Below are 44,405 nucleotides of genomic sequence, written 5' to 3'. Positions count from 1 at the left end.
ACGCAGTTCTGGCAGTCGGCAAGTGCAGCCGGTGGGGGAAACGCGAACCGTCCATTGACATGGGATGAATGGGTCGCGTTCAAGGCCGCACAGGAGGAAAAAACGACTGGAGCAGGATCGGTCCTGTCTACGGCATTCGATGTGCCCTCGCAGGTAGCCAAAGCCTCAACGGGACTGACACAAGTTGTGCGCAGTGCCGCGAGTGCCAGCGAAGGAGATGGAGGCGCAGGACTTTTGGGGCTCATGGAAACGATGGCAGGTGCGTTGCCCGGAGGCAGTGACGATGTTTCGGACGATGATGACGCGACCCCGGAAGGCTCAACGCCACTTGGGGATGCGCAGTCGTTTACCTATTTGCCTGCTTCCACCGAGGGTGATGCATTCGACCTGGCGGGCATGCCAGATATGACCGGTGATCCGAACTCCTGGATCGAAAGCGGTCCTGGTATGAAGAAACAATGGCGCATGTTTGATTCCAACGGCAACGCAAGCGTTGATATAGACTTTGATGTGCACCACGGCCAGCCTAATCCGCATGCGCATAACTGGGAAGGAAATGCACGTGATCAGGGTTGGCCCGTTTCAATTCTTCCTTGGTGAGGCAAGCTGTGACAGATATTGATGCAACGCTCCACGCGTATGACTACTTTCATGATTGGTACATTTTTCGCATCGCGATACAAAATCAATTAGACATCAGTTGCCCCGATACATTGATTCTGAGTCTCAAGCTAGGTACGCGAACAGCTACGGTCACCTTTCAAGGCATGACTCGTTTGGGAATTGAGAATGGTGGGACCGTCAATATCGTGCTGTCGTTGGAGAGGGCACAGCCAAACACGGAAGTTGAATCGCTTGCACGGAATCTGTTGAAGCGCTCATTGCCGGGCAAAAGGGCAGCGCAGCATATTGTCTATCTACATCCCACCGCTGGCTTTGCAATCGCTGTCGAGTTCGATTCGATGCAGGTTCTGGAGGGTGCAGAGTGAAAGGGAAAAATCCAACTCGCGCGAGCGTTTTCCGCTAGGAGAAATTGCAATGGTCCGCGTGCAGCAACGCGTTAAGGGTCGTCGAGTAGGCAACAGGCACATTGCTCGGCGGCGGTAATAGTGATTCGGACGCCGGCGATACGGGAATCAACAAAGGTGGTACGTTTGGCAATGACTTGTTCAGTGCGAATTCAGGCGCCGACTCGACACAGCTCGGCGACGCACAGCCGTTCGACTATAGTGAGGATTCGAATGGAAATGATGCAGCATCAACAGTGCAGAGGGTATTGATCGCTAAGCATCCTGTAAAGCGGTGCGTTGTTGTAATGTGGTTTGAAGAGAAACAGGCACTCGTTTCGTACACGCTTGAGGAGGAGAAAGTGCTTTCGGCGACTGCGCGCCTCTTTCCGCTCGAAGTACCGGTGGCGAACTACAGCGACACGTTGGACGACGAATTCGCGTGGCGATTTGGTGGCGCAACGCTCAATCTTCTCGCTTTATCCAACCCTGGTTTGAAGCCTTATATCAAGGTCACTCAAGCCGATGATTGAGAATCTCGTCGCGCAACAGATCTCCCCGTATCATGCCTGCGGATCGTTCGTCGAACAGCCGCCGGCACTGGCGGCTGCATGACCGGCTCATGCGAACTACGACTTGGCAGGTTTCAATTCGCAGCCACCATTACTGTCGGCTGAAGCGCCGCTCGTCGGATTTTGAGCACGCGGCCCATCCACCGCGCCACGTTTGCAGCGCCTCAGAAGACCATAGCGCCGACCCATACGCGAAGTCGCGTTGATCGCGTTTATCCCCGTCAAATTCCGGTAATGATTTCACCGGCAATTTCGCCAGCATGCACTCTTCCCGTCTGTCGAGCACGCAATCGTGCGCTTCCCGCCGCAGCCCAATCTGGCCGTAGAACCGGGCATCAGTTACACCCCGTTATTCCCCCCAAGCGTCCTCAAGCTCTTCCACTGCCCCTGCTGCACCTCGAAGAGCGTATAAGGCGGCTTGATGAGGTCGCCGTGCGGATCGAACGCAATATTGCCCGTCACGCCCACCACCGTTACCTTCGGGAAGCTCGCGACGATCTTCGCGCGGTCGAGCGAGTCGGCGTCGCGAATCGCCTTGATCATGGCGAGCGCGGCGTCATAGGCGAACGGCGCATACAGTTCGACATCCTGATTGAATCGTGCCTTGTAGCGCTTCGCGAAAGCCTGCGCGGAAGGCAGCTTGTCGAGCGCCGGTCCCGGTTCGAGATCCTGCGTGCCTTCGCCAGCCGGGCCCGCGATCTGCAGGAAGGCATTGCTCTTCAACGCGCCCGCACCGAAGAGCCGCGCCGGCATGCCGAGCGTGCGCATCTGCTTGGCAAGCATCGCGCCTTGTTCATCGAGGCCGCCAAAGAAGATCACGTCGACGTTCTTCTGCTTCAGCGACGTGAGAATGGCGCGGAAGTCCACGGCTTTGTCGTTGGTGAATTCGCGGTCGACGATATTGCCGTTCGCCTCCTTCGCGCCCTTCTCGAACGCGTCGGCGAGCCCCTGGCCGAAGGCCGTGCGATCGTCGATGATGCCGATCCGCTTCGCCTTCAACTGCTCCACCGCGAACTTGCCCGCAATCACGCCCCCTATGCCGTCGTTGCCCATGGTGCGGAACACGTTCGCATAGCCCTGCTGGGTCAGCGCCGGATTGGTGGACCCCGGCGTGATCATGGCGACGTTCGCGTTGTGATACACCGCCGAAGCCGGAATGCTGCAGCCCGAGTTGTAGTGGCCGATCACGCCGACCACGCCGTCGTCCACGAGCTTTTGCGCCACCTGCACGGCCACGTGCGGGTCGGCCTGGTCGTCCTGCACGTCGAGCACGTACTTCACCGGTTTGCCCGCAATCACGGGGTGTTTGGCGTTCTCCTCGTCGATAGCGAGCTGCGCGCCGTACTGCAAGTCCTTGCCAACGCGCGCGACCGGGCCCGTGAGCGGACCTGCGAAGCCGATCTTCACCACCTCGGGGTCGGCCGCCTGCGCGGGGCCGTGCAAGCCCATCAGCCCGAGGGCCATCGTTAGTACGAGAGTGCGGCGGTTCATGATGCTCATCCTCACAGGGAGATTGTTGCGGTGGGTGTTACCTGGTTATGGCTGGAAAGTACCTGCAAATACGGTTAAAAACGGCGCGGACTATAAGGCGTGAGATCGAGGGGAGGCGCGCGTTGCGCAACGAGATCGGCAACCACGCTGCCCGTCACGCCGCCGAGCGTCACGCCCAGATGCTGATGCCCGAACGCGTAGATCACGCGCGGCGAGCGGCTCGACGCGCCCACCACGGGCAGCGCGTCGGGCAGGCTCGGCCTGAAGCCAAGCCAGTCGCTGTCCGGCTCCGGCAGACCGGGCAGCGCCTCCTGCGCGGAGCGCGTCAAAAGCCGCAGCAAGTCCGTGTTCTTACCCGCGCCGTTAGCCGCCAGCTCGACCGTGCCCGCTGCGCGAATGCCGCCGTCCATCGGCGTCATGTAGAAACCGCGTTCGGCCCAGCCGCACGGCCGCGAAATTCGGTTAGCGGTGCCAGGAAAGCGCACGTGATAGCCGCGCTCCACACCTAGCGGCAGCGCGTCGCCGCATTGGCGCGCGAGACGCCCCGAAAACGCGCCGGCGCACACAATGGCGTGTTCGGCGTCATGCGTCTCGCCCGCCGAATCGATCAGCTTCACCGTGTTTGCCGCAGGCGCCAGCGTCTCGACCGCCACGCGCCGGTGCACGAGCCCGCGCAGCGACAACATCGCATGCAAGGCCTGAAGAAAGCCGCGTGGATCGCTCAAAAACCAGCTGCCCTTGAAGAGCGTGCCTTGCGCGAAGAGCGGCGCGAGGCCCGGCTCCAGTTGCGCGATTTCGCTGCGCGCGAGCGTGTCGAACGCCACGCCTAGCGAGCGCCGCAGCTCGAGCGCCGGCTGCGCGGCCTCGAACGACGCCGCGCTCGAATACAGGTAGAGGCATTCGCGTTCGCGCACGAAGGCCGCGAGCGTGTCGAGGGCAAGCATTTCGCGGTAGCCGTCGAACGCGCGCGAGAGCAGTTGCGCGAGCGCATTCACACTGCCCGCGTAGCGGCGCGGCGTGGCGCTCAGCAGAAAGCGTGCGAGCCACGGCGTGAGCGTTGGCACGTCGCCCCAGCGAATGCGCAGCGGGCTCGTAGACGAAAACAGAAAGCGCGGGATGTTGCGAAACACGTCGGGGTTGTTCACGGGAATGCACGCGTAGTTCGCGAACGTGCCCGCGTTGCCATATGAGGCACCCTCGCCCGGCCCTTGCGCGTCGTACAGCGTCACGCTGTGCCCGTCGCGCATGAGCCAGTAAGCGCACGACAGCCCCACGAACCCCGCGCCAATGACAGCCACTTGCGCCATTACTTCTTCCAGTTGGTTGCGGGCTCACGGAAATCTTGCACGTGAGTCCGTTTGCGCGTCAGCATGTAGGCCGCCGACACCACCGCCACGCTCGCGAGGCTCGCCATGAGCTGCCCCGAAAGCGCGTGATCGAAGCCCATCGCGCAGAGCACACCGGCAATGGCCGCCACCACGGCCCACGAAAGCCACGGAAAGAGCCACATCTTGAACGTGAGCCGTTCGGGCTCGGTCGCCTCGAGGCGCCGGCGAATCACGATCTGCGAGACGGCGATGGAGAGATACACGAACAGCATCACCGCGCCCGATGCGCTGACGAGATAGAGGAACACACCCTGCGGCGAAACGATCGCCGCCACGATGGCCACGTAGCCGACAACGCTGCTCACGAGCACGGCCAGACGCGGCACGCGGCTCTTCGAGAGCGTGAGCAGCGCGCGCGGCGCGTCGCGGCGTTCGGCAAGCCGGAACACGATGCGCGAGGACACATAGAGCCCGGAGTTCAGCGCCGAGAGCACCGCCACCAGCACGATTGCATTCATGATGTCCGCAGCGCCCGGAATATGCATGGTTTCGAGCGCGGCCACGAACGGCGAGTAACCCACCTTGATGCTCGCCCACGGCACGATGCACGCAATCACGAAAAGCGAGCCGACATAGAACGTGATCACGCGCAGGATGACCGAACGGGTCATCGAGGCGACGTTGCGGCCCGGGTCGTCGGATTCGGCCGCGGCAATGGTCGCGATCTCCGCGCCGCCCACAGCGAAGATCACGGTGGGCACGCCCGCGAAGATCGACATCGCGCCGAACGGCATGAAGCCGTGGTCGCCGCTCAGATTGTTCACGGTCTGGTGCCACGAGCTGAACCCGAACAGATAGCTCGCGCCCACCACGATGAATACGATGATGGCCGCGACCTTGATCGACGCGAACCAGTACTCGAATTCTCCATATGATTTCACCGAGAGCAGGTTCACGACCGTCATGAACGAGAGCAGCACGAGCCCGATCACCCACACTGGCGCGGGAATCCAGCGCTGCAGGATGCCCGCGCCCGCCACCGCTTCCACGGCCACCACGATCACCCAGAAGTACCAGTACAGCCAGCCGTTCGTGAAACCGGCCCAGTCGCCAAGACCAATGCGCGTGAACTCCGTGAACGAACCGACGCCCGGATGCGCGAGCGCCATCTCGCCGAGCATGCGCATGACGAACAGCACGACGATGCCCGCCAGCAGGTAGCTCAGGCAGGCAGCGGGCCCCATCGCGTTGATGGTGGCGCTGCTGCCGACGAACAGCCCCGCGCCGATGATGCCGCCGAGCGAAATCATCGTGACGTGCCGCTTGCGCAGCGAATGGCCGAGGGGTGTGGATGTTGCGCCTGAAGCGGGTGTGGATTGCCGGGATGCCACGAGACTGTCCTCCTGTAATACAGTGCGTGTTGCGCCGAGCTGCTGGCCGAACAAAACCTTGGATTCATACTCACACAATAATTTTTTGTGTGCAATTAAAAAGACTTTGTGTGGAGACCAGGAATTTCCCTGGCGAGTGATCTAACGCTTCAGGGCACGCGCAGCCAACCACTTGCCATATCTTGTGTTTTTGGGTTAAAGATGCAACGGGGGCGCGGGTGATGTGCCTCAGTGCAGCGCGGTGATGTGGCAGACGATCGAGTTTTGTATGGAGTTAATACTTGCATGAAAGCCGACGATTACCAGACAAAAACGGATGAGAATATCCAGACAAAAGGTCGTCAAGCCACGTATCTGGAGGTCTCCCGCAATCTCGAGGAGCAGGTGCGCAGCGGTCAGTACCCGCCAGGCAGCCGCTTGCCGCCGCAGCGCGATCTGGCCGTGGAGCTGGGCATCAACGTTTCCACTGTTTCGCGCGCCTACAAGGAGTTGCAGGCGCGCGGGCTGATCGTTGCGAGCAAGCGGCGCGGCTCGATCGTCACCGGCGGCGCCATGCCGGCCGTTGGCGCCGCGGCGCAGCGAAGCGCGGAGGCGAACGGCGCCGAAGCGAGCGGCGTGGTCGACCTCACCGTCAACCGCCCGGCGACTGGCGAATTCCTCACGCAACTCGCCCGCACGATGGCGCAGATCTCGCGCGACCCGCGCTTTGCGGAAACTCAGGAATATCAGCCGCCCCAGGGCGCGGAATGGGCGCGCGCGGCGGGCGCGCAATGGATCGCCGCGCCTGGCTTCACGCCCTCGCCCGATAATCTCGTCGTGACGAGCGGCGCGCAGCACGGCCTCTACGCGGTCTTGAGCAGCCTGATGGGACACGAAGGCGTGATCCTCTCCGACAAGCTGACCTATTACGGCCTGAAAGCGCTCGCACCCGTATTCCAGTTCGAACTGGTCGGTATCCCAAGCGATGCCGAAGGCCTCCTGCCCGATCAGCTCGAAGACGCCTGCCGCCGCATGCCGGTGAAAGCGATCTTCACCGTGCCTAACCTGCAGAACCCGAGCGTGGTGACGATGAGCCTCGAGCGTCGCCTCGCGCTCGTGGAGATCGCGCGCCGGCACCATGTGGCGATCATCGAGGACGACGTGTACGGGCCGTTGCTGCGCAAGCGCCTGCCGACCATCGCGAGCCTGTGCCCGGAGCTGACCTTCCACGTGGCCTCTACGTCGAAGGTGCTCGCACCCGGGCTGCGCATTGGCTATCTGCACACGCCGCCGCATGGCGCGGCGCTCGCTGCCGAGGCCGTGCGCACGACGGCCTGGATGCCCGCGCCGCTCACCACGCTCATCACGACGCGCTGGATCGAGGACGGCACCGCGCACCTCATACTCGAAGCGCAGCGTGCGGAGCTGCAGGCACGGCAAGCGCTCGCGCTCGAAATCTTGCCGCGCGACCTGCTCAATAGCGACCCGGCGTGCATGTTCGTCTGGTTGCGCGTGCCGGCCCCGTGGCGTTCCGACGACTTCGCCGCCAACGCGCTGGCGCGCGGCGTGAACACCATGCCCGCCTCGGCGTTCGCCGTGGACCGCTCGACGCTCGAGCACGGCGTACGTATCAACCTCGCGTGTGCAACCTCGCGGGAGCAACTCGCGCGCGCACTGAAGGTCCTCGCGCGCACGCTGCAGGACCGGCCGCGCGCGCTCTTCGGCACGATCTAACCCGCACTCGTATTTCCCCCAATGCGCTAGCGCCGGTGGGCTCGCCTCTGGCGTGAGCCCGTCGATTATCCGCACGACCATCCGCAATTTCTGCCGCTGCGGGTGGTCTTGCTGCCGCCTGAATCGGTTATATCGTCTGCGATGTTAGGCAACGACATTGCACGCCATCTGCTAGCTGGTGGACTTCACATCCATCTGCGGGGCGTTCGCGCACATTCGGCTGGCATGAAGCCATTCAGGTACTAGAATGCATGGGTGCAGTCGATGCAATGGCGGTCAGTTGAGCAGGAACGTTCGGCAGTTTTGATGTTTCGAGTTCGTCATTGGAGGCATGCTCATGACGTGCCTGAACGAAAAGATTGTCGGTGCAGCCTTTTTTATGCTGAGCGGTTATGCGTTCGCTCAGAGCACCGGCTTGAACGCTCCCGAAACCATGACGGTCGCCAATATCCCGTCAATGCCTATGGAAGTGATTCCAGCACTGCCACCGGAACCCCAGGCGTATCTGCACCGGTACGAAATGGAATACCAGGCGAATCAGCCCAAGCCGTTTTACGCGCAAGTCGAAAGTTTTTATAGCGCGCCGGTGGTACCGGAGAAATACCATTACGACTTCGTAAAGTCCGCGCCCGGGAGCAGTGACGGCGTGCAGCAAGCTGCGCGGCCGAGTTCCGATTATCTGCAGATGGGCCCTTCTACGGCGCCCCAGATTTCAATTCTTCAAGTGCCCGACGGCACGCTGAACATTGGCGCGCAACCTCAACGCAGGCTCTCGCTGACCATGGACGAGTGGGTGTTTTCCGCCACCGCGCGCGTCGCCATTCTTCATTCGCATAGCACGGGCGCAACGGTTACGGTTCGGCGCGGCTTCTGAACGCGCGTATTGAATTGATCCGGCGAATTGGGAAGAGTGCTTAAAACGGCGTAATCATCCCAACGCCGGATGAATCGTTAATCGCATCAATAATAGGCTCAACGTGCATATTTCAGGAACGGCGCATGCTCCAAGGCATCGCGTGCCGAACCTCGCCTTGCCCGATGAATCCTCCAGATACGACCGGGACGACCGATAAACCCGCCATCATCGAAACCACGCTGCCTGCGCGCCTCGACCGCTTGCCGTGGGGGCGCTTTCACGTGCTCATCGTCGTGGCGCTGGGCGTCACCTGGCTGCTCGACGGTCTCGAAGTCACGCTGGCCGGCGCCGTAGCAAGTGCGCTAAAAACGAGCCCGGTGCTGCATCTGGACAACGCGCAGGTGGGACTCGCGGGCAGCGCGTATATCGCGGGCGCGGTGTGCGGCGCGCTCGGCTTCGGCTGGCTCACGGACCGCCTGGGGCGCCGCAAACTCTTCTTCATCACGCTCGCGGTGTATCTGCTCGCCACCGCCGCGACTGCATTCTCGTGGAGCTTCGCGAGCTTCGTGGCTTTTCGCGCAATCACGGGCGCGGGCATCGGCGGCGAGTACGCGGCCATCAATTCGACGATTCAGGAGTTCACGCCCGCGCGCGTGCGCGGCTGGACCGACCTCAGCATCAATGGCACGTTCTGGGTCGGCGCGGCCATTGGCGCGGCGGGCTCGCTCGTGCTGCTCGACCCGCGCCTGCTGCCCGCCGACTGGGGCTGGCGCGTGTGTTTCTTCATTGGCGCTGTGCTCGCGCTCATCATCTTGCCCATGCGCCGCTGGATTCCCGAAAGCCCGCGCTGGCTCCTCACGCATGGCGAGCACGACGAAGCAAAGCGGATCGTGAAGAACATCGAAACGCGCTTTCGCGACGCGGGCCATACGCTGAAAGATCCACCCGACGCCCCGCTGCGTTTGCATGCGCGCAGTCACACGCCGCTACGCGCGGTGTTCCACGCCATCTTCGTGCGGCACCGCCGCCGCGCGCTGGTGGGTCTTTCGCTCATGACGGCCCAGGCCTTCTTCTACAACGCCATTTTCTTTACTTACGCGCTCGTGCTCACGGAGTTCTATCACGTGCCGGGCGGCGACGTGGGCCTCTATCTGCTGCCGTTCGCGCTCGGCAACTTCCTCGGTCCGCTCGTGCTGGGGCGTTTGTTCGACGTGATCGGACGGCGCACGATGATCGCCGCGACCTATGCGCTCTCGGGCGTGCTGCTCACGGTGAGCGGGTGGCTCTTCGAGCAGGGCATGCTCACGGCAACGATGCAAACCGTCGCGTGGATGGTGATTTTCTTTTTCGCCTCGGCCGCCGCCAGTTCCGCCTATCTCACCGTGAGCGAATCGTTTCCGCTGGAGATTCGGGCCCTTGCGATCGCCGTGTTCTATGCGTTCGGCACGGCGCTGGGCGGCATCATCGGCCCGGCATTCTTCGGACGACTGATCGATACGCATCAGCGCAGCGAGGTGTTGACGGGCTATGTGGTGGGATCGGCACTCATGCTTGGCGCGGCGCTCGTCGCTGCGGTCTGGGGCGTGGACGCGGAGCGCAAGTCGCTCGAGCATGTGGCCGCGCCGCTTTCGGCGGTGGGAGAGGAGTGAGTCGATCAACCGTTGGCACCGATTCGGCCGGCAACGGAAATACGGCGCGCTATCATGCGTCCTCGCCGTCCGCCCTCCTTCGAATCATGAATATCCGGTTTCTCGAAACATTTATCTGGCTAGCGCGCCTGCAAAATTTCCGCCTCACCGCGGAAAAGCTCCACACCACGCAGGCGGCGGTGTCGAGCCGTATCGCGGCGCTGGAGGAGAGCTTCGAGGTGCGCCTGTTCGACCGCAATTCGCGCTCGGCCACGCTCACGCCCGCGGGCCGCAAGATGCTCGCGTACGCCGAGCGCATCGTGAATCTCGGCGAGGAGATGCGCCGCGAAGTCGAGGACGCGAGCGGCGGCGGCGGCCTCATTCGCATCGGCGTGGTCGAGTCGATCGTGCATAGCTGGTTTCCCGCGGTGATGGCGCGCGTGCGCGAGCGCTTTCCACATCTGGAGATCGAGGTCACGAGCGACACCACGATTCACCTCACACAATTGCTGCGCGCCGACGCCGTCGATCTGATCCTGCAAACGCACGCGCTGGGCGACCGCGAATTCGCCGACGTGCCGCTGTGCGAGTTCCCCATGCGCTGGGTGGCCAGCCCCACGCTCGGGCTTTCGGGCCAACGCGTCGATCTTGCGCGGCTCGCCGAATTTCCCATCCTCAGCTTCTCGCGCAATTCGGGACCGCATATCGCGCTCGAACGCGAGTTCGCACGCGCGGTCGAGCGCCCGGTGCGCATCAACTGCATTAGTTCCGTGGCGGCGATGATCCGCCTCGTGGCAGACGGCTTCGGCGTGGCGGTGCTGCCGCCCGCCATCATCCAGCGCGAGCTGCGCGAAGGCGCGCTCGAAGTGCTCGACGTGGAAAGCGGCTTCGTGCCGCTGCCGCTCGTAGCGAGCTACCGTCTGCAGAGCCAGCCGCTGCCCGCGCGTATCGCCGAACTCGCGGCCGAACAGGCGCAAGCGTTCGTGCTCGCTTTGGGGCCGGAGCTGGATGGCGCAACGCCGGCTGTATCCGCCAGCACCGCGCGCCGCCCGAAAGCCCCGGCCCGCGCGGCAGGGGTTGCCAAACCCGCGGCGAAAACCGCGCGCCAGCGCCCGGCAAAACCGGCCCGCGCCGCCGGCGACAAAAACAAGCGATAAAAAAACCTGTTCACTGCGTATTTTTTTTCTTGTTGGACCGAAGCGGCCCGTGCTCGCCAAACTGCGTCTATCCGATACAACGTATGCGCAGGAAGAACCGATGAGCACGACACAGAACGCCCAGCCCGGCCAGCTTTGCATCTGGACCGACACCGACCCGCACGCCGAAGCCGACTTCAACGCCTGGTACGATCGCGAGCACATGCAGGAACGCGTCGGCATTCGCGGCTTTCGCCATGCGCGCCGCTTCCTCGCCAACGACGGCCACGCGCGCCGCTATCTCGCGCTCTACGTGACGGAGTCGCTCGATGTGTTCCGCAGCGACGCCTACCGCCAGGCCTTCACCGTGCAGACCGACTGGTCGCTGCGCAACTTCGCGCGCATGAACGATACGCAGCGCCGCGTGGGCGAGCTTGCATTCGAAGCGGGTGAAGGCGAAGGCGCGCACGTCGCGATCTTCGTGGCCGCGCCGCAGGCGCTCGCCGCCGCAACCTGGCGCGATGCGGCCGACGCCGCCACGCACGCGCCCGGCGTTCACGCGGTGCGCGTGTTCCGCACCGAGGGCACGCTTTCCTCGCCGCTTGCGACCGGCGGCGCTGCGGGCACGGCGCGCGCCGTGCAAGAAGACGCGGTCGTGTTCGTGGAAGGCAGTTCGAACGCTGCAGCGCGCGCCGCCGCCGAACAGCTCGCGCAAGCCGCGGGCGTGGCGCGCGAGACGGTGCGCAGCTTCGACATGCTCTGGCGCCTCGCGGCGTGACACAGCAGTAGCCCCAGGCGCTTCACGCCCAACGACTATGGAGAATCCGATGAACTCTCTCGCCCAAGCCTCGACGCTCGGCCGCACCCGCACCGGACGCGGCCGCCTTGCGAGCGCCAGCATGATCGGCACGTCGCTCGAATGGTATGACTTCACCGTCTACAACACGCTTGCCGCGCTGGTCTTCAATCATCTGTTCTTCCCTTCGGTCGACCCGCTCGCGGGCACGCTGCTCGCGTTCTCGACCTATGCCGTGGGCTACGTGTCGCGGCCGCTCGGCGGCTTCATCTTCGGCAATCTCGGCGACCGCATGGGAAGGCGCGCCGTGCTCATGCTCACGCTCGTGCTCATGGGCATCACCACCGCGCTGATGGGCGTGCTGCCCACCTACGCCACGGCCGGCATCCTGAGCCCCATGCTGCTCGTCGCGCTGCGCTTCGTGCAGGGCATCGCGCTAGGCGGCGAATGGGCGGGCGCGGTGCTGCTCGCGGTTGAGCACGGCGACCAGAAAAAGCGCGGCCTGAACGCTTCGTGGGCACAAGTCGGGCCCTCGTTCGGCACGCTGCTCGGCACGGGCTTCATCGCGTTCATCACGATTTCCGTGTCGTCCGATGCGTTCCTCTCGTGGGGCTGGCGCGTGCCGTTCCTCGCGAGCCTGCTGCTCGTGCTGTTCGGCATCTGGGTGCGCAGCAGCGTTGGCGAAACGCCGCAATTCGAAAAGCTGAACGAAGCGCACGCCACCGCGGAAGTGCCCGTGCTCGAAGTGTTCTCGCAGCACTGGCGGCGCCTCATCGTGGCGGGCGGCGCGCGTATCGGCTCCGACGTGCTGTACGCGCTGCTCGTCGTGTTCACGCTCACCTATGTGACCACGGTGCTCAACCTCTCGCGCTCCCTCGCGCTCACCGCCGTGCTCGCGGGCACCGCCTGCAACGCCCTTGCCGTGCCGTTCTTCGGCGCGCTCTCCGACCGTTTCGGGCGGCGTCCCGTGTACCTCGGCGGCGTGATCGCGGCCATGGTCTGGGCATTCGGCTTCTTCATGCTGATGAACACCTCGCAGCCCGCGCTGATCGTGCTCGCCGTGATGATCGGCCTCGTGATTCACGCGGTGATGTACGGCCCGCAAGCCGCCTTCGTCACCGAGCAGTTCCCGACCCGCGTGCGTTATGCCGGCTCCTCGCTCGCCTATACGCTCGCCGGGATTCTCGGCGGCGGCTTCGCACCGCTCATCATCGTCGCGCTGTTTCGCACCTGGCACAGCACGGCAGCCGTCTCGCTCTATGTGAGCGGCGCGCTCATCGTCACCGGCATCGCGCTGATCGCCGCCCGCGAAACCGCGCATCGCCCGCTGCAGGACTGATCTCCGCTTTTCCTCCCGGCGCGCGCAGCCAGTGCGCCGGGTGCGTCCTCCCCCTTTCGAACTGCCATCATGACCACGCTTTCCTTCACCGTCCTTCCGGCCGGCGGCGCAGCCACGCCGCTTTCGATCGATATCGACACGCTGGTGATCGCCGGCTGGGCCGGCCGCGACGCTCACGCGATCCAGCATCACATCGACGAACTCGCCGCGCTCGGCGTGGCGCCGCCTTCGAGCACGCCGCTCTTCTACCGCGTGGGTGCGGAGCAACTGAACCAGGCCGAAACCGTGGACGTGCTCGGCACGCACACGAGCGGCGAGATCGAGTGCGTGCTCGTGGCGAGCCCGCTCGGCACGCTCGTGACGATCGGCTCCGATCACACCGACCGCAAAGCGGAGGCCTACAGCGTGGCGGTATCCAAGCAGGTGTGCCCGAAGCCGCTGGGCCGCGAGGCGTGGCGCTACGAAGACGTGGCGGGCCACTGGGACCGCCTGACGATGCGCGCCACGCTCGTTGCCGCGAGCGGCGAAACGCGCGCCTACCAGAGCGGCGCCGTGGACGGCCTGCTGCCGCCCGCCGACCTGTGGCGCCGCTATACGGAAACGGGCGCATTGCCGCCCGGCAGCGCGATGTACAGCGGCACGCTCGCCGTGAACGGCGAGATGGCGGCGATGGAGTCGGGCGACGCGTTCGAGCTGGAACTGCACGACCCGGTGCTCGAACGCAGCCTGCGCGCGCGTTACGCGGTTCGCGCGCTGCCGGTTGTGGCATAAGCGGTCGCCTGAGCGGTGGTCTGAGCACTCATCCTTTTCCTCGTACACGCGCAACGAAACCCATGTCATACAATCCTGCCACGCGCCTCTCCCAACTCGCCGCCGATCTCGACGCGGCCCGCACGACGAGCCGCGCGCTCGTGGAAACCGCGCTGGAGCGCATTGCCGCCGAAGGCGGCAACGGCGGCCACGCGTTCATCGCCCTCGACGCCGAACGCACGCGGCGCGAGGCCGACGCCCAGGACGCGCTGCGCCGCGCGGGCGTGCGGCTTTCACCGCTCGCGGGCCTGCCGGTGTCCATCAAAGACCTGTTCGACGTGGCGGGCGAGCCCACGCGCGCGGGTTCGCGCGTGCTCGACGACGCCCCACCCGCCACCTTCGACGCGCCCGCCGTGGCGCGTCTGCGCCGCGCCGGGGCCGTCCCGCTCGGGCGCACCAACATGAGCGAATTCGCGTTCTCTGGGCTCGGCCTCAACCCGTGGCGCGGCACGCCGCGCTCGCCGTGGCGTGACGGCGACGGGGCACGCGTGGCGGGCGGCTCGTCGTCGGGCGCGGCGGCCTCGGTGGCGGGTGGCATGGCCGCGGCCGGACTTGGCAGCGACACGGGCGGCTCGTTGCGCATTCCCGCCGCGTTCTGCGGCCTCACCGGCTTCAAGCCCACGGCCCGGCGCGTGCCGACGGCCGGCGTGTTCCCGCTTTCGACCACGCTCGACTCAATCGGCGCCATCGCCCCGAGCGTGGCGTGCTGCGCGCTGGTGGACCGTGTGCTCGCGGGCCTGGCAACGGACGCAAACGCCGCGGACGTACGCACCGCCGAGCCCAAGGGCCTGCGCCTTGCGGTCCTTGCGAACTACGTGACCGAAGGCATGGACGCGCATGTCGCGCGCACGTGGGAAGCCACGCTCACGCGCCTCTCGCGTGCTGGCATGCAGATCACGCCGCTGACCCTGCCGCTGCTGGAGACGCTGCCCGCCATCAACCGCTTCGGCTTCTCGCCGATCGAGGCCTTTGCCACGCACCGCAGCCGTCTGCCTGCACACGCGCAGCGCTACGACCCGCGCGTGCTCGCGCGCATCCGTCTGGGCGAAACGGCGAGCGCCGCCGACTACCTCGACCTGCTTGCCGCGCGCGCCGCCGCAATCGCACAGGCGCGCGCCGCGCTCGCGGGTTTCGACGCCTTCCTCATGCCGACCGTGCCCATCGTGCCGCCGACAATCGCGGCGCTCGAAGCCGACCCGGCGCACTTCGCGGCCACGAACGCGCTCGTGCTGCGCAATCCTTCGTTGGTGAACTTCCTCGATGGCTGCGCCGTGTCGCTGCCGTGCGCGCCGCGCGGCGAGGCGCCCGTGGGCTTGAGCGTGGCGGGACTCGCCGACAGCGACGCGCACGTGCTGAGCGTGGCCGCCGCGATCGAAAGCGTGCTGCGGAGCGTGAACGGGGCCTGATGCGTCTCACTCCGATCGGCTAAGATACGGCTCCGCATACGCCATCTATCGAACCAACGGAGTGTTTTCAGTGATTCAGGCAATTCAACCGGGCGCCGTCTTCAAGGACAATCTCGCGCTGCTGCCGGGCATCGACGGCATCGAGCGCATCGATCTCGTGGACGCTCAGGGCGTTGTCGCCGCTAGCATCGAGAACAAGCCCGGCAAGCAGGGCTCGCTCGCGGTCTACCACTACCTGCGCGAAGCCTTCGGCACGCTCGACGCCAACGCCGCCGAGCATGGCCTCGCCGTGTTCGCCGAGCACACCGCCGACGCGCGCAACCGTCCGGGCGCGCACCCGAACGTCGATCGTCTGCTGGAAATCGCAGCGGGCGGCCCGGCGCTGCGCATCGACGTGATCGCCGCAGCCTGAGCGTTGCCTTACGAGGCGTGCCGGCCGGCACGCCTCATCCCCTTCTGCCTCACGCCGAAAGCTCTTCGAGCCGCACGCCATTCGTGCGCGGCCCAAATCCGCCGATGGAAATCATCACCGCGAGCATGCACACGGTGATGCCGGCGAACACACCGCTCACGCCAAAATCGCGCAACAACGCGGCGATGATGAAACCCGACATCATGGCGCCCACGCGGCTTGCGGAATAAACGATGCCATTGGCGCTGCAACGCACGGCCGTGGGAAAAAGCTCGGCCTGATAGGCGTGATAGCACACGGAAATGGTTTGCCCCGCGAGACTGATCAGGACACCGAGCGAAATGAGCGCAAGCGGCCCGCGTGCCTGCGCGAACAGCAACCCGAACACGACCACCGCGAAAGCCGAGCCGACGATGAGCCACTTGCGCTCGATGCGATCGGCCACGAGCATCGCGAGCAACGGCCCGCACGGCAGCGCAATGGCGATCACGACCGCATACAGCAGGCTCTTCGTGACGGTCACGCCTTGCCCGATCAGGAGCGTGGGCACCCAGTTGGCGAATCCGTAGTAGCCCACCGCCTGGCACAGATTGAACGCGATCAGCATGATGAGGCGCGCGCGGTACGGCGGTTTCCACAGCTCCGCAAGCGAAGTGCGCCGATGCGCGGGCAGCACGAGCGTGGGAGAAGGCTCGGGCAACGCCTGGCCGCTCTCGCGCACGGCGCGCTGCTCCATCTGCGCGATCACGCGTTCGGCCGCCTCCGTTTGACCGTGCGTAACGAGCCAGCGCGGGCTTTCCGGCACGGCGCGGCGCACGAACCACACAATCGCCGCACCGAGCGAACCGGCAAGCACGACCCAGCGCCAGCCATCCAGACCGAACGGCGCCAGCGGCACTAGCCACCACGAAAGCAGCGCTGAAATGGGCGCGGCTGAGAACATGATCGCCTGATTCAAGGCCATCGCACGCCCGCGCATTTGCTGCGGGACCATCTCCGTGACGTAGCTGTCGATGGTGACGATCTCGATGCCCACGCCGATGCCCGTGATGAAGCGCCACAGGATCAGCCCCTGCGACGTATGCTGGAATGCCATCGCCACCGAGCCCGCCGAATACCACAGCAGCGAAAATGTGAATACGCTTCGTCGTCCGAATTTATCCGGTAGCCAGCCGAAACAGAACGTGCCGACGAAAAGACCCGCAAACGTCGCGGCCACGAACGCGCCTATGCCGTTGAAGCCGAAAAACGCGTGCGTGGTGGTTTGCAGCATGCCGCTTTTGGCCATGCCCGGTGCGATATACCCTGTGAAGATGAGATCGTAGACCTCGAAGAAGCCGCCTAGCGATATCAGCATCACCAGCATCCAGAGCTGGCGCGTGGCGGGCAGGCGGTCGAGCCTGGCGGAAAGCGCGGCCGCCGCGCGATTGCCCACGGGTGGGGCCGTGACGGCGTCGAGCGGATCGTCCGCCCCGAGGATTCGTTGCATGCTTGTCTCCGTGACGACGCCTCGCTGGGCGTCTTTCTTGTGAATGCCGGGCCTGCTTGCTCAGGTCGCCGCGCGTGACTTCAGTCCTGCCAGCACCTCCTCGGTGTGCTCGCCCACCTTCGCGAGCGGCTGACGCACGCCGGGACGGCGGCCGCCCATCATGAGCGGCAGCAGCACGACTTCGGTCGTGCCGCCGTCGTCGGTCTGCATCGGCACGAGTCCGCCGCTCGCCTTGAGGTGCGGATCGTCGAGCAACTGATCGGGGCGCACGATCGGCGCGTAGGGAATGCCTGCCGCTTCGAGGCGCGGCATGAGTTCGGCGGCCTGCTGCGTGGCCAACACTGCGCCCAGGCGTTCGAGCAGTTCAGGCCGCACGGCCACGCGCAGGGCGTTGTTCGCGAAGCGAGGCTCGTCGGCAAGCCGCGGGCAGCCGATTACGTCGCACAACGTCACGAACTGCTTGTCGCTTACCGCGCCGATGAAAAGCTGCTCGCCCTCAGCGAGCGTGAACACGTCGTACACGCTCCAGGCCGACACGCGCGACGGCATGGGCGGCGGCGCTTCGTGCGTCATGGCGTATTGCTGCATGTGCTGCGCGCTCAGGAACACACAGTTCTCGAACAGCGCGCTTTGCACCTCCTGGCCACGGCCGGTGGTGTCGCGCTCGCGCAGCGCGGCCAGCACGCCAATCGCGCCGAACATGCCACCCATGATGTCGTTCACCGAGGTGCCCGCGCGCAGCGGCCGCCCCGCGGGCCCGGTCATATAGGAGAGGCCGCCCATCATCTGCACGACTTCGTCCAGCGCGAGACGCTTTTCATAGGGGCCCGGCAAGAAGCCCTTGTGCGAGACATAGATGAGGCGCGGGTAACGCTGCGAGAGCGTCGCGTAATCCAGGCCGAGCTTTTCCATGAGGCCGGGCCGGAAGTTTTCGAGCATCACGTCGCACTCGCCGATCAACTCCACGGCCGCCGAGCGCCCCGCTTCGGTGTTGATGTCGAGCACCACACTCTTCTTGTTGCGGTTGAACGAGCGGAAAAAGCCGATGCCGAGGCCCGGCAGGTTGCGCGTCTTGTCGCCGCCTGGCGGTTCGATCTTGATGACTTCGGCGCCGAGGTCCGCGAGGATCATCCCGCAGGTGGGGCCCATGACCATGTGCGTGAATTCGACGACACGCACGCCTTCGAGTGGCAACCGGTTTTGCGTATTCATAAGGAATTCCAATCAATCAGGCGTGATGCGCGGTTGCGCCAAAAGTCTTCGGCAGGCCGGCGCGCCAGAGCGTGCCGTGCAGCGTTTCGCCCTCCAGCCACGCGGCCACGCGCGCGCGCAGCGCGAGCAACCGTTCGATGTCGATGCCCGTTTCGATGCCCATGTCCGCGAGCATGAACGCGAGGTCTTCGCTCGACGCGTTGCCGCTTGCGCCCGGCGCATGCGGGCAGCCGCCGATGCCGCCAAGCGTGGCGTCGAAGCGCGTCACGCCCGCCTGCAGCGCGGCATAGACGTTGGCGAGCGCGAGGCCGCGCGTGTCGTGAAAATGCGCGCAGCACAAACGCTCGCCCGCGATTTCGCGCGCGGCCTCGAAGAGTGCTCGCACGGCGGCGGGGTTGGCGTAGCCCACGGTGTCGGCGAGGCTCACGCGGTCCGCGCCCGCGTCGAGCAGCGCCTGCATGCAGCGCAGCACCTCGGCAGGCTCGACACGCCCTTGCAGCGTGCAGCCGAAGGCCGTGCCGATGCCGCCTTCGATCAGCGTCTTCGCGCCGCTGGCGTCGCGCGCGGCGCGCATGCGCGCCACCTCGGCCACCACTTCACCGGGCGTTTTGCGCAGGTTCGCAAGGCTATGCGCTTCGCTCGCCGAAAGCGGCACGAGCATGAGGTCCGCTTGCGCTTCCAGCGCTCGCTCGGCGCCCTGCAGGTTCGGCACGAGCACCGAGACGAAGAGGTCCGGCAGCGTTTTCGCGTAAGCGACGAGTTCCGCCGTATCGGCGAGTTGCGGCAAGAGGCGCGCGGGCACGAACGAGCCCACTTCGATCTCGCGCTGACCGGCTTCGTATGCCGCGCGTATCCACGCGATCTTGTGCTCGGTAGGCAGCACGGTCTGGATGCTCTGCAGGCCGTCGCGCAGGCCGACCTCGCGTATTACGCCGCGCCGTGGTAATGGGGGCATGAAGGTGTCTCCGTTTTTGTCTCCAGCGATGTGCTAACTTTAGGCATTCCGCAAAATACATAAAGCGGTATTTTGGAAGCTTCAAGATTCCAATCTGGAAACACACAAAATGCCGTAAGGAGACATCGTGCACGACATCGACCTCAAGACCCTGCGCCTTCTCGTGAGCGTGTGCGAGCACGGCAACATGGGACGTGCGGCGCGCGAGGAGCATATCGAGCCCTCCGCCATCAGCAAGCGCATTGCCCAGCTCGAAAGCGAATTCGGCGTGCCGCTGCTCACGCGCTCGCGCCGCGGCGTGCAGCCCACCGCGGCGGGCCTCGCGCTGCTCGAACATGCGCGCAGCGTGATCTTCACGCTCGAGCGCGCGGCCAGCGACGTCGCCGCGCTCGGCAGCGGCCTCTCGGGCAGCGTGAGCGTGTGCGCCTCGGCCTCCGCAATCGCCGAAGCGCTGCTCGACGACCTCGCGTCGTTCATGCGCCTGCCCGCGTACAAGAACATTCGCGTGAACGTGGAGGAGCGCACGTCGCACGAACTCGTGCAACGTGTGCGCGACGGCGCGGCCTCGCTAGGCGTGTGCTGGGACAACGTCGAACTCGGGGGCCTTCAATCGCGCCCCTGGCGTGAAGACCGCCTCGTGCTCGCCGTGCATCCCGAGCACCCGCTTGCGAAACGCCGCACCATCGCCTTCGAGGAGACGCTCGATTACGAGCACGTGGGCCTGCCGCCCTCCACCGCCGTGCATACGATGCTGCGGCAGTCGGCGGCGCGCAGCGGGCGCACGGTCGCCTATCGCGCGGTGGTGTCGACACTCGACGCGGCGTTTCGCGTAGTGGCCGCCAATCTCGGCATCAGCGTCGTGCCCGAGGAGGTGAGCCACACCTACCGGCGCATCATGGACGTGCACACCATTGCCTTGACCGATGCCTGGGCGCGGCGGCGTTTCATCGTCTGCTTTCGCGCGTTCGACACGCTGCAGCCCGCGGCGCAGCGCATGGTCGAGCATCTCGTGGAGCGGGCGGCTCAGAAGAAACGCGGTGCGAAGCGCACGGCCTGAGCGCCCGCCTCAAGCCGCCGCTTTCTTCGTGCGCTTGCGCGCGCTCGCGCGCTCGGGCGCTTTCATCTGCGCAATCAACCCATCGTGATGCGCGCGCAGTACTTCGACGAACTCGGCCACCAGACGCTCGCGCGGCCGGTTCGGCGGAAATAGCAGGTACGTGGGGAACATCACCGCCGGCGAGAACGGCCGGATGGCAATGTCCGGCCCTGCGAAATCGCGCGCGACGATGGGATGCGCGAGCGTCACGCCCATGCCGCAGCGGACCATCTCGCAGCAAATTGCCGTGTACTGCGCCTCGATGGCAAGGACGCGCTCGACCCCGGCACGCTGGAATATTTCGTCCATTTGCGTGCGCGTGCCGTCGCCGTGACACAGCGAGATGAACGACTCGCCCTCCAGATCGGCGGGCCGGATCATGGCCTTTTTCGCGAGCGAATGTGAAGCCGGCATCACGCAAACGGCCGCGACCTTCGAGAGCAATTCCACCTCGCAATTCGACGCCTCGCTGATGTACACGGCCACACCCAGATCGCAAAACTGCGAACCGGTCCAGTGGTTCACCGTGCCCGAGGTGTTCACGTGCAGCGAGACCGTCACGCCCGGAAACAGGCGGCGAAACTTGTCGATGGCGTGCGGCACGAGCGTGAGCCCCGCAGAAGGCATCGCGGCGATACGCAGGCGTCCGCTGCCGAGATTGCGGATTTGCGCGGCGGCATTGCTGAGTCCTTGCAGGCCCACATACGCCCGCTCGACTTCGCGAAAAAACGCGTTGCCCTCGCTCGTGGGAATGAGGCGGATGCCCACGCGCTGAAACAGCGTGAGCCCGGTCTCGCGCTCCAGTTGCCCGATCAGGCGGCTCACGTTGGGCTGCGAGGTGTAAAGCGCTTTCGCGGCGGCCGTCATCGAACCCGACACCATTACCGCGCGAAACGCCTCGACGTGCTTCAGATTCAAGGCAGATCTCCTGGGCTTAACCCTGATTCACACGCCAGGGCCTAACCCTGGTCCATATCATTACCGTATAGGTTGGCATTTTATTCGTATTGGACGATATGGCCAGCCCGGCACAGACTGCGATGCATCGGCGCACTGTCCGGTTCGCCGCTCCCCACAATCGAATGGAGATCGTCGTCATGAAAGCCGCGATGCGCCGTCGTTCAACCTTCCTGCCTAAAACCGCGCTCGCCGCCCTCGCGCTCGCGGCGGCCTCGCTAGCCCAGGCCGAAACCACGCTGTACGTCGCCAACGTCGGCGGCTCCAACGAGCAGCTTTATCGTCAGAAGATCATCCCGGCGTTCGAAAAGGCGCATGACGTCAAGATCGTCTATGTGGCGGGCAATTCGAGCGACACGCTCGCGAAACTCCAGGCGCAAAAGGGCCACGAGCAGATCAACGTCGCCGTGATGGACGACGGCCCGATGTACCAGGCGATGCAACTCGGCCTGTGCGGCAAGCTCGACGACGCGCCCGTCATGAAGGACCTCTACCCGCTCGCACACATCGGCCCGACCGCCGTGGGCGTGGGGATGGTGGCGACCGGCATCGGCTATAACGAACAGGCGTTCAAAAAGCTCGGCCTGCCCGCGCCGGACTCGTGGAAGTCGCTCGAAGACGCGCGCGTGAAAGGCAAGCTCGGCGTGCCGCCGATCACCAACACCTACGGCCTGCACACGCTCGTCATGCTCGCGCGCCTGAACGGCGGCGGCGAAAAGGACATCGACCCCGGCTTCAAGGCGATGACGAAACAGGTCGCGCCCAATGTGCTTTCGTGGGCGCCCACGCCCGGCGAAATGGACGGCCTCATGCAGTCGGGCGACGTGATCATCGCCCCCTACGGCAGCGGCCGCGCGGTGGCGCTGCAGAACACGGGCTTCCCGCTCAAGTTCATCTACCCGAAGGAAGGCGGCGTGGCGCTGCAGGTGGCCGCGTGCTCCATTGCGCAGAACGCGCAGCCGCAGCTCTCGCAACAGTTCATCCAGTTCCTGCTGAGCCCGGAAGTGCAGGCGCAGCAGGCAGCGGACATCGGCCTTGGCCCCGTCAACAAGACCGTCAAGCTCACGTCGGAAGTGGCCGCGCGCGTGCCCTATGGTCCTGACCAGATCTCGAAGCTCACGGCCATGGACTGGAGCACCATCAACGAGCATCGCACCGAGTGGACCGAGCGCTGGAACCGTTCGGTCGAGCGCTGATGCGCGCGCTCCCTGCCCCGCACCCACCGCACGTGATCAGCGAGGACCCACGCTCATGAGCTTCCTCACCCTGCAAGGCATCTCGAAGCGCTATGGCGACTTCACGGCGATCGAGCAGCTCGACCTCACGGTCGCACGCGGCGAGTTTCTCTCGCTGCTCGGTCCCTCGGGCTGCGGCAAGACGACGACACTGCAGATGATCGCGGGCTTCGTCACGCCGAGCACGGGCCGCATCACGCTCGACGGCCGCGACATCACGCACGAGCGGCCCGAGAAACGCGGCATCGGCGTGGTGTTTCAAAGCTATGCGCTCTTTCCGCACATGACCGTGGCCGGCAACGTGGGCTTCGGTCTGGAGATGCAGAAGATGAAGCGCGCGCAACGCGCCGAGCGCATTGCCGAGGCGCTGGACCTCGTGCGCCTGCGCGGGCTCGACGCGCGCTACCCGAAAGAGCTTTCGGGCGGCCAGCGCCAACGTGTGGCGATTGCTCGCGCACTGGCCATGCAGCCCGAACTGCTGCTGCTCGACGAGCCGATGTCGAATCTCGACGCCAAGCTGCGAGAAGAGATGCATATCGAGTTGCGCGCGATCCAGAAGCGCCTTGGCATCACGACTATTCTCGTGACCCACGACCAGGTGGAAGCGATGACGATGAGCGACCGCATTGCGGTCATGCATCGCGGCACGATCGCGCAGTTGAGCACACCGTTCGACGCGTACGAGCGCCCGGCCACGCCGTTCGCTTCGACCTTCCTTGGCCGCACCAACACGCTGGAAGGCGAAGTCCTGCGCCGCAACCTGCGCTGCGCCGAGGTCGAGGTAGGCGGCACGATGCTGCACGTGCCCCACGAAGGCCGCGAGGTCGCGGGCGCCGTGAACGTCTATATCCGCCCCGAAAAAGTGCGTCTCGCCAATGGCGACGCGCGCCTCACAGGCCGCGTGAGCACGCGCGTGTTCGTCGGCAATCAGTGGCTGCTCGCCGTCGAGACCGAGCTTGGCAAGCTGCATATCGCGCAACCCAATCACGGTGCGCCGCCGCCCGATGAGGGCCACGAAGTCGGACTCGCGTGGACCGACGACGATCTGCGCGTGCTCACGCGGGAGGGCGCCCATGGCAACGCTTGACGACTCGCGCGCGGGCGCCGCGCCTTGGCTGCTCTCCGCGCCCGCGCTGCTGCTGTTTCTCGCGCTGCTGCTGGTGCCGCTGCTGCTCACCTTCGTGCTCTCGTTTCATGTGTTCAGCGATCTTGCGGGCGTGCAACGCGGCTGGACCGTTACGAATTACCTGGAGGTCCTGAGCGATCCGTACTACGGTGAAATCTTCCTGCGCACTGCGGGCCTGGCGTTCGCCGTCACACTGCTTTCCATCGTGCTCGGCGTGCCGGAAACGCTGGTGCTCGCGCGCATGCGGCGTCCATGGCAATCCGCTTGTCTGTTGATCGTGCTCGGCCCGCTGTTGATTTCCGTGGTCGTGCGCACGCTCGGCTGGCAAATCCTGCTGGGCAATAACGGCGTGCTCAACAACGCACTCCAGGCGCTGCACATCACCGACGAGCCCATTCGCCTCGTCTTCACCATGACCGGCACGATCATCGCGCTCACGCACGTGCTCGTGCCGTTCATGGTGATGTCGGTCTGGGCGACGCTGCAAAAGCTCGATCCGCAGGTGGAATGGGCCGGCCGCTCGCTCGGCGCCTCGCCGCTGCGCGTGTTCCGCCGCGTGATCCTGCCGCAGATCATGCCGGGCGTGCTCTCGGGTTCGATCATCGTGTTCGCGCTCTCGGCCTCCGCGTTCGCTACGCCTGCGCTGATCGGCGGGCGGCGGCTGAAGGTCGTCGCCACGGCTGCTTACGACGAGTTCCTCGGTACGCTGAACTGGCCACTGGGCGCGAGCATTGCCGTGCTGCTGCTGATCGCCAACGTGGCAATCGTGATGGGCTGCAGCCGTCTCGCCGAGCACCGCTTCAAGCACATCTTCGACTAACGGGGCTCGACATGAAACGCAACGGATTCCTCGGGCTCGCGTTCAACGCGCTCTTTCTCGCCTTCATGCTCGCGCCGATCGTCGTGGTGCTGCTCGTGGCCTTCACGGACAAGGGCTATATCTCGATGCCGTTCGACGGTGCCTCGCTGCGCTGGTTTCGCGCGATCCTGCAGAACGGCGACATCGTCGCCGCGTTCTGGCTTTCGGTGCGCCTCGCGTTCGCGGCGGCCACCATCGGCGTGGCGCTCGCGGTGCCCGCCGCGCTCGCCATCGCGCGCTACCGCTTTGCAGGCCGCGGCGCGCTGGTGAGCTTCTTCCTCTCGCCGATGATGATCCCCGCCGTGGTGCTCGGCATTGCGTTCCTGCGCTTTCTTTCACTGCTCAACCTGAACGGTTCCTTCTGGGCACTCGTCGCCGCGCACGTGGTGATCGTGCTGCCGTATGCGCTGCGCCTCGCGCTTTCTTCGGCGGTCGGCCTCGATCGCGACGCCGAGCGTGCCGCCCTTTCGTGCGGGGCGAGTCGCTTCACGGCGTTCCGCCGCGTCGTGCTGCCGATGATCCGCACGGGCGTAGCGGGCGGCTGGGTGCTGTCGTTCATCCAGAGCTTCGATGAACTGACCATGACGATTTTCGTCGCGACGCCCGGCACCACCACACTGCCCGTCGCCATGTACAACCAGATCGCGCAAACGATCGATCCGCTCGTCACTTCGGTGTCGGCGGTGCTGATCGTCGGCACGATCCTGCTGATGCTGCTGCTCGACCGCATGGTCGGGCTGGACCGCATCCTGATCGGAGAAGCCCGATGACACAACACTCCTCCACGAGCCCCGACGTGCTCGTGATCGGCGGCGGCCTCGTCGGCTCCGCCGTGGCCTACGGCCTCGCTCGTGAAGGCGCGCGCGTGACCGTGCTCGACGAGGACGACGGCGGCTTTCGCGCCTCGCGCGGCAATTTCGGCCTCGTCTGGATTCAGGGCAAAGGTTACGGCCTTTCGCCGTACGCGCGCTGGTCGCGCAGTTCGGCGCAGCGCTGGCCACTGCTCGCGCAAAGCCTCGCCGACGAAGCGCGCGTGGACGTCGCGCTGCGACAGCCCGGCGGCTTTCATATCTGCTTCTCGGACGAAGAACTCGCCGAACGCCTTAAACGGCTCTCCACCTTGCAGGCCGAGATCGGCGATTATCCGTTCGAACTGCTAAATCATCGAGAGCTGCGCGAGCGGCTTCCGGGCATCGGCCCCGAGGTCGCGGGCGCAAGCTATACGCCGATGGATGGCCACGTCAACCCGCTCAAGCTGCTGCGTGCATTGCATGTCGCGATGCAACGGCGCGGCGTGCGGCTCGTCTCCGGCGAGCGCGCCGAGCGCGTTGTAGCCGGAACCAGCGGCTTCAGCGTGCAGGGCCGGCGCGGCGTGTACCACGCGGCGCGCGTCGTGCTCGCAGCGGGGCTCGGCAATCGCACGCTCGCGCCGCACGTGGGCCTGAATGCGCCCGTTGCGCCCAATCGCGGCCAGGTGCTCGTGAGCGAGCGCGTCGAACCGTTTCTGCGCTACCCGACCATCAACGTGCGGCAGACCGACGAAGGCACGGTGCAGTTCGGCGACTCGATGGAAGAGGCCGGCTTCAACGACTTCACCACTACGCCGATCCTGCGCCAGATTGCGGCGCGCGGCGTGCGCGCGTTTCCCATGCTGGCCCATGTGCGGCTCGTGCGCATGTGGGCCGCGCTGCGCGTGTACAGCCCCGATGGCTTTCCGATCTACGACCAGTCGGAGGCGCATCCGGGGGCCTTCGTCGTCACTTGCCATAGCGGCGTGACGCTCGCTGCGGCCCACGCGCTGCGGATCGCCCCGTGGATTCTGGGCGCGCCAATGCCCGCCGAACTCCCCGCCTTCTCCGCAAACCGCTTCGCAACCGATGCGGCTGCCGAACCGATCCTTGCTCACTGACCCTGCCATGACAGCCCACTCTACCCAAGCGCCCGCGCCGCTGTTCAAGACGCTCACCGACGCCGAAAAGCGCGTCGATATCTGGTTCAACGGCCAACCGCTCTCCGTGCCTGGCGATCGCTCCGTCGCCGCTGCGTTGCTCGCCGCGGGCATATCGCGGTTTCGCGCGACGCCCGTTTCGGGAGCGCCACGCGCACCATTCTGCATGATGGGCGCGTGCTTCGAATGTCTCGTGGAAATAGACGGCGTGCCGAGCCGCCAGAGCTGCATGGTGCCCGTGCACGGGGGCATGCATATCCGCTCGCAGGAAGGCGCGCGCGACCTGCCGCCCGGAGCGGCCACGAATGCCGACACGCTCGAGGAGAACGCTCATGCCCGGTGATTATCAAGGCGACGCCAAAGCCGATTTCCACGCAGAAGCCGTCGATGTCGTCGTGGTCGGCGCCGGTCCCGCAGGCATGAGCGCGGCGACGCATTCGGCGCGCGCCGGACTCTCAGTGGTCCTGATCGACGAGCAGGACGCCGTAGGCGGCCAGATCTACCGCGCGATAGGCCGCGCCGACGCGCGCCGCAAGGAGATACTCGGCCCCGACTACGCGGCGGGCGACGCCATCGCCCAGGCATTCGCACGCTCAGGCGCGCGCCACGTAGCGCATGCGTCCGTGTGGCAGGTCACGCGCGAGCATGCGGTTCACTACCTCAAGGACGGCAAGGTGGGCAGCTTGCAGGCCAAGCGCGTGATTCTCGCGAGCGGCGCGCTGGAGCGGCCCTTTCCCATTCCCGGCTGGACGCTGCCCGGCGTGCTCACGGCGGGCGCGGCGCAAATCCTGCTGAAAAGCGCGGGCGAAGTGCCCGCCTCGCCACCCGTGCTCGCGGGCTGCGGGCCGCTGCTCTATCTGCTCGGCTGGCAATACGTGCGGGCGGGCGTGCCGATTCGCGCGCTCGTCGACACCACGCGCCACGAAGACCGCTGGCGTGCGAAACGCCACCTGCTGGCCGCGCTGCGCTCGTGGCCGTTCTTGAGCAAAGGCCTGCAGTTGATCCGCACGCTGCGCGAGGCCAAGGTGCCGATTTTCGAAGCCGCCGACGACCTTGCCGTCGAAGGCCGCCAGGACAGCGACGGCGTGCAGCGCGCAGCCGCGCTCACGTTCACGTCGCAAGGCCGTGCGCAACGTATCGAGGCCGATGTGATCCTGCTGCACCAGGGCGTGGTGCCCAATACGCAGTTCACGCAGGCGCTGCGCGCCACACATCGCTGGGACAACGGACAGCTTTGCTTCAAGCCGCAAACGGACGCATGGGGCGAACTCGACGTGCCCGGCATCTTCGTGGCCGGCGACGGCGCGGGGATCGGCGGCGCGCAGGCCGCCGCGCAACAAGGCACGCTCGCGGCGCTCGCCGCTGCGGCGCAACTGGGCACCATCGACCTGGCCGCGCGCGACCGCGAGGCCGCCCCGCATCGCGCTGAACTGGAGCGCGTGATGCGCATCCGTCCTTTCCTCGACAGCCTTTACCGCCCGCGCGACGCGAACCGTATTCCCGCCGACAGCACCATCGTCTGCCGCTGCGAGGAAGTAACCGCGGGCGAGTTGCGCGGATTCGTCGGCCTCGGCTGCGTCGGCCCGAACCAGGCGAAGTCATTCGGCCGCTGCGGCATGGGGCCGTGCCAGGGCCGCATGTGCGGACTCACCGTGACCGAAGTGATCGCCGATGCGCGCAACGTGCCGCCAGCCGAGGTCGGCTACTACCGCATCCGTCCGCCCATCAAGCCGCTCACGCTCGGAGAACTCGCCGGTGAATGACGCCCGAACTCTCTCTGCGAGCGCCGTACAGGAAGCGGACGTGCTCGTGATCGGCGGCGGCCTGCACGGTTCGAGCAGCGCCTTTCACATGGCGCGGCGCGGCGTGAGCGTGACCGTGCTCGAAGCCGACTACGTGGGCCGCCATTCGTCGGGCGTCAACGCCGGTGGCGTGCGCACGCTCGGACGCCCGCTTCCCGAGATTCCGCTCGCGCTCATGTCGCGCGAAATCTGGCACGCGCTGCCCGAAACCATCGGCGACGACGGCGGCTTCGTTCCCTCCGGACAACTGAAGATTGCCGAAACCGAGGCCGAACTGGACGAATGCCGCGAACGCGTCGCCTTGCTCGAATCGCACGGCTTCACGCACGAAAAGCTGATCGACCGTGAGACGGTGCTCGAACTCGAACCGGCGTTGGCCAGGCACGTGACGGGCGGCATCTGGGTCGAGCGCGACGGCTACGCGCTGCCCTTTCGCACCACCACGGCGTTTCGCCTCGCCGCGCAAAAGCATGGCGCGCGCTTTTTTGAAGGCACGCCGGTCACGCGCATCGAGCCGCGCGGCGAGCGCTGGATCGCCCAAACGCCGCGCGGCACCTTCGCCGCGCGCAAGCTGCTCGTCACGGCGGGCGCGTGGTCGGGCGAACTGGCGCGCCAGGCTGGCGAGAGCGTGCCTGTTCACCCCGAAGGGCTCATGCTGATGGTCACGCATCGCGTGGCGCCGTTCTGCCGCGCGACGCTCGGCGCGACGGGCCGCCCGCTTTCGTTCAAGCAGTTCGACAACGGCACGGTGGTGATTGGCGGCAAGCTGATCGGCATCGCGGATTTGCCTGGGCGCCACGGCGAAGTCGATTTCATGCGGCTCGTGAAAAGCGCACAGACTGTAGTCGATCTGTTTCCGCATCTGCGCCATCTCGGCGTGAACCGCGCATGGGCCGGTGTGGAAGCGTTCACGGCCGACTCGCTGCCCGTCATATCGGCAAGCCGGCGCGCCTCGAACCTCTACTACTCGTTCGGCTATTGCGGCAGCGGCTTTCAACTCGGGCCCGCTTGCGGGCGGCTCGTTTCCGAACTCGTGCTCGACGGTGAGCCTTCGCTTTCGCTCGATGCGTTCGCGATCGACCGCTTCGAGCGTGCCGCGGCGCACGCGCCAATGGCCGGCGTTGCTGCGCATTGATTCTCTCACCCTGTATCGCCAAGATGGCGAAGGAGCTTGCAGACACATGAACGATATCGTTCGTATCGAGACCAATCAGCGCATGAGCCGCGTCGTGAAGGCCGCCGGGCTCGTGTTCGTGGGTGGGCAGACGTCAGCCGATCCGTCGCCGGACGTGAAAGTCCAGACCGCCGCGGTGCTCGCGAAGATCGACGGCTTTCTCGCCAAAGCCGGTATCGACAAGACGCGGCTCGTCTCCGCGCAAGTGTGGCTTGCGGATATCGCGCGCGACTTCGCGGGCATGAACGAAGTGTGGGACGCCTGGGTGCCCGCAGGTTGCGCGCCCACGCGGGCTACCGTGCAGTCGCAATTGGCGTCGCCGCAATTGCTCGTGGAGATCGCGGTGGTGGCGCTGGGTTAAGCGCGGGATCGGGCTGCCGGCGCTGGCATGAAAGCGCGCCGACAGCCACGATTGCCAATCCGTAAAGCGAAGGCGCTTCTCACGCGCACGCTGTCAGCGCAAGTTCACGTTCGCGCGGCACAATGGCGAACCCACCCGAACTCAGAGGAGCGCGCGATGGCCCTTCCTTACGGCTACGTCAAGGCGAAGATGGCTTCCGCGCCGCAGTTGAAGCCCACGCGGCGGCCTCACGAAGTTCAATACCACCTGCACTTCGGTGTGACGGTCGACGGCGCGCGCTGGGACATCGCCGTCAACGTGGGCACCACCGATGCCGACGACCTGCTCAAGTACAAACTCGTATTCGACTTCAATCACAACGTGCTCACCACGCTCGAAGGCGCCGCCGAAGGGAAGACCGATCTCGCGGGCACCGAAGCGCTGCCCGCCATCGACTTCGAGCGCAGCGACTTTCTCGCCAATACGGGCGCGTGGCGCGACAGCGACGTGATGGATGGCTCCGACCAGGTCGAACCGGTCGCTTCGCTGAAGCGTCTTCTGTTGCGGGCGCAACAATCTTCGCTCGACGTGTACGTGTTCGGCCGCTTCTACAGCGAAGGCGACGGCATTCACGACGTCCACATGAACCAGGGCTCGAAGGGCGAGTTCATCCACACGGCTGGCAACGACGCGAACGACCACAACGACATCTGGCAGGACGGCGCGCTGCTCGTGGATCTCGGCGACCCCGAATGGGCCTTGTATGTTGCGGCGTTCGATCAGCAATACGTGCCGACCGACGATCTCGGCAACCCGATGCCGAATTCAGAGCCGATTTCGTAGGCGCTCAACGGCAAACGGGCGCATCCCGGCTCCCCGGCATGCGCCCGCTCGTTAGACGATCGACCGCCTAGAAGTCGATCTTCGCGTTGAGGCTGACCGTGCGCGGGTCGCCCGGCGCGATGTAATCGGAGTACTGGAACATCCAGTAGCGGCGATTCGTGATGTTGTCGATCGCGGCTCGCAGCGTCACGTCGTGGCCGCCAATGCGGGTGAAGTAGTTCGCGCCCACGTTCACGAGCATGTAGCCGCCGGTTTCCAGATTGTTTGCCGGACGCACCTGCGTGCTGCCCGTGAACTTCGCATCCGCCGCCAGTTGCAGGCCTTGCACATAAGGCACGTCGTAAGTCACGCGGCCCGCGGCCACGAACGTCGGCGCACCGGCTACGCGATTGCCGTTGTACGACTGGCCCTTCGCGTACCACGTATCGAGCAGCGTGACGCTGCCGGCCAGCTGCCAGCTGCGGCCAAGCCGCACGCTGCCCGCCGCCTCGATCCCTTCGAAGATCGAATTGCCGTCCTGCACATAGACGTTGTCGCTGTTCGCGTACGCCGCGCCGCGCTCGATGCGGAACAGCGCCGCCGTCGCGCTCCAGCGCTCGTGCTCGCTCTTGACGCCGATCTCATACTGACGCGAGCGCAGCGGACGCAGCATCGCGCCGCCATTCGCATAAATGCTGTCGACGATCGCGCCCTGCTCCAGCGCCTCGACGTAGCTCGCGTACAGCGTCGTATTCGGCTCGAGCTTGTACATGAGCGCGAAAGTCGGCGTGAGTACGCCGTTCTGGCTGTACTGGGAGGTCTTTTCGCCCGTGGTTGCGTAGTTGTTCTGACTATAGTTCGTGTACCGCAGGCCCGCGAGCACGGACCAGCGGCTCGTGATCTGCATGGTGTCGCTCACGAACGCCGAAGCCTGCGTGATATCGCTCGCGCGATACGTTTCGAGCCCGGAGCCCGAATAGTAGCGCCACGGATTGGGCTGATACAGATTACCGTCGCCGAGCACCGTGTAGATCGAGTTCGACGCGTAGTTGTTGGTCTGATGCTGGTACGAACCGCCAATCACGAGTTGATGCGTGAACGGCCCGGTCTTCACCTTGCCCTCGAACATGCCCTGCCAGTAGATGTCCTGATGGCCTTCGTCGCCGTTCCAGCGCGCGTCGGTGTAGTCGCCTTCCTGGTTGAGCAGCGTGAGCGTGCTCTCGTTGCGATCGCGCGCCGACTTGCTGTAGCTGCCCGAGGTGGTGAACGACCAGTCGGGCGTGATCTGGTAGCGCACGCCCGCCGTGTAGAGCTGCAGGTTCGTGTTGATGTGCTGGTCGGTGCCACCAAGCAAGTTCGTGCCGCCGCTGATCACCGCCGGCAGGCTCGAGGCCGTATAGCTGCCCGTGTAGATCGCGGGCGTCTGGCCGCTCGAACGAACGGTCTGATAAAGCGCGTTGAACCAGACCTGCAGGTCGCGCGTGAGCTGGCCGTCGAGCGCGAGCGAAACCGAGTTGCGGTTGATATCGCCCGCGTTATAGGTCTTGCCCGCTTCCTTCGTGTAGTTCAGGCGCGCGCCGAACATGTCGTCCGGGCCGAAGCGGCGGCTCAGGTCCACGTGCGTGCTCAGCACGCCGTCCATGCGATAGCCCACGTCGAGGCTCGTGACCGGGTCCTTGTCCGGCCGCTTCGTCACGTAGTTGACGAGACCGCCCGGCTGCGCAAACCCGTACATGAAGCCGCCCAGGCCCTTGAGCAACTCCACGCGCTCCAGTTGCTCGTAAGGCATGGTGATGCCGTACGAGATGAACGGATTGCCGTCGATGCGATAACCGTTTTGCCAGTCGATGGGCAGGCCGCGAACGGTGATGTAGGTCGCCCACGCGTTATAGGCGTTGCTGTTGTTGCTGACCGAGGCGTCGCCAGCGAACACGTCGCCGAGCTTGTAGACCTGGCGCTCGGCGAGGTTCTCGCCCGTCACGACGGTGGTCGAGAACGGCGTGTCGAGCTGCGAGCGCGTGCCGAGCGCGCCGCTCGACACCGGCGTATTCAGGTGCAGCGGCGAATCGGCAACCTGGCTCGCGCTCACCTTCACTGCGGGCAGCGCCTGGTCCGTGCTGGTGGTGGCCGCGGCGCCGTCCTGCGCAGTGGCGGCCGGAGTCGCTGTCTGGGCAACGGCGGCCTGAGCCGCCGCAAAAGTGAGCCAGGCCGCAAAATGCAACGGCCGCAGGGGCCGGGGCTGCGTGCGTCGAGCGCGCCGCGCGTGTTCTCGGTTGTTCATGTCGTTTTGGAAGGGTCGTCTCGCCAGTGCCTGTGGATACTTCAATGAGAAGCATTCTCATTTATCACTGGCCGGCGATATTAACAAACCCTTACGACTTTTCCTAGAACCCATATGGCATTTGTCAGTTTTGACGTATTCCTTCGAAATACTGCTCAAAACGGACGCGGACAAGGCCGATCATGTCTGTTTGGCGAAATAATCGCCTCGAGTTTTCTGGATTGGACAAGCCACCCGAGGGCGCGGCCGCCTCGCTGCTCTGCGTGATGCCCGCGCCTGGAAATACGCTAAGTCGCGACATAAAATACAGGCCCAGTCAGTCCATTCACGTGGTGGCCGCGTATGAAACACGCTACGTTCCCCGTGCTGATCGTTCTGGCTTCGGTCCCGGCCGCATGGGCCATGGGCCTCGCCTCGGCAAACGAAAACACGGTTCTCCCCTCTCCCCAGAGTGCGGCGCCTGCCACGCTGTATTGGCCGCCCGCCTCGCCCTCGTCTATCCCGCCAGGCATTTCGCGCGCCGCGTTGCATACGGGGCCGCAGAAAGAAGGCAAGTCATATTTCGAAGCGCTGCCGGCCGGCGACGAACAGCTCGACGATCAAGGCGCCCCCCTGCGCGGCGATCGTTTCCACTGGCAGCAGCCGTAGCGTTCACGCGATGTGCGGCGATCTACGTGCAATAGTCAGTGATCCTGATTATTAATGGCGGCCACTGGAATGGACTGGCGGCGCCGTGCCCCGCACACAATGCGCGCCGCATAGCAGACCCGATGGTGTGCTTGCGCCCTGGCCACGTTCGAACCGGCCACCGCGAGTTCCGTGACATGATCGGCGCGTCCTGCAACTGGAACGCCATCATGTCCCGTCCGCTTCGTTCGCATTTGCGCCTGAAAGCCTGCGTGTTTGCCGCTTCGCTCGCCCTGCTGGCTGCTCCGTTCGTCATCGATCCCGCGCAAGCCTGCACGCGCGCGCTCTATGTGGGCGATAGCGGTCTCGTCATCACCGGGCGTTCGATGGACTGGTCCGAAGACATGCGCTCGAACCTTTGGGTCTTTCCGGCAGGCATCGAACGCGACGGCAACGCGGGCCCGCGCTCGCCGCACTGGCGCTCGAAATATGGCAGCGTGGTGGTGTCGGGATACGACATCGGCAGTGTGGACGGCATGAATGAGCGCGGCCTCGTGGCCAATGCGCTCTATCTCGCGGAAACCGATTACGGCAAGCCCGACTCGGGGCACCCGCCGCTTGCCATCAGCCTGTGGGCGCAATACGTGCTCGACAATTTCGCCACGGTTGGAGAGGCCGTGGACGCGTTAGGCCGCGAGCCGTTCCAGATCATTGCGCCACCGCTTCCCGACGGCAAGCCGATCTCGATCCACCTCTCGCTTTCGGATTCGCAAGGCGACTCGGCCATTCTCGAATATATCGACGGCAAGCTCGTGATCATGCACGACAAGGCGTACAAGGTCATGACGAACTCGCCGATCTACCCCGAACAACTCGCGCTCGACACGTACTGGAAAGGCGTAGGCGGCCTCGCCTTTCTGCCCGGCACGAATCGCGCAGCCGACCGCTTCGTACGCACCTCATTTCTGCTCGATGCGATTCCCAAGAAGCCCGACCCTGCCTATATGGCCGGTGTGCCGCAGCAAAACCCCGCTTATCAGGCCGTGGCGAGCGTGATGAGCCTCATGCGCTCCGTGAGCGTGCCGCTTGGCATCACCACGCCCAACATGCCGAATCTTTCGTCGACGATCTGGCGCACCGTGGCGGACCAGACGGACCGCGTTTATTACTTCGATTCCGCCACACGCCCCGACACCTTCTGGATCTCGCTGAGCAAGCTCGACCTCAAACCCGGCGCGCCGGTGATGAAGCTCACCATCGATTCCGGCCAGGTGTACTCAGGCGAGGTGTCGGGCAAATTCGTCGCGACGCCGTCGTTCAAGTTCATGCCCGCGTCCGCGCAGTGATCACTGCGCGGGCAGCCACGCTCATTTCGCGAACAACTGGCCGATATCCTTGAACGCCTTGAATTCGAGCGCATTGCCGCACGGGTCGAGCAAGAACATCGTGGCCTGCTCGCCCACCTGCCCCTTGAAGCGCACGTAAGGTTCGATCACGAACTTCACGCCGAACGTCTTGAGGCGCTCGGCCAGCGCCTCCCAGTCGCCCCAGCTCAGCACCACGCCGAAATGCGGCACGGGCACGTCGTGGCCGTCCACGGGGTTCGTGTGCGCATGATCCTGCGAGGCCGTTTTCGGATGCTCGTGAATCACGAGCTGATGGCCGAAGAAGTCGAAGTCGACCCATTGCGCGCTGGAGCGCCCCTCCGCAAGACCGAATACGCGGCCGTAGAAGTCGCGCGCGGCTGCAAGGTCATAAACGGGAATGGCGAGGTGAAAGGGGGAAAGGGACATGCGTGTCTCCACTGTCTTCGAAGGCAATCCTGTCATGGTAGACAGACCGAAGCAAAAAAAAAATCAATATATAATTTTCTGATTCACAAATATTATTGATGCATGATACGCGAACTCAGAACCCTCGTTGCCGTGGCGAGAGAAGGCACGTTCGCCGCCGCGGGACAAAAGATCGGCTTGACGCAGGCCGCCGTGAGCGCGCAAATCCAGCGCCTCGAGGCGGAGCTGGGCTTCGCGCTGTTCGACCGCGAGGGGCGCGCGGCGCGCCTGAACGCAATGGGCCAGCACATTCTTGCCCAGGCGCAGGAGGTCATCCGGCTCTATGAAAGCCTGAGTTCGAGCGCAGCCGGCCCCGCGGCGACCGGGCGCGTCACGCTCGGCGCGATCGCTTCCGTGCAGCGTGCGCTCGTGCCCGAGGCGCTGGCCGAATTCCACCGCCGTTGTGCCGGCTGCCGCACGCGTGTGATTCCGGGCGTTTCGATGGAGCTGCACAATCTCGTGGATGCAGGCGAAATCGACATGGCGGCCATCATCCGGCCACCCTTCGCACTGCAAAGCGATTTGCGCTGGACCACGCTCGCGCGCGAGCCGTTCCGGCTCATCGTGCCGCGCCACGTGAAAGGCCATGACTGTGCCGAACTGCTGGCTACGCAACCCTTCATCCGCTACGACCGCGCGTCTTTCGGCGGACGTCAGGTGGACCGCTTCCTGCGTCGCATGCACTACACCGTGCAGGACCTGAGCGAACTCGACGAACTCGAGGCCATCGTCGGGCTCGTTGCGAACGGCGTGGGCGTTGCGCTGGTGCCGCAGACATCGGCATGGCGGCGCTGGCCCGCCAAAGTGCGCGCGATCGATCTCGGGCAGCACACGTTCCACCGCGATGTCGGCCTCGTGCATCGCGCGCCGGGCACGCTCAGCGAGCCTGCGCGTCTGCTGATCCAGCTGCTCGAATCCCGCGCCCAGGAACAGCAGACGGACGCGGAGCCATGAACACAGTCGATTAAACCAAATTAGGCGAAAAATACATTAAAAATAACTGGACGAAAATCAATACGATTGCACAAATCACTAGACCGTGCCGTCCAACCCACAGGAACGCCTATGCCGCGCCCCATCGCCGCCCGCATTCACCCCGACGCCATCCGCCACAACCTGCAGCTTGCGAAGCAGCTCGCTGCCGGCTCGCGCGCCTTCGCCGTCATCAAGGCCAATGCGTACGGGCACGGCATCGAGCGGATCTATCCGGCGCTCGCGGGCGCCGACGGCATCGCGCTGCTCGACCTCGATGAAGCGGTGCGCGTGCGCGAACTGGGCTGGACCAAACCGCTGCTGCTGCTCGAAGGCGTGTTCGAGCCCGCCGACGTGGAGCTAGCCGTCGCGCACCGGCTCACCGTGGCCGTGCATTGCGACGAACAGCTCGATCTGCTCGCGGCGGCAAAGCCGCAGCGCCCCATCGACATTCAGCTGAAGATGAACTCGGGCATGAACCGCCTGGGCTTTCGCCCGCATGCGTATCGCGCGGCGTGGGAGCGCGCGCGCGCCATCCCGTCGATCGGCGCAATCGGCCTCATGACGCACTTCGCGAACGCCGACGACGGCCAGGTCGACTGGCAGCTCGACACGTTCGACGCTGTCGTGCGCGACATTCCCGGCGAGCAGTCGGTGTCGAATTCGGCAGGCGTGCTCTGGCACCCGCGCGCGCACCGCGACTGGGTGCGCCCGGGCACGATCCTGTATGGCGCGTCGCCCACGGGCGTGGCGCGGCACGTGGAAGGCTTCGGCCTGCGCTCGGCCATGACGCTCACGAGCCGCATCATCGGCGTGCAAACGCTCGCGCCGCAGGAAACCATCGGCTATGGCCGCACCTTCGCGGTCGACCGGCCCATGCGCATTGGCGTCGTGGCGTGCGGCTATGCGGACGGCTATCCGCGCCACGCGCCCACCGGCACGCCGATCGCTGTGGACGGCGTGCGCACGCGCGTAGTGGGCCGCGTGTCGATGGACATGCTCACCGTCGATCTCACGCCGTGCCCGCAGGCGGGCATCGGTTCGAGCGTCGAGCTGTGGGGCGATCAGGTGCGCGTGGACGAAGTGGCCGAGGCGTCGGGCACGATCGGCTATGAGCTGATGTGCGCGATCGCGCGGCGCGTGCCGGTGATCGTGACCGATGGCGCGCAGACACCCACCACCGCACAAGCACAAGGCGAGTACGTAGCTGCCTGAGCACGAGTCTGACCGCGCTGAAAGCCTCCTGACGAAATTTCGTCAAACTTCCGGTTGAGCCCCGGCCTTGCGTCACCTATTTTTGTGTTGACACGCGCAGCGCATCGCACGCCGCGCGTGGCCAACACATCAAGGAGACGCTCGTGGCCGACCAGGAGACTCAAGCCTACGCGCCGCATCACGCGGACTACCGCCTCATAGGCGGCGCAGGCGAACGCGCGCGCGCAGCGGGCCTCGTCAACGCGGACTGGTACCGGTGCGCCGTGCCGCGCCCCGTGATGAAGCAGCTGATGCAGCGCAGCGACGCACGCGCCATCCGCGACACCGCGATCTGGTACGCGGCCATCGTCGCGAGCGGCGTGCTCGCCGGTTTCCTCTGGCACGCGCATTCATGGTGGGCCCTGCCCGCGTTCCTGCTGTACGGCACGCTCTATTGCAGTCCGGCCGATTCGCGCTGGCACGAGTCGGGTCACGGCACCGCCTTCAAAACGCGCTGGATGAACGACGTGCTCTATCAGATCGCGTCATTCCAGGTGTTTCGCTGCGCGACGATCTGGCGATGGAGCCACGCGCGCCATCACACCGACACGCTCGTCGTGGGCCGCGATCCCGAGATCGCCGCGCCACGCCCCACCGACTGGCTTTCGCTCGCGCTGAACATCTTCGCGCTCAAGCACGTATCGCGTGAACTGCCGCGCATGATCCGCGCCGCTTGCGCACGCCTGGGCGCGGAAGAACAAAGCTTCGTGCCCGCCTCAGAATGGCCCAAGGCCATTCGCGAAGCGCGCCTGAGCCTGCTCGTGTACGCGATCGTGATTGGCGCGTGCATCGGCTTTCGCACGATCCTGCCGCTGCTGTATATCGGCCTGCCGAGCCTCTACGGCGCGTGGCTCTATCTCTACTTCGGCCTCACGCAGCACGCGGGCATGCCCGAGAACGTGCTCGACCACCGGCGCAATTGCCGCACGGTGATGATGAATCCCGTGTTCCGCTTTCTCTACTGGAACATGAACTATCACGTCGAGCATCACATGTTTCCGATGATTCCTTTTCACGCGCTGCCGCGCCTGCACGAAGTCGTGAAAATGGATATGCCGCCGCCCTACCGCAGCAGCCTGGCCGCCTATGCGGAAATCATTCCCGCGCTCGTGCGGCAAACACGCGATCCCTCATATCACGTGGCGCGCCCGGTGCCGGGCCACGCCGAAGCTTGACAACCAGTTGCCAGCGCAACCATTCATAAAGACCGGAGACACCCCATGACCCAATGGATCGACGCAGCCGCACTCGACGATATCGAAGACGAAGACGTCATGCGCTTCGACCACGGCGGACGCACCTTTGCCATCTATCGCGTGGAAGACGAGGTCTACGCGAGCGACGGCCTCTGCACGCACGAACATGTCCACCTGAGTGACGGCCTCGTCATGGGCCATGTGATCGAATGTCCGAAGCACAATGGCCGCTTCGACGTGCGCGACGGCAAACCGCTTTGCGCACCGGTATGCGAAAAGCTCGCAACGTATCCGGCGAAAGTAGAAGGCGGACGGATTTATATTGAAGTGTGATGCAGAGAAACTTTCCGCGAAGCAAGCTATAAAAGCCGCGCAAACGTTAGCGCGCCACTCGCCGATCATTATGGTGTATTAAACAAGCCAACTTGAGCGCTTACTCGGTCCCATGTAACGAGAATGACATAAATAGCCATTAGCGTGCTGATTCTCCATATTAATCGGAATGGATAGTCATGCACCCCGCGCTCGCGCAATTTCGTCGTCCGGGACTTCCCGTGGGCCCGCGCAGCGCCGGAGAACTGGCTCTGGAAGTGCCGGCCATCGACGCTTCGGATTCGAACTCTCTCGTCATGGAGATTTTCTATTCGAGGCGCGACATGGCGAGTCTCGCGGTGATCGAAAACGATCGCCCTGTCGGCCTCATCAACCGCGATATCTTCCTGTCGCAAATGAGCAAGCCGTTTCATCGCGAGCTATACGACAAGAAGAGCTGCATCGCGTTCATGGACAAGGAGCCCTTGATCGTCGATGTGGGCATGAGCATCGAAGCGCTCACGTTCAAAACCGTTGAAGTCGGCGAAAAGGCGCTCGTGGACGGTTTCATCGTGACGCGCGAAGGCCGCTTCGTTGGCGTGGGCAATGGCTTGCGCCTGCTCTCCGTCGTGGCGGAAATGCAGGCCGAAAAGAATCGTCAGATCATGCAGAGCATCGAGTATGCGAGCGTGATCCAGCAAGCCATGCTGCGCGCCTCGCGCGAAACGCTCGCAACCATGCTGCCCGATGCCGCGCTCCTCTGGGAGCCGCGCGATGTCGTGGGCGGCGACTTCTACCATTTCGCGGCGTTCGCCGACGGCTGGTTCGGCGCAGTGGCCGATTGCACGGGCCATGGCGTGCCCGGCGCATTCATGACCTTGCTCGCTTCGGCTTCGCTTTCGCAGGCGCTCGAACAGATCGGACCGCGCAACCCTTGCGCGTTGCTCGCGGCCGTCAATCGCAACGTGAAGGGACTGCTCGGGCAAATCAACGGCGCAGGCGACGCACCGCAGTCCAACGACGGCCTGGACGCCGCCTTCTTCTGGTTCGACGCCGCCAGCCAGGTGCTGCACTTTGCCGGTGCGCGCGTCGCGCTGCATGTGCTGCGACCGGACGCCGCCGAATTCGAAAGCATCGCAGGCGACCGCATGGGCGTGGGCTATGTGGACAGTCTCGCCGACTACACCTGGACACAGCACACCGTTGCCGCGCCGCGCGGCAGCCTGCTGTTCGTTTCCACGGATGGCCTGACCGACCAGATTGGCGGCCCGCGTAACATCGCCTTCGGAAAACGCCGGACGCTCGACCGGGTTCTCGCCGAACGCGAGCACGCTTCTTCTTTCATCTGCGCGCGCCTGCTCGAGACTTTCGCCGATTGGCAAGGTTCACAGGCGCGCCGCGACGACGTCACGCTTTTCTTCGCACGAGTCTGAGGTAGTTCACCAATATGTCTGCAATTCTGGATCAAAACTGCTGCTTCTTCGAAATCGCACAGAAGCGCAATTTGCTCTTCTATCACAAGGGGTATTTTTCGCACAGCATCGTCGCGGCGATGAGCGAAGTCGTGAAGCTGCAACTGGAAGTGGCAGGACTGAGCACGTCCACGCGCAGAAGGATCTTTTCGTCGTTCATCGAGCTTTCGCACAATATCGTGCACTACTCGTGCGACGCGCTCTCCGAAGATCGAGGCCAGGGCGGAGCGATTCGCGAAGGCGCGATGTGCATTTCCGCTGAAGGCGAGCGCCACCTCATGGTGTGCGTGAACCCCATCGCCACGGCAGCCGTGGATGATTTGCGCGAGAAGCTGGAGCCGCTGCGCAACATGTCGATCGAAGAGATCAAGCAGGCCTACAAGATGTCGCTGCGCGCCGAAACGCCTGCCGACAGCAAAGGCGCGGGACTGGGTTTTCTGACGATGGCGCGCGACGCCAGTGCGCCGCTCGAATTCGCGTTTCATCCACGCGAAGACGATACGGACACCACACTGTTTTGCCTCAAGACCATCATCTGACCAGGGCACGCGTACAAAATGGATAACCTTTTTATCGCCGCCACGGCAACGTCGCCGGAAATCGATTTCCGCTTCGACGAAAACGTGCTGTCACTGCGGGGCGAGTCGTATCCCGAGCACGCGGCCGCGTTCTATACGCCGATCATCGAGCGGCTCAACCTGTGGCTCAAAGGTTGCGAAGGCGCCGCGATCACGGTCGAGGTGACGCTCACCTACTTCAACAGTTCGAGCACGAAAATGCTGTTCAGCGTGTTCGATGCGCTGGATCGCGCGGCGGCGGCAGGCAACGCGGTGCAGGTGAACTGGTATCGCGACGAAGAAGACGAAACGATCCTCGAATTCGGCGAGGAACTGCAAACCGACTTCACGGCAATCAAGTTCAATGACTGCCCGGTTGCGACCTGAGAATGCTTTGAGGACGATGCGCGTGGAAACGACTGCCTTGCGGGACACATTGAAGGATCATTATCTCGACCTGTTCCGCAGCGAAAGCGAGGCACTGGAGCGGGCCCGGGCGATTGCCGAGGTCGCGGATTCGCCCGCGCAAAGTCATCGCGAAGCGCTAGTCGAACTCATCCAGCATTACGAACGCCTGATGCGCGAAACGCGCCGCCTGATCGGGCGCAGCGATCGCGCCGAGCGCGAAATGCAGGCGCTCACGCAGCAACTGCAATATCGCGCGACGCACGACGCGCTGACCGGCGTATTGAATCGCAGCGCTGTGATCGAACGCACGGTGAAGGCGCTGCGCGCGAACCGGGCCGTGATGATCCTGCTCGACATCGACGACTTCAAGAAGGTCAACGACGACTTTGGCCATCCGGCCGGCGACAGCGTGATCTCGGGCATCGTGAACTGCCTGCGGCGCATTCTCGGCGAAACCGGCATTATCGGCCGCGTGGGCGGCGAGGAATTCACCGTCGTCCTGCCGGGTTTCGACATTGCCGATGCCCTGCAACTCGCCGAGCGCATGCGCGCGGCCATTGCGAGTCACGCGTTCCCTGCGCCGGTGTGCCGCCCCATCACGGCAAGTTTCGGCGTGAGCGACAATCCGGCCGGCACCGATTTCGACACCGCTTACGGACTCGCGGATTCCGCGCTGTACACCGCCAAGCGCGGCGGCCGAAACTGCGTGACATTCGAAGGGCAAATCGCCTCAGCAGGTTGAAACGCGGCGGCCTGGTGCCTTTAGTGCCGTTGCCGCGCAGCGCGTGCCTTTTCCTAACGCCACACTACAATGGTGCGGAGAAACTCGCGACGCGTATGAAGAATGCTGGTCACGACATCGCGCGTCGGTAGAGCAGAACAGCGCCAAAACAGCGAGGCGATCGATGACAGCGAAGCGGCCGGCACGCCTGGCATTGCCCGGGCAAGTCGTACTCGTGTTGCAGGGCGGCGGCGCGTTGGGCGCCTATCAACTCGGCGTCTATGAGGCGATGCACAAAGCCGGCATCCAGGTGGACTGGGTGATCGGCACGTCCATTGGCGCGATCAACGCGGCGTTGATCGCCGGAAACGCGCCGGAGCGCCGCTTCGAGCGTCTCGAGGAATTCTGGCAACGCGTCACCGACCGCACGCGCCTCGACATGGCAGCGTGGCCCGGTTTGGGGCCTGGCTGGGACAGGACGTTTGCAAAACTAATGATCATCGGCGGCGGCATTGCCGGGTTCTTTCAACCCAACCCGGCGTCGTGGTTCGGGCCGCTCGCGCGCCTGGGCGTGGATCGCGCGTCCTACTACGAGATCGCACCGCTGCGCGACACGCTCGTTTCTCTCGTCGACTTCGAACGGCTCAACTCGGGGCACCCGCGCCTCACGGTCGGCGCGGTGAACGCACGAACGGGCGCGATGCACTATTTCGATTCGCGCGACCAGCACCTGAATGTCGAACACATCATGAGTTCGGGCGCGCTGCCGCCCGCGTTCCCTGCGGTGCGCATCGACGGCGAGCCGTACTGGGACGGCGGCATCTATTCGAACACGCCGGTCGAGGTCGTGCTCGACGATAAGCCGCGCAGCAGCTCGGTCATTTTCTCGGTGCAAGTGTGGAATCCGGCGGGCCCGGAACCGGAAAGCATCTGGCAGATTGCGGAGCGGCAGAAAGACATTCAGTACGCAAGCCGCACCGAAAGCCATATCGCGCGCCAGCAGCAGATTCACCGCTTGCGCCATGTGATTCGCGAACTGGCGAAGCGCGTGCCCGAAGCCGAGCGCAACACCGCCGACGTTCGGCAGTTGGCTGCCTGGGGCTGCGAAACGACCATGCGGCTCATCAAGCTCGCGGCGCCGCGGCTCGATGGCGACGACCAGTTGAAGGACATCGACTTCACGCCGGCCGGTATTGCCGCGCGCCGGCGCGCTGGCTACGAAGCCGCCATGCGCGCGATCGAAGCAAGACCGTGGGAGGCGCCGATGGATCCCATAGAAGGCCTAAGCGTCTACAGCGCCGACGCAGAATAAAAGAAAGCGATAGGCCGTGAAGGCCCTATCGCCCCACTCGGACCGCAGTGGAAAAAAGCCGGCGGGTGGAGCCGCCGGCCGAGTAGATCGATTACGTCGTTCCGTGCACGACTGCGGCGAGCAGCGATTTGAGTTTGGTCGTGCTGTCGGCAAGACGCTCGGGTTCGATCCGCACACGGCGTGCAATGAGTTCCTGCGCAATGCGCACGTCACGGGCGATTTCTCCCGTTTGCCCCACGCCGCTCGCGCCCACCAGCCAGCCCGCGTCGTCGAACGCGAAAAAGACCTTCGATGCCGGCCCCGTTTCACGCACAGCCCGGGTCGAGCCGAACCCGGGCAAGCCTGCAATCTGGATCGTCGTGTCGTATTGATCGGACCAGAACCACGGCACGGCGCTGTATGCCTCGTCGTGGCCGAGCATGTTGAGCGCTGCCACGCGCGCCTGATCTTCCGCGTTGCGCCAGCATTCAAGGCGAATGCGACGCCCGTACAGCGGATGCACGAACGAGCACACGTCGCCCGCTGCGTAGATATGCGAGTCGCTCGTACGCAGCATGGGAT

43 protein-coding genes and 1 pseudogene (1 of these 44 only partly in view) are annotated in these 44,405 nt (G+C 64.8%); 34 read left to right on the top strand and 10 right to left on the bottom strand.

Annotated features, from left to right (window positions below):
* The 3 genes and pseudogenes from U5A65_RS32765 to U5A65_RS32755 form a co-directional block, all read left to right on the top strand.
* Positions 1–600: pseudogene (locus U5A65_RS32765) on the top strand (hypothetical protein); the annotation flags it as partial.
* An 8-nt stretch (positions 601–608) separates the two neighbouring features.
* Entirely contained in the window at positions 609–989 is a 381-nt protein-coding gene (locus U5A65_RS32760; RefSeq protein ID WP_321939113.1) for a hypothetical protein, read from the top strand.
* Positions 990–1,090: 101 nt separating this feature from the next.
* Positions 1,091–1,540: a hypothetical protein gene (locus U5A65_RS32755; RefSeq protein ID WP_321939115.1), complete on the top strand. Its 450-nt coding sequence runs from the start codon at positions 1,091–1,093 to the stop codon at positions 1,538–1,540.
* Between the two features lie 378 nt (positions 1,541–1,918).
* On the opposite strand, the gene U5A65_RS32750 is transcribed toward U5A65_RS32755, so the two are convergent.
* From U5A65_RS32750 to U5A65_RS32740, 3 genes are all read right to left on the bottom strand, one after another.
* A complete protein-coding gene (locus tag U5A65_RS32750; RefSeq protein WP_321914939.1) occupies positions 1,919–3,070 on the bottom strand; it encodes a branched-chain amino acid ABC transporter substrate-binding protein in 1,152 nt (383 codons plus the stop codon).
* A 74-nt stretch (positions 3,071–3,144) separates the two neighbouring features.
* Positions 3,145–4,377, bottom strand: coding sequence for an FAD-binding oxidoreductase (locus U5A65_RS32745; protein ID WP_321948938.1), 1,233 nt, complete (start codon positions 4,375–4,377; stop codon positions 3,145–3,147).
* Positions 4,377–5,708, bottom strand: a complete 1,332-nt coding sequence (locus tag U5A65_RS32740; RefSeq protein WP_321948943.1) for an amino acid permease — start codon at positions 5,706–5,708, stop codon at positions 4,377–4,379. Before U5A65_RS32740 ends, U5A65_RS32745 begins: the two co-directional genes overlap by 1 nt.
* A gap of 366 nt (positions 5,709–6,074) precedes the next feature.
* On the opposite strand from U5A65_RS32740, the gene U5A65_RS32735 reads away from it, so the two are divergent.
* From U5A65_RS32735 to U5A65_RS32695, 9 genes are all read left to right on the top strand, one after another.
* Complete coding sequence (locus U5A65_RS32735) at positions 6,075–7,502, top strand: PLP-dependent aminotransferase family protein (RefSeq protein WP_321939117.1); 1,428 nt, start codon at positions 6,075–6,077, stop codon at positions 7,500–7,502.
* 337 nt (positions 7,503–7,839) lie between these two features.
* Positions 7,840–8,376, top strand: a complete 537-nt coding sequence (locus U5A65_RS32730) for a hypothetical protein (protein ID WP_321939119.1) — start codon at positions 7,840–7,842, stop codon at positions 8,374–8,376.
* A gap of 164 nt (positions 8,377–8,540) precedes the next feature.
* A complete protein-coding gene (locus U5A65_RS32725) occupies positions 8,541–10,007 on the top strand; it encodes an MFS transporter (RefSeq protein ID WP_321948942.1) in 1,467 nt (488 codons plus the stop codon).
* 86 nt (positions 10,008–10,093) lie between these two features.
* Positions 10,094–11,143, top strand: a complete 1,050-nt coding sequence (locus U5A65_RS32720; protein ID WP_321948937.1) for a LysR family transcriptional regulator — start codon at positions 10,094–10,096, stop codon at positions 11,141–11,143.
* 100 nt (positions 11,144–11,243) lie between these two features.
* On the top strand, positions 11,244–11,900 hold the full coding sequence (locus tag U5A65_RS32715; protein WP_321914944.1) for a DUF4286 family protein: 657 nt from the start codon (positions 11,244–11,246) through the stop codon (positions 11,898–11,900).
* A gap of 49 nt (positions 11,901–11,949) precedes the next feature.
* Positions 11,950–13,257 carry an MFS transporter gene (locus tag U5A65_RS32710; protein ID WP_415766021.1) on the top strand — a complete coding sequence of 436 codons (1,308 nt, stop codon included), beginning with the start codon at positions 11,950–11,952 and terminating at the stop codon, positions 13,255–13,257.
* 69 nt (positions 13,258–13,326) lie between these two features.
* Positions 13,327–14,028: a DUF2848 domain-containing protein gene (locus U5A65_RS32705; RefSeq protein ID WP_321948935.1), complete on the top strand. Its 702-nt coding sequence runs from the start codon at positions 13,327–13,329 to the stop codon at positions 14,026–14,028.
* Positions 14,029–14,090: 62 nt separating this feature from the next.
* A complete protein-coding gene (locus U5A65_RS32700; protein ID WP_321939123.1) occupies positions 14,091–15,473 on the top strand; it encodes an amidase in 1,383 nt (460 codons plus the stop codon).
* A gap of 73 nt (positions 15,474–15,546) precedes the next feature.
* Complete coding sequence (locus U5A65_RS32695) at positions 15,547–15,885, top strand: DUF2322 family protein (RefSeq protein ID WP_321915090.1); 339 nt, start codon at positions 15,547–15,549, stop codon at positions 15,883–15,885.
* Between the two features lie 49 nt (positions 15,886–15,934).
* On the opposite strand, the gene U5A65_RS32690 is transcribed toward U5A65_RS32695, so the two are convergent.
* From U5A65_RS32690 to U5A65_RS32680, 3 genes are read right to left on the bottom strand one after another with little or no spacing between them, the layout of a single operon-like run.
* Complete coding sequence (locus U5A65_RS32690) at positions 15,935–17,374, bottom strand: MFS transporter (RefSeq protein WP_321939125.1); 1,440 nt, start codon at positions 17,372–17,374, stop codon at positions 15,935–15,937.
* Positions 17,375–17,434: 60 nt separating this feature from the next.
* Positions 17,435–18,586, bottom strand: a complete 1,152-nt coding sequence (locus U5A65_RS32685) for a CaiB/BaiF CoA-transferase family protein (protein WP_321948934.1) — start codon at positions 18,584–18,586, stop codon at positions 17,435–17,437.
* A 16-nt stretch (positions 18,587–18,602) separates the two neighbouring features.
* Entirely contained in the window at positions 18,603–19,541 is a 939-nt protein-coding gene (locus U5A65_RS32680) for a hydroxymethylglutaryl-CoA lyase (RefSeq protein ID WP_321948933.1), read from the bottom strand.
* 127 nt (positions 19,542–19,668) lie between these two features.
* Here U5A65_RS32680 and U5A65_RS32675 point away from each other — a divergent pair, with 127 nt between their 5' ends.
* Entirely contained in the window at positions 19,669–20,598 is a 930-nt protein-coding gene (locus U5A65_RS32675; protein WP_321914953.1) for a LysR family transcriptional regulator, read from the top strand.
* Between the two features lie 9 nt (positions 20,599–20,607).
* On the opposite strand, the gene U5A65_RS32670 is transcribed toward U5A65_RS32675, so the two are convergent.
* Complete coding sequence (locus U5A65_RS32670; protein WP_321948932.1) at positions 20,608–21,555, bottom strand: LysR substrate-binding domain-containing protein; 948 nt, start codon at positions 21,553–21,555, stop codon at positions 20,608–20,610.
* 179 nt (positions 21,556–21,734) lie between these two features.
* On the opposite strand from U5A65_RS32670, the gene U5A65_RS32665 reads away from it, so the two are divergent.
* From U5A65_RS32665 to U5A65_RS32620, 10 genes are all read left to right on the top strand, one after another.
* Positions 21,735–22,790 (top strand): ABC transporter substrate-binding protein, encoded by a 1,056-nt coding sequence (locus U5A65_RS32665; protein WP_321914956.1) that lies wholly within the window; start codon positions 21,735–21,737, stop codon positions 22,788–22,790.
* 55 nt (positions 22,791–22,845) lie between these two features.
* Positions 22,846–23,916, top strand: coding sequence for an ABC transporter ATP-binding protein (locus U5A65_RS32660; RefSeq protein ID WP_321914957.1), 1,071 nt, complete (start codon positions 22,846–22,848; stop codon positions 23,914–23,916).
* Complete coding sequence (locus U5A65_RS32655) at positions 23,903–24,775, top strand: ABC transporter permease (protein WP_321948931.1); 873 nt, start codon at positions 23,903–23,905, stop codon at positions 24,773–24,775. The genes U5A65_RS32660 and U5A65_RS32655 overlap by 14 nt, the downstream gene beginning before the upstream one ends.
* A gap of 11 nt (positions 24,776–24,786) precedes the next feature.
* The gene (locus tag U5A65_RS32650; protein ID WP_321914960.1) at positions 24,787–25,584 is read left to right on the top strand and encodes an ABC transporter permease; all 798 of its coding nucleotides are present in this window, start codon (positions 24,787–24,789) and stop codon (positions 25,582–25,584) included.
* Positions 25,581–26,723, top strand: a complete 1,143-nt coding sequence (locus U5A65_RS32645) for an FAD-dependent oxidoreductase (RefSeq protein ID WP_321948930.1) — start codon at positions 25,581–25,583, stop codon at positions 26,721–26,723. The genes U5A65_RS32650 and U5A65_RS32645 overlap by 4 nt, the downstream gene beginning before the upstream one ends.
* Positions 26,724–26,730: 7 nt before the next feature.
* On the top strand, positions 26,731–27,105 hold the full coding sequence (locus tag U5A65_RS32640) for a (2Fe-2S)-binding protein (protein ID WP_321914962.1): 375 nt from the start codon (positions 26,731–26,733) through the stop codon (positions 27,103–27,105).
* Complete coding sequence (locus U5A65_RS32635; protein WP_321948929.1) at positions 27,095–28,525, top strand: NAD(P)/FAD-dependent oxidoreductase; 1,431 nt, start codon at positions 27,095–27,097, stop codon at positions 28,523–28,525. The genes U5A65_RS32640 and U5A65_RS32635 overlap by 11 nt, the downstream gene beginning before the upstream one ends.
* On the top strand, positions 28,518–29,699 hold the full coding sequence (locus tag U5A65_RS32630) for an FAD-binding oxidoreductase (protein ID WP_321914964.1): 1,182 nt from the start codon (positions 28,518–28,520) through the stop codon (positions 29,697–29,699). Before U5A65_RS32635 ends, U5A65_RS32630 begins: the two co-directional genes overlap by 8 nt.
* A gap of 46 nt (positions 29,700–29,745) precedes the next feature.
* Positions 29,746–30,099 carry a RidA family protein gene (locus U5A65_RS32625; protein WP_321914965.1) on the top strand — a complete coding sequence of 118 codons (354 nt, stop codon included), beginning with the start codon at positions 29,746–29,748 and terminating at the stop codon, positions 30,097–30,099.
* Between the two features lie 156 nt (positions 30,100–30,255).
* Positions 30,256–30,921 (top strand): DUF2278 family protein, encoded by a 666-nt coding sequence (locus U5A65_RS32620; RefSeq protein ID WP_321939139.1) that lies wholly within the window; start codon positions 30,256–30,258, stop codon positions 30,919–30,921.
* A gap of 67 nt (positions 30,922–30,988) precedes the next feature.
* Here U5A65_RS32620 and U5A65_RS32615 read toward each other — a convergent pair whose 3' ends face one another.
* Positions 30,989–33,181, bottom strand: a complete 2,193-nt coding sequence (locus U5A65_RS32615) for a TonB-dependent receptor (RefSeq protein ID WP_321948928.1) — start codon at positions 33,179–33,181, stop codon at positions 30,989–30,991.
* Positions 33,182–33,523: 342 nt separating this feature from the next.
* Between U5A65_RS32615 and U5A65_RS32610 the strand changes: the two genes are divergently transcribed.
* Entirely contained in the window at positions 33,524–33,829 is a 306-nt protein-coding gene (locus tag U5A65_RS32610; protein ID WP_321914968.1) for a hypothetical protein, read from the top strand.
* A gap of 209 nt (positions 33,830–34,038) precedes the next feature.
* Positions 34,039–35,154 (top strand): linear amide C-N hydrolase, encoded by a 1,116-nt coding sequence (locus U5A65_RS32605; protein WP_321948927.1) that lies wholly within the window; start codon positions 34,039–34,041, stop codon positions 35,152–35,154.
* Between the two features lie 21 nt (positions 35,155–35,175).
* On the opposite strand, the gene U5A65_RS32600 is transcribed toward U5A65_RS32605, so the two are convergent.
* On the bottom strand, positions 35,176–35,601 hold the full coding sequence (locus tag U5A65_RS32600; RefSeq protein ID WP_233888430.1) for a VOC family protein: 426 nt from the start codon (positions 35,599–35,601) through the stop codon (positions 35,176–35,178).
* Between the two features lie 102 nt (positions 35,602–35,703).
* Here U5A65_RS32600 and U5A65_RS32595 point away from each other — a divergent pair, with 102 nt between their 5' ends.
* From U5A65_RS32595 to U5A65_RS32555, 9 genes are all read left to right on the top strand, one after another.
* Complete coding sequence (locus tag U5A65_RS32595) at positions 35,704–36,594, top strand: LysR family transcriptional regulator (RefSeq protein WP_321948926.1); 891 nt, start codon at positions 35,704–35,706, stop codon at positions 36,592–36,594.
* A gap of 111 nt (positions 36,595–36,705) precedes the next feature.
* Entirely contained in the window at positions 36,706–37,827 is a 1,122-nt protein-coding gene (gene alr, locus U5A65_RS32590) for an alanine racemase (protein ID WP_321948925.1), read from the top strand.
* 143 nt (positions 37,828–37,970) lie between these two features.
* On the top strand, positions 37,971–39,041 hold the full coding sequence (locus tag U5A65_RS32585; protein ID WP_321948924.1) for a fatty acid desaturase family protein: 1,071 nt from the start codon (positions 37,971–37,973) through the stop codon (positions 39,039–39,041).
* A 45-nt stretch (positions 39,042–39,086) separates the two neighbouring features.
* On the top strand, positions 39,087–39,395 hold the full coding sequence (locus U5A65_RS32580) for a non-heme iron oxygenase ferredoxin subunit (RefSeq protein ID WP_321914973.1): 309 nt from the start codon (positions 39,087–39,089) through the stop codon (positions 39,393–39,395).
* Positions 39,396–39,691: 296 nt separating this feature from the next.
* The gene (locus tag U5A65_RS32575) at positions 39,692–40,807 is read left to right on the top strand and encodes a SpoIIE family protein phosphatase (protein ID WP_415766031.1); all 1,116 of its coding nucleotides are present in this window, start codon (positions 39,692–39,694) and stop codon (positions 40,805–40,807) included.
* A gap of 14 nt (positions 40,808–40,821) precedes the next feature.
* Positions 40,822–41,385, top strand: a complete 564-nt coding sequence (locus U5A65_RS32570; RefSeq protein ID WP_321914976.1) for a SiaB family protein kinase — start codon at positions 40,822–40,824, stop codon at positions 41,383–41,385.
* An 18-nt stretch (positions 41,386–41,403) separates the two neighbouring features.
* Complete coding sequence (locus U5A65_RS32565) at positions 41,404–41,790, top strand: DUF1987 domain-containing protein (protein ID WP_321914977.1); 387 nt, start codon at positions 41,404–41,406, stop codon at positions 41,788–41,790.
* 22 nt (positions 41,791–41,812) lie between these two features.
* Complete coding sequence (locus tag U5A65_RS32560; protein WP_321948922.1) at positions 41,813–42,553, top strand: GGDEF domain-containing protein; 741 nt, start codon at positions 41,813–41,815, stop codon at positions 42,551–42,553.
* 163 nt (positions 42,554–42,716) lie between these two features.
* A complete protein-coding gene (locus U5A65_RS32555) occupies positions 42,717–43,844 on the top strand; it encodes a patatin-like phospholipase family protein (RefSeq protein ID WP_321948921.1) in 1,128 nt (375 codons plus the stop codon).
* A 91-nt stretch (positions 43,845–43,935) separates the two neighbouring features.
* Here U5A65_RS32555 and U5A65_RS32550 read toward each other — a convergent pair whose 3' ends face one another.
* A protein-coding gene (locus U5A65_RS32550; RefSeq protein ID WP_321948920.1) for an NAD(P)/FAD-dependent oxidoreductase crosses the window boundary here: on the bottom strand, positions 43,936–44,405 show its end. It continues 787 nt past the right edge of the window; the window shows 470 of its 1,257 coding nt (coding positions 788–1,257); the start codon falls outside the window, past its right edge — the gene reads right to left on this strand; its stop codon occupies positions 43,936–43,938.

This window comes from Paraburkholderia sp. J10-1 (assembly GCF_905220165.1).
In the GTDB taxonomy this organism is placed as follows: domain Bacteria; phylum Pseudomonadota; class Gammaproteobacteria; order Burkholderiales; family Burkholderiaceae; genus Paraburkholderia.
The sequence above is the reverse complement of the archived record's forward strand: the minus strand, read 5'-3'. Positions and strand labels throughout refer to the sequence as shown.

Bases quoted from the DNA above. Each gene is read 5' to 3' on its own strand.
- U5A65_RS32750 (WP_321914939.1), bottom strand. From the start codon at position 3,070: ATGAACCGCCGCACTCTCGTACTAACGATGGCCCTCGGGCTGATGGGC.
- U5A65_RS32745 (WP_321948938.1), bottom strand. From the start codon at position 4,377: ATGGCGCAAGTGGCTGTCATTGGCGCGGGGTTCGTGGGGCTGTCGTGC.
- U5A65_RS32740 (WP_321948943.1), bottom strand. From the start codon at position 5,708: ATGATTTCGCTCGGCGGCATCATCGGCGCGGGGCTGTTCGTCGGCAGC.
- U5A65_RS32735 (WP_321939117.1), top strand. From the start codon at position 6,075: ATGAAAGCCGACGATTACCAGACAAAAACGGATGAGAATATCCAGACA.
- U5A65_RS32730 (WP_321939119.1), top strand. From the start codon at position 7,840: ATGACGTGCCTGAACGAAAAGATTGTCGGTGCAGCCTTTTTTATGCTG.
- U5A65_RS32725 (WP_321948942.1), top strand. From the start codon at position 8,541: ATGAATCCTCCAGATACGACCGGGACGACCGATAAACCCGCCATCATC.
- U5A65_RS32720 (WP_321948937.1), top strand. From the start codon at position 10,094: ATGAATATCCGGTTTCTCGAAACATTTATCTGGCTAGCGCGCCTGCAA.
- U5A65_RS32715 (WP_321914944.1), top strand. From the start codon at position 11,244: ATGAGCACGACACAGAACGCCCAGCCCGGCCAGCTTTGCATCTGGACC.
- U5A65_RS32710 (WP_415766021.1), top strand. From the start codon at position 11,950: ATGAACTCTCTCGCCCAAGCCTCGACGCTCGGCCGCACCCGCACCGGA.
- U5A65_RS32705 (WP_321948935.1), top strand. From the start codon at position 13,327: ATGACCACGCTTTCCTTCACCGTCCTTCCGGCCGGCGGCGCAGCCACG.
- U5A65_RS32700 (WP_321939123.1), top strand. From the start codon at position 14,091: ATGTCATACAATCCTGCCACGCGCCTCTCCCAACTCGCCGCCGATCTC.
- U5A65_RS32690 (WP_321939125.1), bottom strand. From the start codon at position 17,374: ATGCAACGAATCCTCGGGGCGGACGATCCGCTCGACGCCGTCACGGCC.
- U5A65_RS32685 (WP_321948934.1), bottom strand. From the start codon at position 18,586: ATGAATACGCAAAACCGGTTGCCACTCGAAGGCGTGCGTGTCGTCGAA.
- U5A65_RS32680 (WP_321948933.1), bottom strand. From the start codon at position 19,541: ATGCCCCCATTACCACGGCGCGGCGTAATACGCGAGGTCGGCCTGCGC.
- U5A65_RS32665 (WP_321914956.1), top strand. From the start codon at position 21,735: ATGAAAGCCGCGATGCGCCGTCGTTCAACCTTCCTGCCTAAAACCGCG.
- U5A65_RS32660 (WP_321914957.1), top strand. From the start codon at position 22,846: ATGAGCTTCCTCACCCTGCAAGGCATCTCGAAGCGCTATGGCGACTTC.
- U5A65_RS32655 (WP_321948931.1), top strand. From the start codon at position 23,903: ATGGCAACGCTTGACGACTCGCGCGCGGGCGCCGCGCCTTGGCTGCTC.
- U5A65_RS32650 (WP_321914960.1), top strand. From the start codon at position 24,787: ATGAAACGCAACGGATTCCTCGGGCTCGCGTTCAACGCGCTCTTTCTC.
- U5A65_RS32645 (WP_321948930.1), top strand. From the start codon at position 25,581: ATGACACAACACTCCTCCACGAGCCCCGACGTGCTCGTGATCGGCGGC.
- U5A65_RS32640 (WP_321914962.1), top strand. From the start codon at position 26,731: ATGACAGCCCACTCTACCCAAGCGCCCGCGCCGCTGTTCAAGACGCTC.
- U5A65_RS32635 (WP_321948929.1), top strand. From the start codon at position 27,095: ATGCCCGGTGATTATCAAGGCGACGCCAAAGCCGATTTCCACGCAGAA.
- U5A65_RS32625 (WP_321914965.1), top strand. From the start codon at position 29,746: ATGAACGATATCGTTCGTATCGAGACCAATCAGCGCATGAGCCGCGTC.
- U5A65_RS32620 (WP_321939139.1), top strand. From the start codon at position 30,256: ATGGCCCTTCCTTACGGCTACGTCAAGGCGAAGATGGCTTCCGCGCCG.
- U5A65_RS32615 (WP_321948928.1), bottom strand. From the start codon at position 33,181: ATGAACAACCGAGAACACGCGCGGCGCGCTCGACGCACGCAGCCCCGG.
- U5A65_RS32610 (WP_321914968.1), top strand. From the start codon at position 33,524: ATGAAACACGCTACGTTCCCCGTGCTGATCGTTCTGGCTTCGGTCCCG.
- U5A65_RS32605 (WP_321948927.1), top strand. From the start codon at position 34,039: ATGTCCCGTCCGCTTCGTTCGCATTTGCGCCTGAAAGCCTGCGTGTTT.
- U5A65_RS32600 (WP_233888430.1), bottom strand. From the start codon at position 35,601: ATGTCCCTTTCCCCCTTTCACCTCGCCATTCCCGTTTATGACCTTGCA.
- U5A65_RS32595 (WP_321948926.1), top strand. From the start codon at position 35,704: ATGATACGCGAACTCAGAACCCTCGTTGCCGTGGCGAGAGAAGGCACG.
- alr (WP_321948925.1), top strand. From the start codon at position 36,706: ATGCCGCGCCCCATCGCCGCCCGCATTCACCCCGACGCCATCCGCCAC.
- U5A65_RS32580 (WP_321914973.1), top strand. From the start codon at position 39,087: ATGACCCAATGGATCGACGCAGCCGCACTCGACGATATCGAAGACGAA.
- U5A65_RS32575 (WP_415766031.1), top strand. From the start codon at position 39,692: ATGGAGATTTTCTATTCGAGGCGCGACATGGCGAGTCTCGCGGTGATC.
- U5A65_RS32570 (WP_321914976.1), top strand. From the start codon at position 40,822: ATGTCTGCAATTCTGGATCAAAACTGCTGCTTCTTCGAAATCGCACAG.
- U5A65_RS32565 (WP_321914977.1), top strand. From the start codon at position 41,404: ATGGATAACCTTTTTATCGCCGCCACGGCAACGTCGCCGGAAATCGAT.
- U5A65_RS32555 (WP_321948921.1), top strand. From the start codon at position 42,717: ATGACAGCGAAGCGGCCGGCACGCCTGGCATTGCCCGGGCAAGTCGTA.